Genomic DNA, 57,671 nt, shown 5'->3' with positions numbered 1-57,671 from the left:
GCGGGATCTCCTCCAGGAACCGGGAGGGCGGGTTGTACGAGGGCTGGCCCCAGGCACTGCGCAGGGTGGACCGCGTCAGGTACAGCCGCTCCCGCGCACGGGTGATGCCGACGTAGGCCAGGCGCCGCTCCTCCTCCAGCTCCTTGGTCTGCCCGAGGGCGCGCATGTGCGGGAAGACGCCGTCCTCCATGCCGGTCAGGAAGACGACCGGGAATTCCAGGCCCTTGGCCGTGTGCAGGGTCATCAGGGTGATGACGCCGTCGCCGTCCTCCTCGTCGGGGATCTGGTCGGAGTCGGCGACCAGCGCGACCTGCTCCAGGAAGTCCGACAGCGTGGTCTGTTCGTCCTCGCCGCGCTCCTGCTCGAACTCCATGGCGACGGCGGCCAGTTCCTGGAGGTTCTCGATCCGGGTCTCGTCCTGCGGGTCGGTGGAGGCCTGGAGCTCGGCGAGGTATCCGGTGCGCTCCAGCACGGCCTCCAGAACCGTGGCCGGTCCGGCGCCGGACTCGACGATGGTGCGCAGATCCTCCATCAGCGTGTTGAACCGCTTGACGGCGTTGGTGGAGCGCGCGGCCATGCCGTACGCCTCGTCGACGCGCTTGAGCGCCTGCGGGAAGCTGATCTTCTCCCGCTGGGACAGGGCGTCGATCATCGCCTCGGCGCGGTCGCCGATGCCCCGCTTGGGGACGTTGAGGATCCGGCGCAGCGGCACCGAGTCCTCGGGGTTGGCGAGCACGCGCAGGTAGGCCAGGACGTCCCGGACCTCCTTGCGCTCGTAGAAGCGGACGCCGCCGACGACCTTGTAGGGCAGGCCGACGCGGATGAAGACCTCTTCGAACACGCGGGACTGGGCGTTGGTGCGGTAGAAGACGGCGACGTCGCCGGCCTTGGCCTCGCCGGCGTCCGTGAGGCGGTCTATCTCGTCGGCGACGAACTGCGCCTCGTCGTGCTCGGTGTCGGCGACGTAGCCGGTGATCCGGGCGCCGGAGCCGGCGTTGGTCCACAGGTTCTTGGGACGGCGGGACTCGTTGCGCTCGATGACCGCGTTGGCGGCGCTGAGGATCGTCTGCGTGGAGCGGTAGTTCTGCTCCAGCAGGATCGTCGTGGCGTCCGGGTAGTCCTCCTCGAACTGGAGGATGTTGCGGATCGTCGCGCCGCGGAAGGCGTAGATCGACTGGTCGGCGTCGCCCACGACGCACAGCTCGGCGGGCGGGACCTCGGCCTCGGGCGGTACGTCGACGGGGTGCTCGGAGGTGCCGACCAGCTCCCGGACGAGGGCGTACTGGGCGTGGTTGGTGTCCTGGTACTCGTCGACCAGCACGTGCCGGAAGCGGCGGCGGTAGTGCTCGGCGACGTCCGGGAAGGCACGCAGCAGGTTGACCGTCGTCATGATCAGGTCGTCGAAGTCGAGGGCGTTCGCCTCGCGCAGCCGCGACTGGTACATGGCGTAGGCCTGGGCGAGGGTCTTCTCGAAACCGTCGGTGGCCTGGGCGGCGAAGTCCTCCTCGTCGATCAGCTCGTTCTTCAGGTTGCTGATCTTGGCGCTGAAGGACTTCGGCGGGAAGCGCTTGGGGTCCAGGTCCAGGTCTCGGCAGACCAGGGCCATCAGGCGCTTGGAGTCGGCGGCGTCGTAGATCGAGAAGCTCGATGTGAAGCCGAGCTTCTTGCTCTCGCGGCGGAGGATCCGCACGCACGCGCTGTGGAACGTCATCACCCACATGGCGTTGGCGCGCGGGCCGACGAGCTGCTCGACGCGCTCCTTCATCTCGCCCGCGGCCTTGTTGGTGAAGGTGATCGCGAGGATCTGGCCCGGGTGCACGCCGCGCTCGGCGAGCAGGTGGGCGATGCGGTGCGTGAGCACGCGGGTCTTGCCGGAGCCGGCGCCGGCCACGATGAGCAGCGGGGAGCCGGAGTGGACGACGGCGGCGCGCTGGTTGTCGTTGAGCCCCTCCAGCAGCGCGGCGGTGTCCACGACCGGGCGGGGCGCGCCGTCCCGGTAGTAGGCGTCCCGGTCCGGGGGCGCGTCGAACTTCCCGCCGAACAGATCGTCCGGGATCGGCTCCGGAACGTGATCGTCCTCGGGCGGCGGCGGGGGCTCGTCCGCGGGGCCCCGCTGGGCCTGGAGGTTCGCCAGGAAGCTGTCGTCAAAGAGGCTGCTCATCGCTCTCCGAGTCTAGGGCGCCCCACTGACAGCCCGCCGCCGCCCTGAGAACATCGCCGGGCGCCCGGGCCCCCGCCAGCCGGCCGGCGGCGCATTGTCGCCCTCCATGACCGCATGATCACGACCTGCTACACCCCCCGCAATCATGGATGAAACAGGACCAGTCCCCCTCGGCCGTTCACACTCGGCAACGTTCATGACCGAGGTCACGAAAATGTATCGGGCATATCACCCATCAACCTTCACAGGGGCCACACGAGTTGGCTACCGTGCGACCAGGCCGCATGACCCCCACCGGCGAACGTCGCCGGGCCGCGCGGCCTCCGCCGAGTCCGGTGTGCCGCAGCGGCAGCCGGAGCCGGGGACCCAACCGTGAACCTGGGGTGAATCGGCCCGACTCCCTGTGCGGAGAAGGCCGTAGGGCAAACCTTCCGAACCACCCGCCCGAACCCGACAGCTAACCCGGTAGGCGGAACGTGGAAGGAGTCGCCTCCCTTGGCGTCGCACCGCAAGTCGCGTCCTACGGGTACGCGCGTGGCAGGCATACGGACCCCCGCCCTCGCAACGGCGGCCCTCACCTCCGTCGCCCTGCTGTCCCAGTCGGCCAATGCCGCCCCCGAGGCCGACGACAAGCCCAGCCTGGAAGAAGTCGAGAAGAAGGTCGACGACCTCTACCGCCAGGCGGGGTCGGCGACCGAGAAGTACAACGCGGCCAAGGAGAAGACGGCGAAGCAGCGCAAACGCGCCGACGCCCTCGTCGACGACGTCGCGAAGCGCACCCAGAAGCTCAACGAGGCGCGCGAGGAGCTGGGGTCCTTCGCCTCCGCCCAGTACCGAACCGGTGCCGCCGCCCCGGACACGGCGACGTTCCTGCTGGCGGACACCCCGCAGGACTACTTCGACCAGACCCAGCTGATGGACCGGATGACGGGCCGCCAGAAGGTCGCGGTCGACGACTACATCGCACAGCAGTCCGAGACGATGGAGAAGCGCCAGGAGGCCACCGAGAGCCTGGAGGCGCTCACCGAGTCGCAGGGCGACCTGAAGACCGCCAAGGCGACCGTCCAGCGCAAGCTCGCCGACGCGCGCCGGCTGATGTCGAAGCTGACCGCCGAGGAGAAGGCCCGGCTCGCGGCGATCGAGAAGGAGAAGCAGGAGGAGGCGGCCCGCAAGGCCGACGAGCTGGCCCGGCAGCAGGCCGCCCAGCAGCAGGCACGGGAGGAGGCCGCCCAGCAGCAGGACAGCGGCTCCTCGTCGTCGGCTTCGGCGGACTCCGGCTCGTCCTCCTCGACGGCCCCGGCCGACTCCTCGTACGCCACCAAGGCCGACAAGGCGCTCGCCTTCGCCCGCGCGCAGATCGGCAAGCCGTACGTGTGGGGCGCCGTCGGCCCCGGCTCCTACGACTGCTCCGGCCTCACCCAGGCCGCCTGGAAGGCCGCGGGCGTCACCCTGCCGCGCACCACCTACGACCAGGTGAACGCCGGCACCACGGTCCCGCTCTCCCAGGCCCAGCCCGGTGACCTGGTCTTCTTCTACGACGACGTCACCCACGTCGGGATCTACATCGGCAACGGCATGATGATCCACGCCCCGAAGCCCGGCACGTACGTGCGCGAGGAGTCGGTCTACTACGACGGCGAGTCGGCCATCCACAGCGTGGTGCGGCCGGCCTGAGAGGTCTCGTCACGCCTTTCGAGGGGCACGCGCGCGTGCCCCTCCCGTAACGCGTGCGGCGCTCTCTAGCATCGGCGCTATGTCGGGTCCCTCCCCGTTTGCCACCTGGTGGTCGACGTACGCGCTGGCGACCGGCGTCGTGTCGGTCGGTCTCGACTCGGCGGGGTACGCGGTCCTCTCCCGCATCGCCCTCGCCCTGGCCTGCGCGGCCTGGCTGGTGGCGGCCGCGGGCCTCGCCCAGCGGGCACGGGGCGGGTTGCGGGCGCAGACGCCGGCCGCGCTCACGGCCGTGGCGGCCACCGCCGTCCTCGGCACCGGGTTCTCCGCGGCCGGCCTTCAGCTCCTCGCCGAGGCGCTGCTGGCGCTCGCGATGCTGCTCTGGGCGGTGCTGCTCACCGCGGAGGCCGGCGGGCGGCGCGGCACGGTGTTCCTGCGCTGCGTGGCCACCCAGGGGCTCGCGGTGCTCGGCGCCACGCTCGCCGCGGCCGATACGTCGGCCTGGCTCGCCCACGCGGCCCTGGTGCTGTTCTGGCTGGGCCTCGCGCTCTACGGCTTCGCCCTGTTCCGCTTCCAGCCCCGGCAGGTGGAGGAGGGGCGCGGGGACCACTGGCTCGCGGCCGGCGCCCTCGCCGTCTCCGCGCTGGCCGGGGCGCAACTCCTCAGCGCCGACAGCGCGCGCCTGTACCTGTGGAACGAGGACAACACCGACGTCCTGCGCACGACGTGCGTCACGCTGCTCGTGCTCGCGCTGGTCGCCTGCGTCGCCCTGCTCCTCGCGGAGCTCTTCTGGCCCCGCCACCACTACGACGTGCGGCGCTGGGCGACCGTGTTCGCCGCGGTGGTGACGGCCGCGGCCACCCTGGCGGTCGCCGCCGCCCTGGACGTCCCCTGGCTCGACGCCGCCGGAGAGGTGCTGCTGTGGGTCGCGGTGGCCGCCTGGCTCGGGTGCACCGCCTGGGCGCTCACCTCGGCCCGGGCCGGCGCCCGGCGCTCCCGGGTCAGGTCCAGAGCACGGCGATGAAGATGTTCGCCGTCGTCAGCAGACCGACCAGGCCGAACAGGCCCTTGTCCACCTTCTCGTCGTCCCGCTTCACATAGACCAGGCCGAGGATCACGACCAGCAGGGCCAGCTTCACGCCGATCTTGATGTTGTTCACGGACTGGTCGTCGGCCTGGTTGAGACCGACCAGGACCACACCGGTGACCAGCATCGTGAGCGCGCCGTGCAGCATCGCGGGGGTGTAGCGGGCGGTACCCTCGCCCATCGCCTTCATCTGGGTGAGGAAGCCGCCCAGGAGCGAGGCGATGCCGATGATGTGGAGGCCGACGAAGAGGTGGATGAGTACGTCCATGAGGCCGGAGCCTAATCAGGGCCCCCGGACCGCCCGACACCGGCCCAGTGATGCATATATGCGCCCCATAGCACCCGATCACGGTCACTCGCTCACGATTCGGCGCATCGGTCATCACGCTGAGTGAAGCAGTCGGCGTCGAGACGGGACCACGGTCGCATACGGTCACCGCCGGTCCTCTCGGGACACTTCCGCACACCTGCCACCGGCCCATCACGGCGGCGTTTAGCGTCCTCCACCAGGTGACCGGCTCCCCACCGCCGCCCGGGCCAGGGGCGGCAGTCGGACACCACCGCCGAAAAGGTCCGGCGGCGATCCGCTCCCCCTGTGCGGGCCGTCGCCGGACGCGCAGGCCGCCCGTCCGCTCCCCCCGGCGGCCGCACGCACCCGTCGGCGGTCGAGGAAAGGACGTGGCCCCCAGGTGGCAGCGCACCGCAAGCCCCGACAGCGCTCGATGGGTGGCGGCAAGGCCCGTACGGCCGCCACGATCGCCCTCGCGGGCGCGGCGACGGCGACGGGTTTCGACGGAACCGGACACGCCGAACCACAGCTCACCCCCGGCCAGGTCAAAGCCAAGGTGGACAAGCTGTACCAGGAGGCGGAGGTAGCCACCGAGAAGTACAACGGCGCGAAGGAGAAGGCCGAAGCAGCCGGGCAGCGGCTGAGAAACCTCCAGGACCAGGCGGCGCGCAAAGAGGAGCGGCTCAACTCCGCCCGGGAGGCCCTGGGTTCGGTCGCCGCCGCGCAGTACCGGGCGGGCGGCCTCGATCCCGCGGTGCAGCTCGCCCTCTCCGACGATCCCGACCGGTACCTGGAGAACGCCGAGTTCGTCGAGCGGGCCGGCAGCCGGCAGAACGCCGCCGTCGCGGGTGTGCGCAAGCAGCTCCGGGAGATCGAGCAGCTGCGCGGGGCCGCCCACATCGAGCTGACGTCCCTGAAGTCGCGCCGGGCGGAGCTGAAGCAGCACAAGAAGACGATCACCGGCAAGCTCGGCACAGCACGCCAGCTGCTGTCCCGGCTCGGCCCGCAGGAACGTTCCCTGTCCGGCACGTACCAGGACCGCGCCTCGCGCTCGACGGGCGCACGGGAGACCCTCGCGGCCCCCGGCTCCGCCTCGTCCCGGGCGACCGACTCCCGCGCCGCCGCCGCCGTCTCCTACGCCTACCAGAAGCTCGGCAGCCCCTACGTCTGGGGCGCCACCGGCCCGAACGCCTTCGACTGCTCGGGTCTCGTCCAGGCCGCGTACCGCGCCGCGGGCGTCTCCCTGCCCCGCACGACGTACTCCCAGATCGCCGCGGGCCGCCGCGTCGCCCGCTCCGAACTCCTCCCCGGCGACCTGGTCTTCTTCTACGCCGGCATCAGTCATGTCGGCATCTACGTGGGCAACGGCCGCATGATCCACGCCCCGAACCCCTCGGCGCCGGTACGCGTCGCCCCACTCGACGAGATGCCGTACGCGGGGGCGACGCGGGTGGTGTGAGCGCCGCCGGCGAGCGCCGCTGTCAGACCAGCCGGCGAGCCGTCGCCCAGCGCGTCAGCTCGTGCCGGTTGGAGAGCTGGAGCTTCCGCAGCACCGCCGAGACGTGCGACTCGACGGTCTTCACGGAGATGTACAGCTGCTTGGCGATCTCCTTGTACGCGTAGCCCCGGGCGATGAGCCGCAGCACCTCGCGCTCGCGCTGGGTCAGGCGGTCCAGATCCTCGTCGACCGGCGGTGCGTCCGTGGAGGCGAAGGCGTCGAGGACGAAGCCGGCCAGCCGGGGCGAGAAGACCGCGTCGCCCTCCTGGACACGGAAGACGGAGTTCACGAGGTCCGTGCCGGTGATCGTCTTGGTGACGTACCCGCGGGCGCCGCCGCGGATCACGCCGATCACGTCCTCCGCGGCGTCCGACACGGACAGCGCCAGGAAGCGGACCGGCTGTTCGGTGTCGCCCATCAACGGGGCACAGCGGCGCAGCACTTCGACGCCGCCGCCGCCCGGCAGGTGCACGTCGAGGAGGACCACCTCGGGCCGGGTCGCGGTGATCACCGTGACCGCCTGGTCGACGTCCGCGGCCTCGCCGACGACCTCGACACCGGTCTGCTCGGTCTGCCCGATCTCGGCCTGGACCCCCGTACGGAACATGCGGTGGTCGTCCACGAGGACCACGCGCACGCGACGCCCCGGCCCGCCGCCCGACTCCGCGGGTCCGGCCGCCTCCGCCGGTCCCGCCGTACCGTTCGCCTCGGTCGGGTCGCTCATGACGTCTTCTCCGCCCTCTCCATCTCCAGCTCGACCTCCGTGCCGCCGTCCGGCACCGCGCGCAGCCGCGCCGTACCGCCGTTGCGCTCCATGCGGCCGATGATCGATTCTCTGACACCCATCCGGTCGGCGGGTATCGAGTCGAGGTCGAAACCGGGGCCGCGGTCCCGGACGGACACGAAGACCGTCTTCCCCTCGACCTCGGCGAAGACCTGCACGGCGCCGCCCTCGCCACCGTACTTGGCTGCGTTCACCATTGCTTCCCGCGCGGCCTGCATCTGTGCGGCGATCCTCTCGTCGAGCGGGCAGTCGCCGACGACCACGACCTCGATGGGCACGCCGTGCTTGTCCTCCACCTCGGCCGCGTTGCGCCGCACGGCGTCGGCGAGGGTGGTGGGTTCGTCGGCCTCGTCCTTGCCGGTGCCCTCGGGTTTGTAGAGCCAGGTGCGCAGGTCGCGCTCCTGGGCACGGGCCAGGCGGCGGACCTCGTTCGCGTTCTCCGCGTTGCGCTGGATCAGCGTGAGGGTGTGCAGCACCGAGTCGTGCACATGGGCGGCGACCTCCGCGCGCTCCTGGGCGCGGATGCGCATCAGGCGCTCCTCGGAGAGGTCCTGCGTCATACGCACCAGATACGGCCCGGCGAGCAGCGTTATGCCGACGAGGACCGCGAGGGCCGCCTGGAGGACGGAGCCGAGGTGGGCCGCGGACCCCTGGAGGACGAAGATGCCGGAGACGCCGGCCGTCACCAGCAGCACGCCGCCCACCGAGCGCAGAAGCGTGACCGTGCGCCTGCGGCGGCCGACCTCGGCCCAGCGGGCCCGGCGGGCGTTGTCCGCCTGCCGCCATACCAGGGCGACGCCCGCGCCGACGAGCACGGTCGGCCAGAGGTACGCCCGCGCTCCCCCGCTGAGGTTCACGTTGCCCACGAAGACCATGGCCACCACGACCATGAGGAGCAGGGCCACCATCTGGCCCTTGTCGGGCCTGCGCGCGACGCGTCTGCGGCGGCCGTCGGGCGAGGTCTCCGCGGCCGGCGGCGCCGGCGGCTTCTGCGCCTCGACACCGCCGACCCCGAGCGGGACGAAGAACCAGAACGCGGCGTACAGCAGCGCACCGAGGCCGTCGGCCATGAACAGGCCGACGAAGACGAGCCGTACCCAGATCACGGGCAGCCCGAGGTGCCCGGCGAGGCCCCGCGCCGCGCCCCCGAGCCAGCGTCCGTCACTGCTGCGGTAGAGCTTGCGCGGCGGCCGCGGTTCGGCGAGTGGCGCTGCTGCGGCTTCCGACATGCCATTGATGGTCACATGTGCGGGAGGCCGGAGCATCAGGGTCGGCCCCTGATGCTCCCCTGATCTCCGCGGGCCGCTCCTCGAACGCTTCCCGAGCCGCCCCTCAGGGCCGATATCAGGGTCCGGCCAGGGTCGTTCCGACTCCCGCCGGGGCGTCGCGCCCGTCACCATGGACCCATGACCGATCACGAGCACGCCGCGACGGGTCCGGGACCCGGCTCCGGCCCGCGCCCCGCCCCGGGCGCCGGGCCGCAGGGTGCCGCGCCCGCCGCGGGTCCCGCGCCCGGCCGCGCGGACACGGGAGAGCAGGGAGGAGCGCCCGGCCCGGCCGCCCCCGCCGAAGACGGTGTCCCACCGGGGCCGCCCCACGCGTTCCGCCGCGACCGCCGGCACAAGACCCTGGCCGGCGTCTGCGCGGGGCTCGGACGGCAGTGCGACATGGACCCGGTGATCTTCCGCATCACCCTCGCCGTGCTCTCCGCCACCGGCGGCATAGGCCTGCTCTTCTACGGTTTCACCTGGCTCTTCGTCCCGTACGACGACGAGGAGAAGAACGAGGTCCGCAAGCTGCTCACCGGCCGGGTCGACGGCCAGGCCCTGGCGGCCGTGCTGTTCGCGCTGGTCGGCTGCGGGGTGTTCCTGACGATGCTGAACAACGGCGGGGTGCTGACCTTCGCCGTCGTCCTCTCCCTCCTCCTCGCGGGCGCCGGCTACTGGTCGCGCCACCGCGGCGCTCCCAGCCCCGACCCGCTGGCCGCGCAGGCCGTCGCCGACGCCCCGCCGGAACCCCAGGCACCCCCGGTGTTCCTCACCACCCCCTCCTGGTGGCGCGACCCGATCGTCAAGGACGGCACCCACATTGGCGGCACGGGCTACCTGTGGGGCCCCCGCGACCCCCATGACCTGGACATCGCCGCAGCCCTCAACATCGGCCTCGGCAATCGGCCGCGTGCCCGCGAGGACATACCCGCCCCGCGCCCCCGGCCGCCCCAGCGCGGGCCACGCTCGATCGGCGGCTGGGTCTTCCTGCTGGCCCTCCTCGCGGGAGCCCTGGGCACGAGCCGCACGTGGGACGGCCACCCGCTCGGCACCAGTCTTCAGACGGGCCTGGCCTGTGCGCTCGCCGTCCTGGGCCTGGGAATCGCCGTCAGCGCCTTCCTGGGCCGGACCGGCGCCGGCTCGGTCTTCCTGGCGATCATCACGGCCGGCCTGCTCGCCGGCGCGGCGGCCCTGCCCAAGGACATCGACACCCACTGGGCGCGCACCACCTGGCAGCCCGCCGCGGCGGCGGACGTACGGCCTCGGTACGACCTGGGTACCGGCGTCGGCACCCTGGATCTGAGCAAGCTGGACGTGTCCGGGAAGCAGACGGTCACGACACGGGCGGAGGTCGGCATGGGCCGGATCAAGGTGCTCGTGCCCGAGGACGTGACCGTGCGACTGAACGTCGAGGTGGGCATCGGCGACCTCCAACTGCCCGGCGACGACCCGAAGGACGTGGACGTGCAGCCGGACCAGCACAAGGAGATCACCCTCTCCCCCGCCGAAGGCGTCGAGAAGTCCGGCACCATCGACCTGGACCTCCAGGTCGGCATGGGCCAGGCGGAGGTGACCCGTGCTGCGTCATGAACTCCAGCCCGGAAAGCTGATCGCGGGCCTCGTCCTCGTCCTGGCGGGCGTCCTCTACGCCGGTGACGCGGGCGGCGCCTGGGAGATCCCGTGGTTCGTGGTGATCCCCCTCGTCACCGGCGGGCTGTGCGTCGTCGGTGCGGTGGCGGTCATGACGGGCAGCGCACGGCGCCGCCGCACGCGGGGCCGTACGGGCGCGGACCTGACGTGATGGTGACCGGCCTGCTAGGGGTATCCGATGCTCCGCTGCCGTCGCCGTGACCGCAGCGCGGCGTCGAGGGACAGCAGGGGCGCGCCCGCGAGGATCAGAGGGGTCCAGGCCATGAGGTAGGCGAGGTCGTTGCCGTAGTAGTACGGGTCGGACGCCCAGCTCACGGTCAGCCACAGGCTGAGGGAGATCAGCGCGCCGCCGAGTGCGGCCAGACGGGCGAGGAGGCCGAGCAGCGTGCCGATGCCGACGGCCAGTTCACCGAAGGCGATGGCGTAGCCGAACCCGACAGGGCTTTTGAGGGAGAGGTCGACCAGGGCGGGAATGGCGGAGGAGTCGCGCACGGCACGCATCATGTCGCCGATCGACCCGGCCCCGGAGTCCTTCATGAAGGCGCTGTCGGTGAGTTTGTCCAAGCCGGCGTAGATGAAGGTGACGCCGAGGAAGATGCGCAGGGGCAGCAGGGCGTAGCGGGTGGCGTTGTCCCGCCAGCCTCCCCCGTTGCCGGAATGGGGGGAGTGCGTGTCCGTTCGCATACCGTGAGTCATCGCTGCTAGCCGCCTCTCGCCGCCGGTGCCGAGACCCCCTCACTGACCATACGTACGACAAACGAACCGCGCTCAATCCTGTGGCACCGGGCTGATGTGTGGTGCCGGTGGTGCCCGCTGCCCCGGGAGGCTCCGTCGGTCACTCCGTCACGTCGACTTCGTACCGGTTCGTCTCCACCCCGGCCGCAGTCACGACCTGCACCTCCACCCTCCCCGGTTCCACATCCGCCGGCACCGGCACCGTCAGCAGCGTGTCCGTGGGGTTGCGGAACCCTCCGGGAACCGGGATCAGCGGCACGTGGACGTGCACCGCGCCCACGCGCACGACCATCCGGGCCAGCCGGTCGGCCCCCTGCGCACCCGGTGGCACGAATCCCGCACCGCGGATCTCGATGTCGTCCCCCGTGCGGATCGGCCCGTCCAGGTCGCCCGCCTCCCGGGCCCGGACCACGGAGAGGATGACCGGCCGACCGCCCTCCGCGTACTTCCCGGCGAGATACGTCGCCGCCGACACCAGCACCACCACCGCCAGCCCCCACGGCAGATCCGGCAGTTGCTCCGGCCGCCTGGCCAGCCGTACCGCCGCGAACACCAGGGCGACCCCGCTGATCACCACGTACTGGATGTCGGCGAAGGTGCCCCGGCCCGCGTCGTCGGTCAGCAGGTCGGCGGCCCGGGGCCGGTCGGCACGCACCTTCTGGAGCCGTTGCCCCAGCACCCGCAGCCCGACCACCCGCCGCACGAGCACGGCGATCCCGCACAGCACGGCGAGCACGGTCACGACCCCGGCGCCCCGGGCGAGGTCCAGCCCGGAGAGCAGCGCGTCCCGCTCCCGGTGCCGGGAGGCGGCGGCCAGCCGCCCCGCGAGGACGAGCACCGAGTAGGCCACGAAGAGCACCCATGCCGCGGCGACCGTGCGGGAGGTGGACAGGCGGTTGTCCTCACCGATCACGGGCGCCAGCACACCGCCCTTCGCCCGGTGGAACCACGACGCGGCGGTCAGCGACGAGGCCAGCACCAGGGCCGCGGCCAGCCCGGCCGTACGCGCCGCCGTCCAGCCCGCACCGACCGCCGTGAGGGCCTGCCCGAGCAGCAACAGCACCACGGCGGCCCACACGACACCCGCCGTGCGCCGCCACAGGCCCGTCAACCAGGCCTGGCCCTCGGCCCGCCCCCGCTCGGCGACGTGCTCGGCGGACTGAGCCAGTTCCTCGGAGACCCACTGCCGGGAGGCGGAAGCGGAGTGTGCCACCGCGGCCGGCAGCCCCTGCCCGGCGGCGAACTCGTCACGTCTGCGCAGGAACGCCGCGACGGCCCGCCGGTGCCCCTCGCGCGCCCCGTGCGGGCAGTCCCCGCAGGCGCATCCGCCCCCGTGAGCGCCTCCGGGCCCGCCCGGCCGACCACCGGGGTAACCGCCGGCGTATCCCTCGGCACAGACACCCGCACGCGCGTACCCGCCCGGGTCCGCGCCGCCCTGTCCCGCCTCCCGCATCGCCACGCCCGACGCCCGCCTTCCCGCGACCCAACCACCGCCGGCCTTCCGGACCCCGGAAACACCGCTGTGCAACTCCCGTGCGACGACAGCGAATTGTGCCCTACACCACCCGGCTCACGTTCGCCCGGACTGGCCAACACGGGTGAAGTTCGGCGTGCCGTGTTGACCCGGCTGGGAGAATTCCCCTATGGCCGAGACCATCCAGCGTGACGGGACCTGGGCCTTCGACGGCGACACGCTCCGGATCACGCCCGGCCTGCACCGCTCCGTGCCGTTGCTCCGGCGGACGTACGGGGAGATCTCCGTGCCGCTCGTGGCGGTGTCCGGCGTCGTCCTGGAAGCCGCCCGCGGGCACGGGCGGCTGCGGTTACGGCTGCGCGAGGGCGCCGACCCCCTGCTCCAGGCGACCGGCGGGCGGCTGCCGGACGCTGCCGACCCGTACCGGCTGACCGTGGACGCCGACCGGACGGGGGCAGCCGAGTACGTCGCCCAGGAGATCCGCCGCGCGCTGCTCCTCGACCGGGTCCCGCAGTCGCGGACGGAGGCCTATCTGCTGCCCGGCCCGCCGGTTCCGGTGTCGGTGCGCACCTCGGACGGGACGGTCTCCTTCGACGGCACGCGGATACGGATCGACTGGGCCGACACCTCCGAACGGGTCAAACGCGCCACCGGCCCGCGGATCATCACCATGGGCGACCTCGTGCGGGTCGAGTGGTTGCCGAACACCCGCCACGAGGACGGTTCGCTGCGCTTCGTGACCCGCGAGACGGTGTTCTCGAAACTCCCGCCGGACAAGGACCCGTACGCCCTGGACCTGTGGGGCAGCGCCCGCCGCGACCTGCTCAGCGCGCTCGTCGCGACGGCCGTCACCGCCCGGCTGCCGCACCCGTTCACGCGCACCGCAGCCGCCACCGCCACCGGCCAACTCCCCGCCAGCGCCACCCCCGCGGCGCCGCCCGCCTCCGATCACCACGACGTACTCCTGCGGCGGCTGCGCGAGCTGGGCCTGCTGCACCGCGACGGCGTCCTCACCGACGAGGAGTTCGCGAGGACGAAGGCGGCGGTGCTGCGCGGCTTCTGACCCGGCCCAGCAGACCCGGCGCGAGCCCAGCAGACCCGGCGTCAGCCCAGCAGGCCCGGCTCGCTCCGGCTGACGTCCTCCCACATGGGCTGGTAGTTGATCCACGCCACCAGGTCGCCGCCCAGCTGCTCGCGCGTCGCCACCGCCATCCGGTGATCGATGCGGACCGGTCGCCCGGCCGCCTGGGCCGTCAGCTGCACCTGGCAGGAGCGCTCCATCGACACGAACCACCAGGCCGCCGCGTCCACCGAGTCGCCGACGGTCAGCAGCCCGTGGTTGCGCAGCACGAGCGCCTTGCGGGAGCCGAGCACCTCGGCGATGCGCCGTCCCTCCTCGGCGTCGACGGAGACGCCGGTGTACGTGTCGTAGAGGGCGTGATCCTCGTAGAAGGCGCAGCTCTCCTGGGTGATCGGCTCCAGCAGCTCGCCGAGGGCCGCGAGCGCCCGGCCGTGCACCGAGTGGCAGTGGGCGACGGCGACCACGTCCGGCCGGGCCGCGTGGACCTGGGCGTGCACGGTGAAGGCCGCCTGGTTGACGTGGTAGCCGCCCTCGACGACCTGTCCGTCCTGGTTGGCGAGCACGAGGTCGCTCACAGTGACGTGCCGGAAGGGCATCCCGAACGGGTTGACCCAGAAGCAGTCGGTGAATTCCGGATCGCGGGCGGTGATGTGCCCGGAGACGCCGTCCTCGTAGCCGAGCCGGCCGAAGATCCTCAGGGCACCCGCGAGCCGTTCCTTGCGGTGCCGGCGCTCGTCCTCGACCGAGTCGTGCATCGGCGGCATGGCGAACCGCAGTCGGTCGGTTGGCAAGGGCAGGGGCGGCGTGGGCCCGTGCATAGGTCCTCCAGCACTGGTTCTGCGTACGGGCGGAAGTTACCGTCCGTGAGGCCGGGAAGAACAGGAACGATTCGTGAAGATGCCACGAGCGCCCCTGTGAGCACCGTGTGCCCATCCGTGTGCCCCCGGGCTCCCCCACCCCACGAATAGCCGACAGAAGATGTCGGATTTCGGCGCGACACTCGTCGTATGACAGCGAACTGGGCGGCTTTCGCCACCGCCGAACCGGATCTGGCCGACACCGTCGAGAAGCGCTTCGGCGCCTACACCCACCACATCCTCGCCACCCTCCGCAAGGACGGTTCGCCCCGCACCAGCGGCCTGGAGGTGCGGTTCCTCAACGGCGAACTGTGGCTCGGCATGATGCCGGACTCGCTCAAGGCCCTCGACCTGCGCCGCGACCCGCGCTTCGCACTCCAGGCGAACCCCGGTGACGGCACGGGCATGGGCGGCGGCGACGTCCGGATCAGCGGCCGGGCGATCGAGGTCGACGACGTGGAGACGAAGGCCGGATACGTCGAAGAGGTGGAGCCGCCCGAGCAGTTCCACCTCTTCCGCACCGAGCTGACGGAGGTCGTACGGACCTACATCGAGGACGACACGTATCTCGTCGTCCAGGTCTGGACGCCCGGCGCGCCCCTGCGCACGGTCAAGCGCACCTAGGCAGGGGGGTCACTCCCACTCGATCGTCCCCGGCGGCTTCGAGGTCACGTCGAGGACGACGCGGTTGACGTCCTTGACCTCGTTGGTGATCCGGGTCGAGATCTTCGCCAGGACCTCGTAGGGCAGGCGCGACCAGTCGGCCGTCATGGCGTCCTCGGACGAGACGGGGCGCAGCACGATGGGGTGGCCGTAGGTGCGCCCGTCACCCTGGACGCCGACGCTGCGGACGTCCGCGAGGAGGACCACCGGGCACTGCCAGATGTCCCGGTCGAGACCGGCCGCCGTCAGCTCCTCGCGGGCGATGGCGTCGGCCTCGCGCAGCAGGTCCAGGCGCTCCTTGGTGACCTCGCCGACGATGCGGATGCCGAGGCCGGGGCCGGGGAAGGGCTGGCGCTGGACGATCTCCTCCGGCAGGCCCAGCTCCTGGCCGACCATGCGGACCTCGTCCTTGAAGAGCTTGCGCAGCGGCTCGACGAGCTCGAACTCGATGTCGTCAGGGAGGCCGCCCACGTTGTGGTGGGACTTGATGTTGGCCGTGCCGGTGCCGCCGCCGGACTCGACGACGTCCGGGTAGAGGGTGCCCTGCACGAGGAAGGCGACCTCGGGACCCTCCTCCTGGAGGATCTCCAGCTGCGCCTGCTCGAAGACCCGGATGAACTCGCGGCCGATGATCTTCCGCTTCTCCTCGGGGTCGGAGACCCCGGCCAGCGCCTTGAGGAACCGCTCCTCCGCGTCCACGACCTTCAGCTGGACGCCGGTCGCGGCCACGAAGTCCTTCTCGACCTGCTCGGTCTCGCCCTTGCGCATCAGGCCGTGGTCGACGTACACGCAGGTCAGCTGGGAGCCGATGGCCTTCTGGACGAGGGCCGCGGCGACCGCGGAGTCCACGCCGCCGGACAGGCCGCAGATGGCGCGCTTGTCGCCGACCTGCTCACGGATGGCGGCGACCTGCTCCTCGATGACGTTGCCGGTCGTCCAGTTCGGGGTGAGCCCCGCGCCGCGGTACAGGAAGTGCTCCAGCACCTGCTGTCCGTGCGTGGAGTGCATCACCTCGGGGTGGTACTGGACGCCGTAGAGCTTCTTCTCGTCGTTCTCGAAGGCGGCGACGGGTACGACGTCCGTGGAGGCCGTGACGGAGAAGCCCTCGGGGGCGGCCGAGCAGGCGTCGCCGTGCGACATCCAGACGGGCTGCTCGGCGGGGGTGCCCTCGAAGAGGGTGGAGGACACCTTGGAGACGTGCAGGTCGGTGCGGCCGTACTCGCGGGCGCCGGTGTTGTCGACGGTGCCGCCGAGGGTGCTCGCCATCAGCTGGAAGCCGTAGCACATACCGAAGACGGGGACGCCGGCCTCGAAGATCTCGCGGTCCAGGCTGGGCGCGCCCTCCGCGTAGACCGACGAGGGGCCGCCGGAGAGGATGATCGCCGCGGGGTTCTTGGCGAGCATCTCCCGGACCGGCATGGTGCTCGGCACGATCTCGCTGTAGACCCGCGCCTCGCGGACACGACGGGCGATGAGCTGGGCGTACTGCGCGCCGAAGTCGACGACCAGGACGGTGTCGGCGGCGTTGGCAGCGGGAGTCGCTGATGACACGGGGTGCCTTCCGGCGGTGGGGCGGGGGTCTTGTGCCACCCGATTCTACCGGGGGGCCGCCGGGCTCCTTCCGTGCACCGGACGACCACCCCCGTCTCAGGATGCGAACCGGCTTGGACGGCCCCCGGGGGCGGTGCATACTTGCCCCCATGTTCAAGCACCAGACGTTCGTCTTTACCTATGGCATCCGGCCCGCCGGACGCCATGGTCGTGCTGCTTGAGCAACTGACAAGCGACTTCCCAGGCGCCCCGGGCCGACAAGGCCCGGGGCGCCTGCGTTCGTCCGGGCCGTGCCGCCCCGGGGCAGCCCCTGACGACGAGGAGCCCCCTATGACCGCCATCGACGTGACCGGCGCCCGCACCACCGAAGCCGCCGGCGTGATCACCGGAGCCCGCGAGCGCATCGACGCCCTCGACGACCGGATCATCGGCCTGATCCAGGAACGGGTGGCCGTCTCGGCCGTCATCCAGGAAGCCCGGATCGCCTCCGGCGGCCGGCGCGTGAACCTGTCCCGCGAGATGGACGTGCTCGGCCACTACAGGGAGGCGCTGGGCAAGCCCGGCACCGCGCTCGCGATGACCCTGCTGGAGCTGTGCCGGGGCAAGATCTGAAACCACATTCGCGGGACAGACGTACGACCCCTCCTCACCCGGACGGCGCGTGACCGCCCCCGCGGCATCTCGTTGGTCCCGGTGTCCGTGCCAGCCAGGGGCGGGCCCGAAAGAACCACGCGTGGCTCACTGGAGCGATGAGACGCACGGATCGTGCCGTGCGTCGTGGGACCTCGCTCCAGGAAAGTGACCGGACGGCAGGGGACAGCAGCCCGGTCACCCAAGAGACGGTCGGCTCCGGGGACGCCCGGGGCCGACCGGCGGACCTTGCATAAATGCACAAGTCTGGGTCAAACGGTTGCGGGCGCCGCATTCATCCAGCACGATGCCTACACGGTCCAAGTCCCCCCGCGGACCCCCGCATTGCCCCATTGCCAGAGGTACAGACCAGCGGCGCACCCCCCGGCGCCGCTTCCAGGCACCGGCGCTGCCCTGACGTCGGTGCTGACGAGAAGAAGGGCCCCGCGGCTCCACCCCGCGGGGCCCTTCGCTCTGCTCAGGTGCGCGTGACCGTCCCGCAGTCGCCGCCGTCGCCGCGTTCGAGCTCCCTGCTCCGGTCGTACGGGTCCGTCGCCGGGCCGCTCGGCTCGGGGCCCGCGGACCTGCTCGACGAGAACTCCGGGTGCAGGTAGCCGTCGTTGACGAAGCAGGAGGAGTTGCCTATCTCCTGGTCGTAGTGCATGAGGAGCAGGCGGCCGGGGGTGACCTGGTAGCGGCCGGGGTCGGCGAGTTCGACGTCGAGGACCCGGCGCACGATGGTGCGGGTGACCTCGGTGGGGCCGTCCGCCCGGACGACGGGGTAGACGAAGGTGTAGTCGGCGCGCACGGCCACACCTCCCTGCGTGCCCTTCTTGAACGTCATGCGCCCACGGGTCTTGATCACGTCGCCGGCCGGCCGTACCTCGTCGGGGTCGAAGCGGCTGAACAGCGTCACCGGGTCGTGCTCCTCGCTCGGGGAGCGCAGGCCGGTGTCGAGATCGTCGAGGAGCGCGGGCTGCTTGGGGTCGAGCACGGAGAGCGCGGCCGTGGGGCGGGCCCCGCGTACGGTCTTCGGGTCGAGATTGGCGCCCACCAGCAGCTTCTTCGTCAGTTTCAGCGCCTCTTCCACCCGGCCCCGGGAGACCGCTCCGACGGCCTTCGCCTCGGGCAGGACGATGCCGGCCTCGCCGTCGGCCCAGCGCTCGGCAGGTGAGCCGGCGAAGGGCCGGTCCAGGGTGGGGGTTTCAGGGTCCGAAGCACCGGGCGCGGCGGTGGGCGCCGTCGACTCGGCGGGCAGCGGTGAGGCCTCGGCGGCCCGGGGTTCCCCGGTGCCGAAGGGGTCGCCGGGCAGCAGCGAGGGCTTCAGCGCCACCAGCGCCACGGCCACGGCGACGGGCACACCGAGCACGGCCCACAGCTTGCGGCGCCGGGCGGCGCGGCCGTTCATCTCCTTCCCCCAAGCTCTCGACTTCGCTCGACCAGGGGGGACCCCCATGGCCGGACCGGTGCGCCACCCGGGCGGCACCTCGCCCCGGGCGTCCTGTTCGCGCAGCCGCTCGGTCACCATGCGGGCCCGCGCGGACGGCTCCTTGGGAGCGGAGGAACGGATGTCCCGTTCGGTGTCACGGGTGAACTGTTCCCAGACGTCGTCGGGGATCTCCGAGGCCGACGGCTGATCGTCGGACGGCTTTTCTGACACGAAGTCAAGATCTAAGCGGGCGAAAAGCGCCTTCACAAGACTTCACCGGAAGGTCTTCTGTGTGACTCAGCCCACATAAGAATTCTGTGAATGCCGGCACAACCATTCACAGGTTTCACGGATCAAACCTGCCGAACCAAGGGCCACTCCCGCGCCCCACACGCGGAGGCCTCCCCCAACGTTCGTGCCGCATCCCGCGGTACGCCGGACTTTCCGAGGTCTTCATGAAGCTTCGCCGCGCCATGGCAGCAGCGGCCGCTACGGCGGTCATAGCCCCGGTGGCACTGCTCGCGGCACCGGCCGCGTACGCGACCGACGAGACGACGCCCACGCCGAGCGCGTCGGTGAGCGAGTCCGCTCCCGAGACGTCGCCCTCGCCGTCGGCGACCGAGTCCACCCCCGCCGAGACGACGCCGACTCCGAGCGCCTCCGTGAGCGAGTCCGCTCCCGAGACGTCCAGCTCGCCGAGCGCGTCCGCGAGCGAGTCCTCCCCGGCGCCCTCCGCCTCCGAGCCCGAGGAGTCGGAGTCCCCGGACCCCGAGCCCTCGATCTGTGAGGACACCAAGGTCGACGTCAGCATCTCCGGCCTGCCCGGCAAGATCGCGGCGGGCAGCGGCTGGCACAAGTTCTCGCTGAACGTGCTGAACAACTCCGACTCGACGCTGAACGACCTCGACTTCTTCGCCGGGGCCTCCCCCGACAAGAACGGCGAGGAGCTGTTCTCCAGCAAGCAGGTCCGGCTCCAGGCCTGGGACCCCCAGGACAAGATCTGGGTCGACCTCAACGAGGGCGGCTACGCGGTCGGTTACGTCGGTTACACCGACGAGCTGAAGCCCGAGTACCAGGTCAACATCCCGCTGCGCCTCAACGTCAGCAAGTCCGCCCCGGTCGGCGCCGGCTTCTCGCTCGGCGCGACGATCTACGGCGACAACGACGCCGAGTGCACCGGCTTCGGTGACGTGTCGTACAAGTTCCAGATCGTCTCCTCCGGTACGGACACCGGCGGCACCAAGCCGCAGGAAGGCGGCAAGGCCCCCGTCACCGACGAGAAGCCGAGCGGCAACACGCCGGAGGTCACCGGCAGCCTCGCCGAGACCGGCTCCAGCTCCGCGCTGCCGATGATCAGCCTCGTCGGCGGTGCCGCGGTCGTCGCCGGTGCCGGCGCGATCTTCGTCGTCCGTCGCCGCAAGGCCGGCGCGCAGGCGTAAGCCACAGCGGCCGGCACAGGCCGCGGCACCAAGCAGAAGACGGACCTGCGCTCGGAGGGGGGCGCAGGTCCGTCTTCTGCTTGCCGACTTCGGCTACTGCTTCGGCGGCACCGCCGGCATGCCGAGGAACGGCAGCCGCAGCGCGCCGAACGCCTCCGCCGGGACCGCCGGGGACTTCGGCTCGACGGGCTGGAGACGCTCGTAGGTGCCCTGCTGCGGGCGCGGGTCTTCCTCGCCCTTGTTGGGCCAGTACGACATGGCCCGCTCGGCCTGGGCGGTGATGGTGAGGGACGGGTTGACGCCCAGGTTGGCGGAGACCGCGGCGCCGTCGACGACGGAGATGCCGGGGTGGCCGTAGAGGCGGTGGTACGGGTCGATCACCCCGGACTCGCGGGAATCGCCGATGGGGCAGCCGCCGAGGAAGTGGGCCGTGAGCGGGGTGCCCATCAGTTCGCCGACATTGGAGCCCGCGAAGCCGTTGATCTCGGCGGCGAGTGCCGACGCGCCCTCCGTCGCGGCCTTGATCTGCTTGGGGTTGGGGGCGCCGTGGCCCTGCCGGGCGGTGAGCAGGCCGCGGCCGACGCCCGACGGTTTCACGTACGTCGTCAGGGAGTTGTCCAGCGACTGCATCACCAGGCCGATGATGGTCCGCTCCGACCAGCGGCGGTTCGACAGGGAGCGCAGCACCAGCAGCGGGTGCCTCGCGGCGTTGGCGAGGAAGCCCAGGACCCGCGAGCTGCCCGAGTTCGTCCCCGCGTACGGCACCTGGAGGATGGACAGGCCGCCCATCGAGTTGGAGCCCTTGCCGTAGCGGACCGGCTCGATGTGGGTGTTCGCGTCCGGGTGGATGGAGGACGTGATGGCCACGCCCCGGGTGAAGTCGGCCTTCGGCGCGCCGTGCGCCTTGCGGTAGCGCCGGTCGTCGGTCTGGGCGCCGACCAGGGCCTCGGAGTTGGTGCGGGTCAGCTCCCCCAGCCTGTCGGAGAGATGCGGCAGCTGACCGCCCGCCTTCATGCGGTGCAGCAGGGTCTGGGTGCCGTAGGTGCCGGCGGCGAGGACGACCCTGCGGGCCGTGAAGGTGCGGCCCTTCTTCTTGCCGCGGTCGTCGGTGGGCAGGGTGGCGACGGCGAAGCCGCCGCGCGAGTCGTCGGTGAGCGACACGACCGTCGTCATGGGGTGGACGACCGCCCCGGCCTTCTCGGCGAGGTGCAGGTAGTTCTCGTTGAGGGTGTTCTTCGCGCCGTGCCGGCAGCCGGTCATGCACTCGCCGCACTCCGCGCAGGCCTTGCGGGAGGGGCCCGCGCCGCCGAAGTACGGGTCGGGCACCTCCTGGCCGGGCTCGGCCTTCACCGTGCCGTCGGCGTCCTCGCCGTCACCGAAGAAGACGCCGACCGGAGCCATGTGGAAGGAGTCGCCGCAGCCCATCCGCTCCGCGGCGGCCTTCAGGTGGACGTCCGAGGGCGTCATGGTCGGGTTGAGCCGTACCCCCAGCATGCGGCGGGCCTGGTCGTAGTACGGCTTCAGCTCCTCCTGCCAGTCGGTGATGTCACGCCACTGGGGGTCCTCGAAGAACGGCTTCGGCGGGACGTAGAGGGTGTTGGCGTAGTTGAGGGAACCGCCGCCGACGCCCGCGCCCGCCAGGACCATGACGTTGCCGAGGAGGTGGATGCGCTGGATGCCGTACATGCCGAGCTTCGGCGCCCAGAGGTAGTTCTTGAGGTCCCAGGAGTTCTTGGGGAGGGTCTCGCGGGTGAAGCGCCGGCCGGCCTCCAGGACGCCTACGCGGTAGCCCTTCTCGGTGAGGCGCAGGGCGGTCACCGAGCCGCCGAATCCGGAACCCACGACGATGACGTCGTAGTCGTAAGCGTCCTGAGGCACGTGCCGTCTCCCCTTCGAGTGTGCAGTGCGGGTGGTGCGGGTGGTCTACCGGAACCCGAACGCCTTCATCAGGCGGAGGCTGCGGCTCATGAACCGGGCGTACTTCTCGTCGTCCATGCCCAGCGAGGGGGCCATGGGGAGCACGCGCTGGTGGGCGACCGTCTGGGCCTCGGTGTACTTGAGGATGCCCTCGGAGCCGTGGCGGCGGCCGAGGCCCGAGTCCTTCATGCCGCCCATCGGGGACTGGACGCTGCCGTAGGCGGGGGCGTAGCCCTCGTTGATGTTGACCGTGCCGGTGCGCAGCCGGGCGGCGACCTCCTGGCCGCGGCGGCCGTTCTTCGTCCACACCGAGGAGTTGAGGCCGTACGCGGTGGCGTTGGCGCACTCGATGACCTCGTCCTCGTCGGTGAAGCGGTAGACCGACACGACCGGGCCGAAGGTCTCCTCACCGCAGACGGACATGTCCGTGGCGACACCGTCGAGGATCGTGGGCTCGAAGAAGTACGGGCCGATGTCCGGGCGCGCCACACCGCCCGCGACGACCTTCGCGCCCTTGGCGACGGCCTCCTCGACGTGCCGGGTGACCGTTTCGAGCTGGCGTTCCCCGACCAGGGAGCCCATGTCGGCGCCGTACGCCAGGGACGTGCCGAGGCGCATGGCCTTCGTCCGGGCGGCGAAGCGCTCCAGGAAGGCGTCCGCGATCGACTCGTGGACGAAGAGCCGCTCGATGGAGATGCAGAGCTGGCCCGCGGAGGAGAAGCAGGCGCGGACCGCTCCGGCCGCGGCCTTCTCGATGTCGGCGTCCTCCAGCACCAGCATGGCGTTCTTGCCGCCGAGTTCGAGGGAGACGCCGACCAGCCGCGCGGCGGCGCCCTGGGCGACCTCGCGGCCGGTGCGGGTGGAGCCGGTGAAGGAGACGTAGTCGGCGTGCCGGACGACCTCCGGGCCGACGACCGGGCCGTCGCCGATGACGACCTGGAAGACGTCGGCGGGCAGCCCGGCCTCGATGAGCAGGTCACGGGCCCACAGGGCGGTCAGGCAGGTCTCGGTGTCCGGCTTCATGACGACGGCGTTGCCGGCGACGAAGGCCGGGAGCGCGTCGCCGACCGACAGCTCCAGGGGGTAGTTCCAGGGGGCGATCTGGCCCACGACACCGCGCGGGTGGCGCAGTTCGGTGACCTTCGTGAGGGTCGGCACGGCGCCGGCGTGCCGCTTGGGACGCAGGTAGGCGGGCGCCTTGCGGCCGTAGTGCCGGGCGGCGACCGCGACGGCCTGGACCTCCTCGTGGGCGTGCAGCCGGGCCTTGCCGGTCTCCAGCTGGATGAGGTCGAGCACCTCGGCCTGGCGCTCCAGCACCAGGTCGTGGAAGCGGAGCAGGACGGCGGCGCGCTGCCGCACCGGGGTCTGCGCCCACACGGCCTGGGCGGCGCGGGCCAGTTCGAAGGCCTCCGCCACGTCCTCGGGCGTCGACTCGGGGAGGTCCGCCAGCTTCTCGCCGGTGAACGGCGTGTGGTTGGCGGTCCGGCCGGAGCCGGTCACACCCTTGGTCAGCTGGGCGACCAGCTCCGGCGTCACCACGTCCGCGGCGGTGCGGGCGCCCTCCGGGGCGGGGGCGAGGGGGTTCGTGCCGGTCTGTGCCGTGCCGGTCTCTGCCGTCTTCTCGGCGGCCTGCGCGTCCGTCATGAGGCGCAGGGTATGCCGGGACGGAGGCTTTGGGTACCCGTCGGTAATACGGCTTCACCGAGTGCACACACGACGCCAGTGACTGCTGGCAACAAACGCGCTGATCAGGACGTTGTGCGTGACCAGCGGGTGTGATTCAGCCTTTTACGATCCCGAGCCGGTCCCGGGCCCCCTCGAACACAGAGGTGCCCTCTTCCTCTTCCGGGGTGCCCCGGGGCATGTCGACACGCAGTTCGTACATGCGGTCGTCATCGGTGCGGACGACCAGCCGCAGGAGGCGCCTGGGGGTCTCGCCCCGGCGGTACGTGGTGTCGGCGAGGGCGGCTTCGTGGCCCTGGACGCTGGTGCGGGTGTACCGGGTCTCTTCCCCGGGCTGCCGCGTCTTGACGGCCTGGTCAGCCGGGGAGGCCGGTGCCCTGTCCCAGAAGAGGAGCCGGACCTGGATGGTGCCGGTCCGCTCGTCGCCGTAGAGCACGGTGCGGGGCTGGTCGGCGGCACTGCCGGTCCGGTCGAGGGGGCGGTAGTGGCGCGGCAGATGGAGAACGGCCGCCATGTCCGGCTCGGGGTGCGGGCTCCAGACGTCGGTCGCGTCGGCGGCCTGCCCGGCGCTCTCCGCGCTGCTGGTCTCGGCGAGCTGCGTGACGGCCCCTATGCCGCCGGCGAGCAGTGCGGAGAGGAGGGCGAGGGGGCCGGGGCGCAGGAGGCTCTGGCGTTTGGCGGGTATGGGGTCGTGCTGCGTGTCGTGGACGGGCGGGGCTGCGGGGGCGGGGACGGACTGAACGGCAGGCACGTCGGGCACGGTTGCGGCCACGGCGGCGGGCACCGGGTCGGGCCGGGACGCGGCCCGGTCGTCCGGCTTCCGTAGGTGCTCGGCCGTCCGCCCTGCAACCTCGGCCGGTGCGGGTCCCGCCACCGCCTCCAGTTCCTTCGCGACCTCCTCGGCATCCGGCCGCCGATCGGGGTCCGGCACCAGCAGCCGTGCGATCAGCGGCCCGAGGGGTCCGGCGCGAGTCGGTTCGGGCGGCTCGGCGGCGAGGATCGCTTCGAGCGTTGCCTCCGGCGTGGCCCGCAGGAACGGGGACGCGCCCTCGACGGCCGCGTACAGCAGGGCGCCCAGGGACCACAGGTCGGAGGCGGGCCCCGCGATGCGGCCGGACATCCGCTCGGGGGCGACGAACTCCGGCGGGACGGCGGTGGCCTCCCCGCTCGCGGTGAGCAGGTCCTCGCCCTGCACATGGGCGATGCCGAAGTCGGTGACGACGACGCGCCGGTGCGGGCCGAGCAGCACATGGGCGGGCTTCACGTCCCGGTGCACGATACCGACCGCGTGCGCGGCCCGCAGGGCACCGAGGACGGCGAGGCCGATCCGGGCGGCTTCGGGCACGTCCACCGGGCCGCGCCGGAGTCTGTCGTCGAGGGACTCGCCGGGCACCAGCTCCATGACGATCCACGGCAGTCCGTCGAGCGTCTCGGTCGCGTCGAGTTCGTCGGGGCCCACGGGGCCCGGGTGTTCGTCCCGCTGCTCCGCCTCGACGACCACGTCGTGGATGGTGACGGCGGCGGGATGGTCGACGCGGGCGGCGGCCCGGGCCTCTCGGTGCAGCCGGTGGGCCGCCCGCCGGTGGCTCTCGTCCTGCGGGCCGCCCGGCAACCGCGGCTGTCTGACGGCGACTTCACGCTGTTCGAGTTCGTCGAGGGCCCGCCAGACGGTGCCGGTGCCGCCGGAGCCGATGCGCTCGACCAGCCGGTAGCGCCCACCGACCAGCCGGCCCCGGGCGTCGTCCGTCCCGCCCCCGTCGTTGCTCATGCCCCATCAGTACCCCGCCGGGCGCTTCCTTGTCGACGCGGGCCGTGTCCGGCGCAGTTGAAGGGGCGGAATCAGGTCTTGTCAATGTCCAGATTCGCGATCGCGGTGCTCGCCACCTCGCGCCCACGGGCGGTGAAGTCGCTCTTGTCCGGGTAGCTGACGGTGAGTTTGTACATGTCGCCGCCGGGGGTCCGGTAGTAGAAGATCTGGCACTCCCGGGGGCGTGGGTTCTCGCTGTCGTCGGTCGTGAAGGGGACGGTGTTACGGGCGGCCTTCTTCTCCCGGTATGTGGTCTCCCGGGTGTCCGTCTTCTTCGGCCCCTCGTCCATGTCCAGCTCGTAGCTGCCGCTCTCCTTGAACCGGGTGTCGTCGTCGTACATCTCGGCGGCCGCCGAGCCCGCGATGTTGCCGCCGGTGTCCTCGGCCTTCTTCTCCAGGCTCAGGTTGATCCAGACGCTGCCGCTCCGGTCGCTGTACGTGACCCAGTGACCCCGGTCGGACTTCCGGTCGGGCACGGTCCGCTCGTACCCGGCGGGGACGGCGAGCGACGCGGCCAGATCCTTCTCCTGCTTCATCTCCCAGCCCTCGGGCAGCGGTCCGGCGAACGGGTCGGCGATCACCAGGTACGCCGTCACCGCCGCCGCGACGGCCGCGGCGCCCAGTCCGAGCCAGGCCTTGCGGCCGAGCCGGACGCCCCGGCCGCCACCGCCCGGGCCCGTGGTGACCCGCACGGCCTGCGTGGCCTGGGCGGCGGGCGGGTTCGCGGCCGCCTCCAGCAGGGCACGTACCCGGGCGGCGTTCGGGCGGCGGGCCGGGTCCTTGTCCAGCAGGCCGTTGATGGCCTCGGCGAGCGGGCCCGGAGCGGAGGCCGGCGGTGCGGGCGTGGCGTTGAGGACGGACTGGAGCGTGGCCGGGGTGTTGCTGCGGCGGAACGGCGAGACGCCCTCCGTCGCCGCGTACAGCACCACGCCGAGCGACCACAGGTCGCTGGCCGGCCCCGGGCGCTGCCCCAGGACGCGCTCGGGCGCGATGTACTCGGGCGAGCCGACGAACCCGCCCGTGTCGGTCAGATTGGTCTCGCCCTCGATCCGGGCGATCCCGAAGTCCGTGAGGACGACCCGGTCGTACCGGCCGAGCAGCACGTTGTCCGGTTTCACATCACGGTGCAGGATCCCCGCCGCGTGCGCGGCCTCCAGTGCGCCGAGCACCTCCAGGCCGATCCGGGCGGCCTCGCGCGTGGAGAGGGTGCCCTCTTGGAGCGCGTCTCCCAGGGAGCGGCCCCGCACCAGCTCCATCACGATCCAGGGCTGGTCCTCCACGACCGCGACATCGTGCACGTCGACCACCGCCGGGTGGTCCAGCCGGGCTGCCGCCCGGGCTTCGCGACGCATTCGCTCGAAGGCGTTGGCACGTTCGCGTTCGGGAAGATGCTCCGGGACGCGGGGTTCCTTGACGGCGACCTCCCGGTCCACCGTCTCGTCCTTGGCCCGCCACACCGTGCCCATGCCGCCGTGCCCGAGCTTGGCCAGCAGCCGGTAACGCCCCGCGATGAGCCGCCCCGCACCAGGGCCCCCGGGCCCCTGAGCCGACTGCGCGGGCACGACGTGAGTGGGCGACACGGCCGGTGTGGCGTAGGGATCGCCCGGTACCGGCGCCTGCTGGTTCGGCGGTTGCAGTGCAAAAACTCGTTGGCTCGTCGGCCCCGGATCGGGCTCCCCCGTCGCTGCTCATGGGTTCATCCATATCGCGGCAACCGCCCGCGGATCCACAAAGGACGCGAGCCGGTCACAGACCCGTGACTTCACCAGGGGACCGCTCTCCCCTTTGTACCGGTTCGACTGGTCGGGTGGTGGTCACGGGCTGGGCGCGGCCGTGCTCGGGGAGGCCGGCCGGGGTTCCGGCGTCTTCGGCGAAGCGGTCCCGGGTTCCGGCGTCTTCGGCGAAGTGGCCCCGGGTTCCGGCGTCTTCGGCGAAGTGGCCCCGGGTGCCGGCGTCTTCGGCGAAGCGGTCCCGGGTGCCGGCGTCTTCGGCTTGTTCGTCGCGGAACGCGTCGGCGTGGGGCCGCCGTCCCCCGTGCCCTCCTCCCGCAGCAGCGCCGCCGCGGACACCCCCGCCCCCGCCATCGCGGCGACCAGCAGCGCCGCGATGAGCACGCGCCGCGTGGGCTGGCGCAGGAAGGGCTCCTCCGGACGACCCGGCGCGGGCAGGACCGCGGGCGTCCCGGGCGCTGGCCCTCCGGCGGAATCCGGCGGCGGCCGGCGCGGTACGTCCCCCGCCGCCGGCGACGAACCGTACCCGGCCGGCGGCACCGGCGGTGTACGGCCGGTGTCGCGGAAGGCCTGGAGCATCCGCTCGGCCCGGTCCGCGTCCAGCCGCCGGTCCGGATCGCGCTCCAGCAGGCCGCGTACGACGGGCAGGAGCGGCCCGGCCTGCACGGGCGGCTGGATGTCGCCCACGACGACGGCGTGCAGGATGCCGCCCAGGGAGTCGCGGTGGAACGGCGACTCACCGCTGAGGGCGGCGCACAGCAGCGCGCCCAGCGACCACAGGTCGGACTCGGGCCCGGTCCGCACTCCGGACATCCGCTCGGGCGCGGTGTACTCGGGCGAGCCGACGAAGGCCCCATTCTCGGTGAGCGTGGGGGCGCCCGCGACCTGGGCGATCCCGAAGTCGGTGAGGACGACCCGGTCGGTGCCGGTCTCCAGCAGCACGTTGTCCGGCTTGAGGTCACGGTGCAGTACGCCGGCCGCGTGCGCGGCGCCCAGCGCGCCGAGCAGGGCGATGCCGATGCGGGCCGCCTCGGCGGCGTCGACCGGGCCCCGCTGCGCGAGCCGGTCGGCGAGCGAACCGCCCTCGATCAACTCCATGACGATGTACGGGCGTTCACCGTCCTCCACGACATCGTGGACGACGATGATGTGCGGGTGGCTCAGCTGGGCGACGGCCCGGGCCTCACGCAGCGTGCGGTCCCGCTGCCGGCGCGCCTGCGCTGCGGAGAGCGTCTCGTCGTAGGGGAGTTCCTTGACGGCCACGCTCCGGCCCAGCAGCTGGTCGGTCGCCCGCCAGACCACACCCATGCCTCCGCGACCGAGTTTCTCCTGGAGCCGGTAACGGCCCGCGATGACACGCCTGTTGTGCCCCTCGGTCCCCATGCGGCCATCATGCCCCAACGGACGGAACCACTCCGGGGCGGCGAGGGACGGCTGGCCGAAACAGACAGCCCGTCGTCCAAGTGCCCCTGCTTCAGGAGGTCTTCTCCTGCCAGCCCTGGAGCAGCGAGGTGAACTGCTTGCGCGCGGTCGCCCAGTCCGCGGCCGGGACCGACATGTAGAGCGCGTACTCGGTGCCGTCGCGGGCGACGTAGGTCTCCTCGACGGCCCGGCGCGGGCCGGGGAACTTGATGTCCTTGGGCTGGGCGGTCCAGGTGTACTCCCACCGGGCGCTCTCCCGGTCACGGTAGACGTTGCGCTCCAGCGTGACGCGCTTGTAGTCGACCAGTCCCTGAAGCTGCTGCTCCAGGTCGAGCTGGTGCGCGTAGGGGTCGGCGAAGTCCGGGGACGTGTCGACGGCGATGCGGACGAAGTGCCGGCCGCCGTCCGGCGAGTAGTCGATCTGCTTGAGCTCGCCCTGCTTGCCGAAGGGCTTGCGCTTCCAGCCCTTGGGCAGGTAGAGGCTGAATCCTGCGGGGTCGTCGTAGCGGGTCCAGCTGGCCGGAACCGAACTGCCGGGCCGATCCGTGGGGTTCTGGCCGTCGGAGCCTGCGCTCTGCGACGGCCGGCTCCCGTTCCACTGCTGGAGCACCACGGCCGTGCCTCCGCCGATGATGGCCGCGAGCGCGACGACCAGGGCGAGGGTGCGCAGCCGGCGGCGCCTGCCCGAACCGGCCGGCTGCGGGCCGGTCGCCGTCGGGCCGACGACGGTGGGGCCGGCGGGGCCCCCGGAACCGGCCGGGTCGGCCGGGCCGGCCGGGCCGTAGGGCGCGGTACCGGCCGCGGACGCCCCGGTGGCCGGGGTGCCGGCCAGGGGCGGGAGGGGTGTCCCGGTGTGCGAACCGGAGCCGGTGCTGAAGCCGGTGCCCGGGTGTCCGGAGCCGGCCCGGCCCGTGCCCGCGTGTCCGGAGCCGGTCTGGCCGGTGCCCGGGTGTCCGGAGCCGGCCTGGCCCGTGCCCGGGTGTCCGGAGCCGGAGGTGCCCGTGGTGGCCGTCCCCGCCCCCGTGCCGCTGTGGGTGTCCCGGTACGGCGTCGCCCCTGCGTACGGCGACGGCCCTCCGTACTGCGTCGGCACATACGCCTGCGCCCCGTTCGGCCGTCGCCCCTCCGCGGCCTCGGCGAGCATCTGCTCGGCCTCGGACGCGTCGGGCCGGGTGGCCGGGTCCTTGCGCAGCAGGGCGGTGACGACCGGCGCGAGCGGGCCGGCGTGCCGGAGTTCGGCGGCCTCCTCCTCGACCACGGCCTGCATGGTGGTCAGGGGCGTGGTGCGGCGGAACGGCGACCGGCCCTCCACCGCCGTGTACAGCGTCGCGCCGAGCGCCCACAGGTCGGAGGAGGGGCCCGGGTCGTGGCCGCGCACCCGCTCGGGCGCCAGGTAGTCGACCGAGCCGACGACCTCTCCGGTGCGCGTGATGGTCGTGTCGCCCTCGATCTGCGCGATGCCGAAGTCCGTGAGCAGCACACGTCCGTCGCGGGCCAGAAGGACGTTGCCCGGCTTGATGTCGCGGTGCAGGACCCCGGCGGTGTGCGCGGCGCGCAGGGCCCGCAGCACCCAGAGGCCGATGCGGGCGGCCTCGCGCGGCTCGACGCGCCCCTCCTCCTTGACCGCGTCGGCCAGGGAGCGGCCCTCGACCAGCTCCATCACGATCCACGGGCGGCCGTCGTGCTCCAGTACGTCGTGCACCGTGACGACCGCGGAGTGGTTGATCCGGGCGGCGGCCCTGGCCTCCGCCCGGGTGCGGGCCAGCAGGATCGCCTGCTCGCTCTCGGAGACGTAGAGCGCGGCCGTCAACTCCTTGATGGCGACCGACCGGTGCAGCACCTCGTCATGTGCACGCCAGACCCGGCCCATGCCGCCACTGCCGATGCTTTCGGCCAGCCGGTAGCGGCCCGCGACGAGCAGGCCCTGCATCTGATTCACGTTGCCCCGCAATGGTCTTGACAGGGTCAGCGTAAGGACCCGCCCTCACCCTGGGAACAAGCGGGGTACCACGGTGACCGCACTGTGACGGTTGTCGACTGCCGTGACGGGAGGCAACCAGAGGGTGAACGGCGGCGTACAGACGGCGCGCCGGTCGCTCACCCCGTCACCTTGTACGTGGCGGCCGCCTGCTCGTACAGCCGCGTCACCTCGTCGCGTTCCGACTCCGGGCCGCGCACCTGGACCACGTGGTAGCGCCCGTCGACCAGCATCGCGAGGTTGCGGACGTACAGTTCACCCCCGTCGCCGCCGGTCCAGGTGAACTGGCCCTCGGCCATGGTCCGTCCGCCCACCTCGATCGTCTTCAGCCCGGTGGAGGTGGCCCAGCTGGAGTCGCGGTACGGCTGTAGTTCGCGCTCCTTCTCCCGCTGGTAGGCCATCGGGTCGTCGCCGTACTCCGACGCGCTGTCCCGGCCCGCCACGACGATGAGCTCGAAGTCGCCCTTGGAGTAGACGACCTGTCCGCTGCCGCTCCGCGGGGTGCGGTCCCAGCCCTTGGCGACGGCGACCTGGAAGCCCGCCGAGTCCTTGCGCAGGGTGAAGCCGTCGGCGACGTCCGGGCCGGTGGTCTGCGTCTCGGTGGTGCCGGCCGACGACTTGGGGCTCTTCTCCGGCTCGGGAGACGTCTGATCGGGCCGGGGCTCACTGCTGGCGTCCGGCTCGGGCGCCTGGCTGACCTCACCGGCGGCACCGGTACGGTCGGCGCCGTCCGCGCCCTCGGTCCCCGACTTGGGCATGAAGAGCATGGCGTAGGCGATCGCGGCGGCCATCGCGAGCAGGACCAGCAGGAGCAAGGTGCGACCGAGGCGCTGCGGCGAACCGGACTCCTTCCGGGCCCGTTTGTGCCGCCCGTGATGGGCGGGCAGCCCGGCCTTCCTCCTGCGCACGAGCTCGCCCCGGCGCCGTACGACGGGCAGCCGCCGGGCGTCCACGGGCGGCGTCGGCACGACGTGCACCCCGGCCTCCGGCTCGGGAGCCGATCGCACCAGCGAGCGCAGCCAGCCGCGCACTTCCTCGAAGTCGAGGCGCTCGGTGGGATCCTGCCGCAGCAGCGACTCCACGACCGGCCGGAGCGGCCCGCACTCCTCGGCGTACGCGGGCGGTTCCGCGCACACCATCTGCACCAGCTCGGCCGTCGACTCCTCCGGGTAGGGCGCGTGCCCCTGCACGGCCCTGAAGAGCAGGGCGCCCAGCGCCCAGAGGTCGGTCGCGGGACCGATCGGCGCGGCCAGCTGCCAGTTCTCGTGCACGGGGCCGGCCTGCTCCGGCGCCCAGCGTTCCGTGACGGGCCCGACCACGGCCATCCGTGCCTGCCGCGCCCGCTCGGCGGCCAGCGCCGTGGCCGGACCGCGCCGGGGGGCGGGGGTGCCGGCCACCAGGTCGTCCCAGCGGGCCGACTCGCCGTGGTCCGCCGTGTCCGGGGCCGGGGGGAGCGCCGCCTGCTCCCGGCCCTGCGGCACCGGCGCCCCGCCGGTGGTGACGCGGGGGGTGGCGCCGTGCCATCCCGTGGTCCGTGGATGTCCGCCCACGCCGTACGGGTCTGCGATCCGCCCGGGTGGTACGGCCCCGGGGGCGGTGCCCTGCCCGGGGATGTACGGGGACTGCGCCGATCCGTTGCCGTAGGGCGCGGTCCCGCCGTCCGGTGCGGGACGGGCTCCGGGCAGGGCCGCCCGTCCGCCCTGCTGCGCCTCCTGCACCCGTGCGGCAGCCCGGGCGCCGGCCCGGTAGGCCGCGATCGCCCCGGCACGCGCCGCCCGGGGATCCCCGCTCTCCTCCACCGCTCCGCGCGCCGGTACCACCGGGCCGCCACCCGTGGTCCCGCCCCCTGCCGAGGGCAGTCCCCTGGCCTCCCGGGCCTCTATGGCGGCGCGGCGCGCGGCCTCGGGATCACCCGCGCCGCCGATGCCACCGACGGGTCCGGGGCCCGGACCGCCCGCGCCGTTGACCGGCCCTGCGCCGCTCTCGTGGCCGGATTCCTCGAAGGGCGGTTCGGGAACCGGGTCATATCCGCACAAGGCCTCCTCCGCCGCGCCCACCGCCAGCCCGGTCAGCATCACCCGGCCGTCGTCGCAGACGAGTACCGTGCGCGCCGTGATGTTCCGGTGCACCCAGCCGTGCGCGTGCAGCACCCGGAGGGCCATCAGGACGTCCGAGGCCACCTCGGCCGCCCGGTAGGGCGTCAGCGGCTTCTCGGCGAGCAGCGCCGCCAGCGGGCGCGCGGCCACCAGCTCGCTGACGATCCACAGGGAACCGCCCTCGGCGAACACGTCGAAGACCTGGTCGAGCCGGGGGTGGTCGGGAATGGCCGCCGCGGCCTGCGCGGCCTCGACCGCGCGCCGCACCACCGGGTCCGTGGGCCGCCGGGTGCCCGCGCGGGCACCGGAACGCCGCGCACCACCGTCACGCGCCGTGAAACCGTCGGGCAGCCCCTCCGCGTCGAGGACCTCGGCCTCGACCACCTCGGGCAACGGCACCTGGCGGACCAGGACTTCCTGTCCGCTGTAGGTGTCGAAGGCCCGGGTCTCGGTGAGTTCGTACTCGTCGGACGGCGGCAGCGGCAGGCGGTAGCGGTCGGCGAGCACCCGGCCCGCGTAGTCGTCCACGTTGCCTCCCCCGGCAGCCCGTTCGGTCACATCCGTTCGCCCCGCGGTCCGTTCCGGCTGCGCACGGTCCGCAAACATTTACGATACGTGCCGCAGGCAACCCGCAATGCGGTGATGCCAGATCTCACTCCCCAAACCCGGGACGCCTCATGCTCAGGACTTGGGTTCGAAGGTCGCCGTCAGCGTCCGCCAGGTCTCCTTGCGGGTCGCGTCGTCCCAGCCGGCCGCCTTCGCCGTGTACATCAGCGCGTACCCCTGCCGTTCGTCGACCACGAAACCCCGGTCGATCGTCCGGTACTTCGTGCCGCCGTCCGTGTAGGTGAACTCCCAGTCGGCCGTGTTCCAACTGCGGTAGTCCACCTTCTCTATGCGGATCTTCTTGTACTGCGCGCGCACCATGAAGCGTTCCTGGTTCTTCCAGTCCGCCACCGGGTCGCCCTTGGGCGTGGACGTCCAGGCGATGAGCAGCTTCTGCCCGTCGGGTCCGGTGAAGCGGTCGCCCGCCGCACCCGTGGACCGGTACTTCCACCCCTTGGGCAGACCGATCGAGTACCCCTGGTCGCCCTGGTGAGTCGACTCCGCCGCGGTGCCCTTCCCGCCGCCGGTGCCGCCCTCGTCCGGGGAACCGTTCGCCCCGCCGCCGGGCTTGCCGTCCGAGGCGGACCCGGACGGGGCGGGCTGGGTCGCCCCGCTGTCCGTGCGCGTGCCGCCTTCGTCGTCGCCCTTGGTGTCGCCGCTGCTCGACGCCGACGCGACGGTCTTCCCGCCGCCCGCGCCGGAGGCACCCTCCGAGTCCTTGCCGTCACCGTTGAGCACGATCGCGAGCACGGTGCCGATCACGGCGAGCACCACGACCACCGCGATGATCACCAGAGTCCGCCGCGGCACCACGTCGGTCAGCGGCGCCCGGGGCACGGGCCGCGGCGGCAGGTCCGGCGGCGGCACGACGGGCCAACCCGAACTCCGCCCCCCGGACGCCGTCTTCGACTCCGGCCCACTCCGCTCACCGGCACCGGCAGCGCCGGCCGCCGAGCCCGACGGCGTCCCGGACGCACCCGCGGCCCCGCCCCGGCCCGCACCGCCGTCCGGCTCCGCGGAGGCCGTGCCCGCCGCCGGGGAAGCACCCTTGGCGGCCCCGGACTTGCCCCCGGACGTGGCACCGGCGGCCGATCCCGCGGCAGCCGTCCCCGCGGCGGCCTTGCGCACGGAACGCAGCGCCCCGCGCAACCGCTCCCCGGCCTCCTCGCCCCGCTTCCCCCCGGACCCCGAGGAACCGCCCTTGCCGGAGGACCGGTCCGGCTGTGCCGGCAGCGGCACGACCTTCGTCGCGTCCAGCGGCTCCGACTCGGACGTCTCGGGCGCGCGCAGGACCGAGTTCAGCATCGCCCGGGCGCCCGCGTCGTCCAGCCGCTGCGCGGGGTCCTTCGTGAGCAGCCCGTGGATGACGTCCTTCAGCGGGCCCGCGTTCTTCGGCTCCTCCAGCGGCTCGGTCATCACGGCCGTGAGGGTCGCTATGGCCGACCCCTTGTCGTACGGCGGCGCGCCCTCCACCGCCGCGTACAGCAGCCCGCCGAGGGACCACAGGTCGGCTGCCGGGCCCGGCTTGTGCCCGCGCGCCCGCTCCGGGGAGATGTAGGAGGGCGCGCCGACGAGCATGCCGGTCGAGGTGATGGACGGGTCGCCCTCGACCTGGGCGATGCCGAAGTCGGTGAGCACGACCCGGCCGTCCTCGGCGATCAGCACGTTCGACGGCTTCACGTCACGGTGCAGGATGCCCTCGCGGTGGGCGGACCGCAGCACGTCGAGGACGGCGAGCCCGACCTCGGCGGCGCGCTTGGGTTCGAGGAGACCGTCCTCCCGGATGACCTCGGCGAGCGACTTGCCCTCGACGAGCTCCATCACGATCCAGGGCCGGTCGTCCTCCTGGACGACGTCGAAGACCGTCACGGCGCTGTTGTTGCGGATCCGCGCGATCGCCTTGGCCTCGCGCAGCGTCCGCGTGATCAGACGCCGCTTCTCCTCCTCGTCGATGTTCGACGGGAACCGCAGCTCCTTGACGGCGACCGTCCGCCCGAGGGTCTCGTCCTGGGCCCGCCACACCGTGCCCATGCCTCCCCGGCCGAGCACCTTGCCCAGCCGGTAACGCCCCGCGAGGAGACGCTCCCTGTTGTCCTGACGAGTGTCCTGACGAGATGTGCCCGCCCGCTCCGCCTCCGACATGCGTCCCCTCATACAACCCGCCCTGACAGAGCCTCCATTGTCTCTCACCCGACAAGTGCCCGGCGCCCAGGGGCCCCCTGGCGGGAACCCGCGGGTCCGCTCCCACGGAACCCGGGTGCGGCCCGCGCAGCGCGGCCTTGCATGATGGGCCCTGATCAGGGAGGAGCCCGCATGCCGCCGTTTCGGACATTGCTGGCGCTGCCGGTGGCCGCCGCCCTGTTCGGTCTGCCGCCGGCCGACTCCTCCGCCCTCTCGATGCCGCCCACCGACGCGGTGCTGCCGCTGCTGGTGACCCAGGGCAGGGCCCCGGCCGCGGCCCTGCTGGCCCGGGAGGGCACCACGACCCGCTATGCCGGCACGGGGCCCGGCATCTCCCGGCAGGACCATTTCCGCGCCGGCAGCATCACGAAGACGTTCATCGCGACGGTCGTGCTGCAACTGGCCGCCGAACACCGGCTGGCGCTGTCCGACACGGTGGAGCAGCACCTGCCGGGTCTGGTGCGAGGAGCGGGCAACGACGGCCGCGCGCTGACCCTGCGCTCCCTGCTCACCCACACCAGCGGACTGCACGACTTCACCACGGACACCGACGGAACCGCACCCGTCACACCCCGTCAGGCCCTGAACCTCGCTCTCACCCACCCCCCGGCCGAACGCGGCCGCTTCCACTACTCGAACACCAACTACGTCCTGCTCGGCATGGTCATCCACCGGACCACGGGCCACTCGTACGCCACCGAGGCGGAGCGCCGCATCATCACCCCCCTGCGTCTGGCGGGCACCTCCTTCCCCGGGTCCCGTACCTCGCTGCCCTCTCCGCACGGCCGCGCCTACGCCGCCGACGGAACCGACGTCACCGAACTCGACCCGCGGGTGGCCGGAGCCGCGGGCGAGTTGGTGACCACACTCGCCGACCTGGACCGCTTCTACGCGGCCCTGCTGGGCGGCCGTCTGCTGCCCCCGCACTGGCTGCGCGAGATGCTCGACACCCGTGCCGCACACGGCGCGTACGGCATGGGGCTCTTCCCTGAGAAGCTTCCGTGCGGCACGACGGTGTGGGGGCACAACGGGCACATATCCGGCAGCTACGTGCGCACCGCAGCCACCGTCGACGGCCGGCGTGTCCTCACCTTCCGCGTGAACACGGACGCGATCGCAGATCCCGGTCTCGAACCCGCCTTACTCACCGCCGAGTTCTGCCCCCGCACCTCGTAGAACGACCCGGCTCCGAACGGAGATCCCGTCTCCCGACACTCGTTCGGGTGATACCGGGAGCGCCGCGCGCTCCCGGAACAGGGACCTACAGCGGCACGATGTCCGGCGCCCCCAGCCGCGCCGCGTCCGCCGTCAGGTCGTCGGGCTGCCGCTGCGACTCCCGCTCGGCCTCCACCCGCTTCTGGTAGTGCTCGACCTCGCGCTCGATCTGGTCCTTGTCCCAGCCGAGCACGGGCGCCATCAGCTCGGCGGCGTCGCGGGCGCTGCGGGCGCCCCGGTCGAAGGTCTCGATCGAGATGCGCGTGCGCCGCGTCAGCACGTCGTCCAGATGCCGCGCCCCCTCGTGGGAGGCCGCGTACACGATCTCGGCACGCAGATAGTCGTCGGCCGCCGCCAGGGGCTCGCCCAGCGACGGGTCCTCCGCGATGAGCGCGAGAAGCTCCTCGGTCATCGTCCCGTAGCGGTTCAGGAGGTGCTCGACCCGCACCACGTGGAGCCCCGTCCGGGCGGCGATCCGCGCCCGCGCGTTCCACAGGGCCCGGTAGCCCTCGGCGCCCAGCAGCGGCACGTCCTCGGTGACGCACTCGGCGACGCGCATGTCGAGCCCGTGCACCGCCGCGTCCACCGCGTCCTTGGCCATGACCCGGTAGGTCGTGTACTTGCCGCCCGCCACGACGACAAGACCGGGCACCGGATGCGCGACGGTGTGCTCACGCGACAGCTTGCTGGTGGCGTCCGACTCACCGGCGAGCAGCGGCCGCAGGCCCGCGTACACGCCCTGGACGTCGTCCCTCGTGAGCGGCACCGAGAGCACCGAGTTCACGTGTTCCAGCAGGTAGTCGATGTCCGCGCTGGACGCGGCCGGGTGGGCCTTGTCGAGGTCCCAGTCGGTGTCCGTGGTGCCGACGATCCAGTGCCGGCCCCAGGGGATGACGAACAGCACCGACTTCTCCGTGCGCAGGATCAGCCCGGTCGTGGAGTGGATCCGGTCGCGCGGCACGACCAGGTGGATGCCCTTGGACGCCCGGACGTGGAACTGGCCGCGCTCCCCGACCATGGCCTGGGTGTCGTCCGTCCACACGCCGGTGGCGTTGACGACCTGCTTGGCGCGGATCTCGTACTCCCCGCCCCCTTCGACGTCCTGCACCTTCGCTCCGACGACCCGCTCGCCCTCGCGCAGGAAGCCCGTCACGCGTGCGCGGTTGGCGGCCTTGGCACCGTAGGCCACCGCCGTACGCACCAGGTTCGTCACGTACCGGGCGTCGTCCATCTGCGCGTCGTAGTACTGCAACGCCCCGACCAGGGCGTCCTTCTTCAAGCAGGGGGCCACGCGCAGGGCGTGAGAGCGCGTCAGGTGACGGTGCATCGGCAGGCCCCGGCCGTGCCCGCGCGCCATGGACATGGCGTCGTACATGGCGACGCCCGACCCGGCGTACAGCCGCTCCCACCCTTTGTGCTGCAACGGATAGAGGAACGGCACGGGCTTCACCAGGTGCGGAGCGAGCCGCTCCAGCAGCAGGCCGCGTTCCTTGAGGGCTTCGCGGACGAGGGCGAAGTCGAGCATCTCCAGGTAGCGCAGGCCGCCGTGGATGAGCTTGCTGGACCGGCTGGAGGTGCCGGACGCCCAGTCGCGCGCCTCGACCAGACCGGTGGACAAACCCCGCGTCACGGCGTCGAGCGCGGTGCCCGCACCGACCACGCCTGCACCCACCACCAGCACGTCCAGCTCTCGCTCGGCCATGGATGCGAGTGACTCGGCGCGCTGCGCCGGTCCGAGTGTCGCTGTCCTCACCGCTGCCTCCCGCTCATCGGTCGTGCCGGCCACACCCGTCGGGCGAGGCCCCGTCCGTATCCCCCTGCCCAGATTCTGACCGTGTTGCCCGGCTACAGCCACCACGGGCCCGCTGCCTGTGGACAACGCTCACGGAACACTCACCGAAACTCGGCCGGGCAATCCCGCATATCGGTCATATTTACTCCTAGTCTGACATTGCGCTCGCCCGTCCTGTCCACAGGGCTTGCGCACCTGTCCCACTTCGGCTATCGGGAAGGACGGCCGCCATGCCCGCAGATCTCGCCGTCATCGGACTCGGCCCGTACGGCCTGCCCCTGGCCCAGGCCGCCGTCGCCGCCGGCATCCCCACCATCGGCTACCGGACCGGACCCGAGGCGGGCTCGCTCAGCCCCGCCGAACTGCGCCGGATGCTCTCGGGGGGCTTCCGGCCGACCACCGACCCGGCCGAGCTCGGCCGGGTGCGCACCGCGGTCGTCTGCGCGCCGACCCCGCGGGGCGCGGACGGCGGGCTCGACCTGAGCCAGCTGGAGGCGGCCGCCCGCACCCTGGCCGCCCGTCTGCGCCCGCACACCACGGTGATCCTGGAGTCCCCTGTGTACCCGGGGACGACGGAGGGATTCCTGCGTCCGCTCCTGGAAGAGGGCTCGGGTCTGCGCGCGGGCCGCGACTTCCACCTCGCGTACTCCCCCAGCCGCGCCGACCCCGGCAACCGCGACGTCACGCCCGCGAGCACCCCCAAGGTCATCGGCGGCCTCACCCCGGCCTGCACCGAGTCGGCTGCCGCCTTCTACGGACGGCTGACGGACAAGGTGGTACGCGCGCGTGGACTGCGCGAGGCGGAGACCGTGCAGCTGCTGGAGACCAACTACCGGCACGTGAACATCGCCCTCGTCAACGAGATGGCCGTGCTCTGCAACGACCTGGGCGTCGACCTCTGGGACGTCGTCCGCTGCGCCGAGACCAAGCCGTTCGGCTTCCAGGCCTTCCGCCCGGGCCCCGGCGTCGGCGGCCACTCCGTCCCCCAGGACATGACCGCCGGCGGCGGCCGCGGCCTGCGCATGGTCGAACTGGCCCAGGAGGTCAACAACCGCATGCCGGGCTACGTCGTCCAGCGCGCCGCCGCCCTCCTCAACGAACACGGCAAGTCGGCCCGGGGCGCCCGCGTGCTCCTCCTCGGCGTCACGTACAAGCCCGACCTCGCCGACCTCCAGGGCACCCCGGCCCGCGAGATCGCCCTGCGCCTGCGCGAACTGGGCGCGACGGTCAGCTACCACGACCCCTACGTCCCGTCCTGGAGCGTCCTCGACCACCCGGTCCCCCGCGCGGACTCCCTCTACGAGGCAGCCGCCGACGCGGACCTGACCATCCTCCTCCAGCAGCACCGCACGTACGACCTCCAGGGCCTGTCGGTGAAGGCCCAGCTGCTGCTGGACACGAGAGGGGCGGCGCCCATGGGGGCGGCGCATCGGTTGTGAAGGGGGGCGCGCGGGGTGCGTGAGCCCAGGCGACTGGTGGCATGCGGCACGCTGCGCGGGTACCTTACGGACACAGGTGGAGCCCACCGCAGTGGCCACTGCGGCAGGCTCCTGGATGGATCACAGAGTGTCCGCCCCTAGGTTTCGTGGGGGCGGCCGCTCACCATCCGAAACAAGGTGGAGCCCACCGCAGGGGGTACTGCGGCAGGCTCCTGGATGGATCACGGAGTGTCCGCCCCTACTTCTTCTGGGGGCGGCCGCTCACCATCCGAAAATGCGCAAGATCCACCTCCTCCGGCACTGCACCGTCCGAAGACGGAGTCGGTCCCAGCGGGTGGGCTTGCGGTGGCGTCCCATGGGCGCCCCCTTCCACGACGCCGCCCAGTGACCCGGTGGACGGCACGTCGGAATCGGGCCGGGCCCCGAGGGCGGGGTCCGGACCGTGTCCTTGGAAGGGGGCTCCCAGAAGAACCGGGGCGCCGATCACGGACACTAGCCCCTCGAAACCGCCCTCCCCGGGTCAGAACGGCCCGAAGGCACCCGTGCGCCCCCCAACGGCAACACGCGCCCCGTCACAGCCACTTGGGCATGCAGAAGGGCCCAGCCACTCCCCCGAGTGACCAGGCCCTTCTCAGCCGGAACGGACTACCGCCGGTGCTGTGAGTCCGCCACCGTGACCTCGACCCGCTGGAACTCCTTGAGCTCGCTGTAGCCGGTCGTGGACATGGCGCGGCGCAGGGCGCCGAAGAGGTTCATCGAACCGTCGGGGGTGTGGGACGGGCCCGTGAGGATCTCCTCCAGGGTGCCCACCGTGCCGAGGGCGACCTTCTTGCCGCGCGGCAGCTCCTCGTTCACGGCCTCCATGCCCCAGTGGTGGCCCTTGCCCGGGCCGTCGGTCGCACGGGCCAGCGGGGAGCCCATCATCACCGAGTCCGCGCCGCAGGCGATCGCCTTGGGCAGGTCGCCGGACCAGCCGACGCCGCCGTCCGCGATCACGTGCACGTACCGGCCGCCCGACTCGTCCATGTAGTCACGGCGTGCCGCGGCCACGTCGGCGACCGCCGTCGCCATGGGGACCTGGATGCCGAGCACGTTGCGCGTGGTGTGCGCCGCGCCGCCGCCGAAGCCGACCAGCACACCGGCCGCGCCGGTGCGCATCAGGTGCAGGGCCGCCGTGTACGTGGCGCAGCCGCCGACGATCACCGGGACGTCCAGCTCGTAGATGAACTGCTTCAGGTTGAGCGGCTCGTGCGCGCCGGAGACGTGCTCCGCCGAGACCGTCGTACCGCGGATGACGAAGATGTCCACGCCCGCGTCGACGACGGCCTTGGAGAACTGGGCGGTGCGCTGCGGGGAGAGCGCGGCGGCGGTGACGACGCCGGAGTCGCGCACCTCCTTGATGCGCTGCCCGATCAGCTCCTCCTTGATGGGGGCCGCGTAGATCTCCTGAAGACGGCGGGTCGCGGTCTCCGCGTCCAGACCGGTGATCTCGTCGAGCAGCGGCTGCGGGTCCTCGTAGCGCGTCCACAGGCCTTCGAGGTTCAGCACGCCGAGGCCGCCGAGCTCGCCGATACGGATCGCGGTGGCCGGGGAGACGACCGAGTCCATGGGGGCGGCCAGGAAGGGCAGCTCGAAGCGGTAGGCGTCGATCTGCCAGGCGATCGAGACCTCCTTCGGGTCCCGCGTACGGCGGCTGGGGACGACGGCGATGTCGTCGAAGGCGTACGCCCGGCGGCCGCGCTTGCCGCGCCCGATCTCGATCTCAGTCACGTCTGTGGCCTTTCCCTGATGCGTTGCAGCGTCTTCCAGTATCGCCGACGGGCACAGCGAGGGCGGCCCCGGATGCCCCGGAGCCGCCCTCGGAAGGCCGGGCCGCTACTTGCTGCGGCTGTAGTTCGGCGCCTCGACCGTCATCTGGATGTCGTGCGGGTGGCTCTCCTTGAGGCCGGCCGACGTGATGCGGACGAAGCGGCCCTTGGTCTCCATCTCGTCGATGGAGGCGGCGCCCACGTAGCCCATCGTCTGGCGCAGACCGCCGACGAGCTGGTGCAGGACGTTGGCCAGCGGGCCGCGGTAGGGCACCTGGCCCTCGATGCCCTCGGGCACGAGCTTGTCGTCGGAGCCGACCTCGGCCTGGAAGTAGCGGTCCTTGGAGTACGACTTCGCCTGGCCGCGGGACTGCATCGCGCCGAGCGAGCCCATGCCGCGGTACGACTTGAACTGCTTGCCGTTGATGAACTGGAGCTCGCCCGGGGACTCCTCACAGCCGGCGAGGAGGCTGCCCAGCATCACGGTGTCGGCGCCGGCGGCGAGGGCCTTGCCGATGTCGCCGGAGTACTGCAGGCCGCCGTCGCCGATCAGCGGGATGCCCGCCGGCCGGGCCGCGAGGGACGCCTCGTAGATGGCGGTGACCTGCGGGACGCCGATACCGGCGACCACCCGGGTGGTGCAGATCGAGCCGGGGCCCACACCCACCTTGATGCCGTCGACACCGGCGTCGATCAGCGCCTGGGCGCCGTCACGCGTGGCGACGTTGCCGCCGATCACGTCGACACCGACGCTCGACTTGATCTTCGCCATCCAGCTGAGGGCGTTGCTGTTGTGGCCGTGCGAGGTGTCGACGACCAAAAAGTCCACACCGGCACCGGCGAGCGCCTGGGCACGCTCCAGGGCCTCGGGGCTGGCTCCGACGGCCGCGCCGACGAGCAGCCGGCCCTCGGAGTCCTTGGCCGCGTTGGGGTACTGCTCGGCCTTGACGAAGTCCTTGACCGTGATCAGGCCCTTGAGGATGCCCGCGTCGTCGACCAGCGGAAGCTTCTCGATCTTGTGGCGGCGCAGCAGCTCCATGGCGTCGGCGCCGGAGATGCCGACCTTGCCGGTGACCAGCGGCATCGGCGTCATGACCTCGCGCACCTGACGCGTGCGGTCGGTCTCGAAGGCCATGTCGCGGTTGGTGACGATGCCGAGCAGCTTCTTGTTGCCGTCGGTGACCGGGACGCCGCTGATGCGGAACTTGGCGCACAGGGCGTCAGCCTCGGCCAGCGTGGCGTCGGGGTGCACCGTGATCGGGTCGGTGACCATGCCGGACTCGGAGCGCTTCACCAGGTCGACCTGGTTGACCTGGTCCTCGACGGAGAGGTTGCGGTGCAGCACGCCGACGCCGCCCTGGCGGGCCATCGCGATCGCCATGCGGGACTCGGTCACCTTGTCCATCGCCGCGGAGAGCAGCGGGATGTTGACCCGGACGTTGCGGGAGATGCGGGACGAGGTGTCGACCGCGTTGGGGAGCACTTCGGATGCGCCCGGCAGCAGCAGCACGTCGTCGTAGGTCAGCCCGAGTGTCGCGAATTTACCGGGCACTCCGTCGACGTTGGCAGTCATGACACCTTCCCCAAATGGCCTTGATCGGTGCGGATGTCCATGCTAACGGGAAGCGGGGCTGTCTCATTCCACGGTTCCGCCTGGCTGCGCGCTTCGTATGTTCGTACGGAAGCGGCGCACCGCCTGTTCAACTGAGCGGTTCTTCAAGCAGGGCTACTGCTCGGCCAGTGCCCGCAGCCGGCTCAGCGCCCTGTGCTGCGCCACTCGGACCGCCCCGGGTGACATTCCCAACATCTGGCCGGTCTCCTCGGCCGTCAGCCCCACCGCGATCCGCAGCAGCAGCAGCTCCCGCTGGTTCTCGGGGAGGTTGGCCAGGAGCTTCTTGGCCCATTCCGCGTCGCTGCTGAGCAGCGCGCGCTCCTCGGGGCCGAGGGAGTCGTCCGGGCGCTCGGGCATCTCGTCGGAGGGGACGGCCGTCGAGCCGGGGTGGCGCATCGCCGCACGCTGGAGGTCGGCGACCTTGTGCGCGGCGATGGCGAAGACGAACGCCTCGAAGGGGCGGCCGGTGTCCCGGTAGCGGGGCAATGCGAGGAGCACCGCGACGCAGACCTCCTGCGCGAGGTCCTCCACGAAGTGCCGCGCGTCGCCCGGGAGACGGGACAGACGGGTGCGGCAGTAGCGCAGGGCCAGGGGGTGGACATGGGCGAGCAGGTCGTGCGTCGCCTGCTCGTCCCCGTCGACGGCGCGGTGGACGAGCGCACCGATCGCGCCCTGGGCATGGGCCGCCTCGTCGTCGCGCATCGGTCCATGGTGCCTTGCGGCCGCCGGCTCCGCGGCACCGCTCCCGTTGTTGTGCACCGAAGCGTTATGAGCAGGTGCGCCGGCACTCATCCGCTGCGCCCTCCCCTTCCGCTCGACCGACTCGTCCCCGAGGAACTCCACACCCTCAAGGATGCGGCATCCGCGGCGAAACGAGCAGCGGGCATCCGGCGAACCCCCGGCCCACCCGCGCCCACCTGGCATTCCGTGCCCTCAGCAGGACCGCTGGAACCTGCCGTTCGAATCATCCCGGGGAGGGGGGTCCTCGCCTGCGCCCTCGCGGGCTCCCGACCCCGCCCGGGCCGGGGCAGATCCCTGACGGCGCCGCCACCGGGCGCCGGCTTCGGTCCCCGCGGGTCCGGCTCGCGCGGGGGCATCCGGGTGCCGCCGCCCTCCGGTCCCGACCGGAGGCCGCGCGTCGGAACCGGCCCGGACCGCAGGGCGGGCGTGATCCGAACGACAGGCCCTAGCGCACCAGACCCCACCGGAAACCGAGCGCCACGGCGTGGGCCCGGTCCGAGGCGCCGAGCTTCTTGAACAGGCGCCGGGCGTGTGTCTTGACGGTGTCCTCGGAGAGGAACAGCTCGCGGCCGATCTCCGCGTTGGAGCGGCCGTGGCTCATGCCTTCGAGGACCTGGATCTCACGCGCCGTGAGCGTGGGCGCCGCGCCCATCTCGGCCGAGCGCAGCCGGCGCGGGGCGAGCCGCCAGGTCGGGTCGGCCAGGGCCTGGGTCACCGTCGCGCGCAGTTCCGCGCGGGAGGCGTCCTTGTGCAGATAGCCGCGGGCACCGGCGGCGACCGCGAGGGCCACGCCGTCCAGGTCCTCGGCGACGGTGAGCATGATGATGCGCGCACCGGGGTCGGCGGACAGCAGCCGCCGGACCGTCTCGACGCCGCCCAGTCCGGGCATGCGTACGTCCATCAGAATCAGGTCCGAGCGGTCGGCCCCCCAGCGGCGGAGGACTTCCTCGCCGTTGGCCGCCGTCGTCACGCGCTCTACGCCGGGCACGGTCGCGACCGCACGACGGAGCGCCTCTCGGGCAAGCGGGGAGTCGTCGCAGACGAGGACGGATGTCATGACCGCCCTCCGCAGCTGATGCGCGTCACCTTGAGCCTCCAGGCTGGTACGAAATCGTCACCTGTGCGGTCGACCGCCTCGGACGCCTGCCCGAGCGCTTGTTCCTTCAACCGCCTCGCACTCTCAACGACGGTCACTCGAAAGAGTTACGGGGGCAGCTGCCGTCTTCGGCACTCTACGTGAGGGGGCGGACACGGTGCAGATATGCACAGCAGACCCTCGAACTTTCATCACAACCTATGCCCCATTCAGACCCATTTCTTCCTCTTTGCCAGTGTCTGGAGCTAGATTCGCAATGAGTCATATTTTCATCTCCTTAGATCGTAGTTGTACGGTCGTAGACACCGGATCCGCCCAGAACGGCTACAAGGGGTCACGTAATGGCAGATTTCTCCCGCCTTCCCGGACCGAACGCGGACCTGTGGGACTGGCAGCTGCTGGCTGCCTGTCGCGGCGTGGACAGCTCGCTCTTCTTCCATCCGGAGGGTGAGCGCGGTGCGGCGAGGAGCGCTCGTGAGAACTCGGCCAAAGAGGTCTGCATGAGGTGCCCGGTACGCGCCGAGTGCGCCGCCCACGCCCTGGCGGTGCGTGAGCCGTACGGCGTGTGGGGCGGGCTGACCGAGGACGAGCGCGAAGAGCTGATGGGGCGGGCGCGCAACCGGCTGGTGTCGGCGTCGGCACCGGGCGGGCACACCGCCTCGAACAACTGAAGGAACGTTTCTGCGAACGGGCACGCGCACGCGTGCCGTTGGTTTTTGGGACGCGAGGCCTGCGCTAGCGGCGAGCGGCCCGGGCCAGTTGGTCGAGCGTCGCCGCCACGGCCGGGACCTGTGCGAGGTCGGGCAGGGTGAGCGCGACGATCTCCCGGCGCACCGCCGGTTCGAGGCGAACGGTGCGCACACCCCGGGGCCGTACGGACTCGACGGCCAGCTGGGGCAGGACGGCCACGCCCAGGCCGGCGCCGACGAGGCCGACGACGGCCGGGTAGTCGTCGGTCGCGAAGTCGATGCGCGGGGTGAAGCCGGCCGCCGCGCACACCTCGACCAGCTGTCCGCGGCAGCGCGGGCAGCCCGCGATCCAGGGCTCCTCGGTGAGCTCGCCGATGGCGACGGACTCCGCGCCCGCGAGCCGGTGCCGCTCCGGCACGAGTGCGACGAGCCGGTCCGACAGCAGCGGCCGTACGACGAGGTCGTCCCACTCCTCCGCGCCCGCCGCCCCCTCGTAGCGGAACGCGAGCGCCACGTCGCAGTCGCCCTCGCGCAGGAGCCCGACGGAGGCGGGCGGCTCGGCCTCCTCCAGGGAGACGCGGGTGCCCGGGTGCGCCTCGCGCAGCGCGGCGAGGGCCGTGGGGACGAGGGTGGAGCTGCCGCTGGGGAAGGAGACGAGCCGGACCCGGCCCGCGCGCAGTCCGGCGATGGCGGCGACCTCCTCCTCGGCGGCCGTGAGCCCGGCGAGGATGCCGGCGGCGTGCCGCACCAGGGCCTCGCCGGCCTGGGTCAGGCGCATCTCCCGTCCGGTGCGGATCAGCAGCGGCGTGCCGACCGAGGTTTCCAGGGCCTTCATCTGCTGGCTGACGGCGGGCTGCGTGCAACCCAGCTCGCGGCCGGCGGCAGAGAAGGAGCCGGTGGTCGCGACGGCGCGCAGGACGCGGAGATGACGAGCTTCGATCACCCTTCGAGGATAAGTCACCCTTTGATTCCGCTGCCGAAGAGGCGTCGACGCTTTGGGGGCCGGTCGCCTACCGTGCGGGCATGAGGCTTCTGTCAGTGAATCTGGGCCGCGCCGAGGCCGTGCCGTACACCGACAACGCGGAGGGCGTGACCGGGATCGACAAGCGGCCGGTCGACGGGCCGGTGCGGGTCTCCGCGCCCGGGCCCAAGGGCGTCGGCGGAAGCGGGCTGGCCGGGGACGCGGTGTGCAAGCTGGAGCACCACGGCGGCGACGACCAGGCGGTGTACGCCATGGCCCGTGAGGACCTGGACGAGTGGGAGCGCGAGCTGGGCCGGACGCTGGCCGACGGCGCGTTCGGCGAGAACCTCACGACCCGTGGCCTGGATGTGTCCGGTGCCCTGATCGGCGAGCGCTGGCGGGTGGGGCCCGAGGTCGTGCTGGAGGTCACCTCAGGGCGGATCCCGTGCCGTACGTTCCAGGGCCACCTGGGCGAGAAGGGCTGGGTCAAGCGGTTCACGCGGCGGGGTGCGCCGGGGGCGTACCTGCGGGTGATCGTGCCCGGGGAGGTCCGCGCGGGCGATGCCGTCGAGATCGTGCACCGGCCCGGCCACGACGTGACGGTGGCCCTTCAGTTCCGGGCGGTGACGACGGAGCGGACGCTGCTGCCGCGACTGCGGGCGGCGGGCGAGGCGCTGCACCCGGAGGTACTGAGGATGGCGCGGGAGTACGAGGAGAAGTACGGGGCCTGATGGCCGCTCACCACGCCTGTCTCCACGGACCCTTCACCACGGACGGCCCCACGGGGAAGCGGATGCACTCAGTCCGGGTCACTAACCTTCTGCCATGACAACGGCTCTGATTACGGGATCGACGGCAGGCATCGGGGCCGCGTTCGCGCGGCGACTGGCGGCGGACGGGCACAACCTGGTGCTGGTGGCCCGGGACACCAAGCGGCTTCGGGAGCAGGCGACCGAGCTGCACGACCGGCACGGCATCGAGGCGGAGGTGCTGACGGCCGACCTGGCCGAGGACAAGGGGATCGAGGCGGTGGCCGGGCGCCTCGGCGACCGCAAGAACCCCGTCGATCTGCTGATCAACAACGCCGGGTTCGGCAACAAGGGCCGCTATCTCGACGTCTCCATGGCCGACGAGCTGCGGATGCTGAAGGTGCACTGCGAGGCGGTGCTGCGGCTGACGTCGGCGGCGACCGAGGCCATGCGCGAGCGCGGCCGGGGCGGCGTGGTCAACGTCGCCTCGGTGGCGGCCTTCGTGCCCCGCGGCACCTACGGCGCCTCCAAGGCCTGGGTCGTGCAGTTCACGCAGGGCGCGGCGCGCGATCTGGCCGGCAGCGGCGTACGGCTGATGGCGCTCTGCCCGGGCTTCGTGCGCACCGAGTTCCACGACCGGGCGGGGATGGGCACCGACAACATCCCCGGCTGGATGTGGCTCGACGCGGACAAGCTGGTGGCGGCGGCGCTGCACGATCTGGCGCGCGGCAAGACGCTGTCCATCCCGGACCCGCGGTACAAAGCGCTGATGGGCGCGGCGAAGCTGGTGCCGCGGGGGATGCTCGGGGCCGTCTCCTCCAGGACGGGCCGCAAGTACGGGCCGCAGTAGGCGCACGCGGCCGGCCCGGCAGGCTCCTCCTCCCGGACCGGGAGGCACCCGGGCCGGCCTCTTGGGACAATGAAGCTGTTCAGCCGGACCCAGGGGGGCCGGAGGCGAGGCCATGACCTTCGTACAGCTCATCGAATGCAGGACCAGCCGGCTCGACGAGATGAACCGGCTGATGGACCGGTGGGTCGAGCAGACCAAGGGCAAGCGGACCGCGTCGCACAGTGTGGTGGCGAAGGATCGTGCCGACGCGTCGCACATCGTGGAGATCGTGGAGTTCCCGTCGTACGAAGAGGCGATGCGGAACTCGGGGCTGCCGGAGACCGACCGGATCTTCCAGGACATGGTGGCGCTCTGTGATGAGACGCCGACCTTCACGGACCTGGACGTGGTGCGGGACGAGCAGCTGTACGCGGCCACCGCGCGCAGGTTCTTCGAGCTCGCGCCGGGCCAGGGGGACGCGCCGCCGTTCAACGACGTGTTCATCGAGGATTACCACGACCACGATCCCGCCAATGTGCAGGACGTCATCGGGCTGGACGCACTCCGGCGCGAGGTGGAGGTGTGGCGGGGCGGGTTCGAGTTCTCGTTCACCGTCGAGGACCAGATGGCGCAGGGCGACCGGGTGTGCACCCGGTGGACCTTCCACGGGCGTCACACGGGCGACTTCCTCGGGATCCCGCCGACCGGGCAGGAGGTCACCATGACGGGGACGACCGTGCACCGCTGCACGTCGGACGGGAAGATCGCCGAGGGCTGGTGGCAGTACGACCGGCTGGGGCTGATGCAGCAGCTCGGGGCGCTGGAACCCACGGAGCTCTGACGCCGCGACGCCCCTTGGGGCAACCGACCCGCCGCCCCTCTAGTGCCGCGTCAGCCAAGGTTTGCCCGTTGAGGAGCGGCGTCCGGTGCGTGCTCTCGGTGTGCCGGCCGGAAGCCCTCGTACTGGACGTACTCGGGCTTTCGGCCGGTGCGGCGAGAGTGCGTGCCGGGCGTCGCGACGGGGCGAACCTTGGCTGATGCGGCACTAGTCGCCTCCGCCTCCGCCTCCCCCGTCCCCACCGCCGCCGTCACTGCCGCCTCCGCCCCCGTCGCCGCCGTCCCCGCCGTCGCTGCCCCAGCCGTCGCCGCCGCCGGGTTCGTTGTCGTCACGGTCCCTGCCGAGGTTGCTGAACCAGGGGCGCTCCCAGATGTCGTCGCCCGTGTTCCGGCGGGGGTTCACGGCGCGGAACCTGGCCAGGCCCGTGGTGTCGCCGAGGCCGAAGGAGACCGCGACCGCGTGAGCCATCACGGCGTCCAGGGGGTCGGGGCTCTCGTAGCGCACGTCGGCCAGCGGCAGCAGCACCGAGCCGGACGGAGGGCCGGGCCGGCGTGAGGGGCGGGTCAGCAGCGCGACGTGCCGGTCGTCGCGCAGCAGCCATGAGCTCTCGGCGTTCTCGCGGCGCAGTGTCCACTGCCGGTCGGGCAGGCGGATCTCGACGCTGCTCTTGGACTTGCGCATCCTCTTGCGGAGTTCGAGCCGTGCGGTGACGTCCCCGACGGCCATGACCAGGCCACCTGCCCGGTCGGCGGCGTCGGGGCGGTAGCCGTACGGTGCCCACAGGCGTACGGCGGGGGCGTGCGGGCCCCAGACGTCCACGCGGACCAGGCGCCGGTCCACGGCGACCGCGACCGGCCCGGCGGGACCCGGTGCGTACCGTCGTGCGATCCACAGGGGCACGCCCTCCGCCTGGGCCCGCGTGGCCAGTGCGGCCACCTGGTCTGCCCCGCCGCACCTGCGCACGGCCAGTTCGCCGAGCGCGTGGGCGAAGTCGGCGGTCCGGCGCACCTTCAGGGGCGTGGTGGTGCCGGTCACGCGGGTGACCGGGACGACGCCCGGGCCCTGCGCCAGCGACTCCAGGGGGCGTTCGGTGCCGCCGCCGCCGAGCCAGCGTCCCCGCAGATACGCCTCGGCCATGGCTGCGAGGTTCAGCTCCTCCAGCGGTGTGGTCCGGCCGCCCCTGCGCAGCCGGTCCTCGGTGAGTTCCGCGGTGCGCGCCAGGGGATTCCTGGACCGTTCCTCGTAGAGCGCCTGGCTCATCGCCACCCCCTTCTGCTCCGGTCTGTAGGAGGTCGCCGACCGGTGCGCCGGTTCCCTGACCGGCGCAGGACGGCACACGGCGAAGGCCCGGCAGCCCCGTTTCCGGGGTGCCGGGCCTTCGCTCGGGCTCGGGCGGGCCGATGTCGTCAGCCCTCAGCCGTCATGCCTCAGTGGGCGTGGCCGTGGCCGTGGCCCGCGGCGGCCGGCTCCTCTTCTTCCTTCTTCTCGACGACCAGGGTCTCGGTCGTGAGGAGGAGGGAGGCGATGGAGGCGGCGTTCTCCAGGGCGGAGCGGGTGACCTTCACCGGGTCGATGACGCCGGCCTTGACCAGGTCGCCGTACTCGCCGGTGGCGGCGTTGAAGCCCTGGCCCTTGTCGAGCTCGGCGACCTTGGAGGTGATGACGTAGCCCTCCAGGCCGGCGTTCTCGGCGATCCAGCGCAGCGGCTCGACGGCGGCCTTGCGGACGACCGCGACACCCGTGGCCTCGTCGCCGGTCTTGCCGAGGTTGCCCTCCAGGACCTTGACGGCGTGGACGAGCGCGGAGCCACCACCGGAGACGATGCCCTCCTCGACCGCGGCGCGGGTCGCGGAGATGGCGTCCTCCAGACGGTGCTTGCGCTCCTTGAGCTCGACCTCGGTGGCGGCACCCACGCGGATGACGCACACGCCGCCGGCCAGCTTCGCGAGGCGCTCCTGGAGCTTCTCGCGGTCCCAGTCGGAGTCGGTGGACTCGATCTCGGCCTTGATCTGGGCGACGCGGCCCTGCACGTCGTCCTTGTTGCCGGCGCCGTCGACGACCGTGGTGTCGTCCTTGGTGACGGTGATGCGGCGGGCGGAGCCGAGGACGTCGAGACCGACCTGGTCGAGCTTGAGGCCGACCTCCTCGGAGACGACCGTGGCGCCGGTGAGGACCGCGAGGTCCTGCAGCATCGCCTTGCGGCGGTCGCCGAAGCCGGGGGCCTTGACGGCGACGGCGTTGAAGGTGCCGCGGATCTTGTTCACGACGAGGGTGGAGAGGGCTTCGCCCTCGACGTCCTCGGCGATGATCAGCAGCGGCTTGGAGGCGTTGGACTGGATGACCTTCTCCAGCAGCGGCAGGAGGTCCGCGATGGCGGAGATCTTGCCCTGCGTGATGAGGATGTACGGGTCGTCCAGGACGGCTTCCATGCGCTCCTGGTCCGTCACGAAGTACGGCGACAGGTAGCCCTTGTCGAAGGCCATGCCCTCGGTGAAGTCCAGCTCAAGACCGAAGGTGTTGGACTCCTCGACGGTGATGACACCGTCCTTGCCGACCTTGTCCATCGCCTCGGCGATGAGCTCGCCGACCTGCTGGTCCTGGGCGGACAGGGCGGCGACGGCGGCGATGTCGGACTTCTCGTCGATCGGGCGGGCCGTGGCGAGCAGGTCCTCGGAAACGGCGGCGACGGCGGCGTCGATGCCCTTCTTCAGGGCGGCCGGGGAGGCACCGGCGGCGACGTTCTTCAGGCCCTCGCGCACGAGCGCCTGGGCGAGCACGGTCGCGGTGGTCGTACCGTCACCCGCGATGTCGTTGGTCTTGGTCGCCACCTCCTTGACCAGCTGGGCACCGAGGTTCTCGTACGGGTCCTCGACCTCGACCTCACGGGCGATGGTCACACCGTCGTTGGTGATGGTGGGAGCGCCGAACTTCTTGTCGATGACGACGTTGCGGCCCTTGGGGCCGATCGTCACCTTGACCGTGTCGGCAAGCTTGTTGACGCCGCGCTCGAGGGCGCGACGGGCGTCCTCGTCGAACTTCAGGATCTTCGCCATGGGAGCGTGAGCCCTCTTCCGGAATCTGGGATATACGGCACTGCGCCCCGGGCGCCCGGCTTCTCAGTGATCGCGGGGGCCAGGGGCGCAGTTCAAAGCAATGTGCTTGGGGTGAATTACTTCTCGACGATCGCGAGCACGTCGCGGGCCGAGAGGACGAGGTACTCCTCGCCGTTGTACTTCACCTCGGTGCCGCCGTACTTGCTGTAGAGCACGACGTCGCCGACGGAGACGTCGAGCGGAAGACGGTTGCCGTCCTCGAAGCGGCCCGGGCCCACGGCCAGGACGACGCCCTCCTGGGGCTTCTCCTTGGCGGTGTCCGGGATGACCAGGCCAGAGGCGGTGGTCTGCTCGGCGTCGAGCGGCTGGACCACGATGCGGTCCTCGAGCGGCTTGATGGCAACCTTGGAGCTGGTGGTCGTCACGATCCGACCTCCCCCTTCGGAGATCTCACGGGGTTAACTGTCTGAGGTGGCGACCAGGTGGATCCGTCGTCGCGGGTGCCGGACCTGCCCGTCGCTGTGTTGGCACTCTCCTAGGGGGAGTGCCAGAGCCGAGACTATGACTGCGATTAGCACTCGGTCAAGCGGACTGCTAATTGCCGACGGCGCGTCGGCCGGGTGCTTTCTGCGGGCGGCCCTCCGGACGGTCCTCCAGGTGGTCCTCCAGCCGACCCACCCGCAGCCCCCGGTCCCCGATCTCCCGCAGCAGCCGCTCGGTCCGTTCCGTGAGGGTCAGGGACCCGGTCCCGCCGGACGGCACCGAGACGATGTCTCCGGCGCGCAGGGCGGGCTCGCCCCGGGTGTAGGTCAGTTCGCCGTGGCCGTCCAGGGACGCCCGCCACAGGACGACGGCCGTGATGCCGCAGTCGGCGGCCGCGCGCAGGGTCGTCGTGTCGTAGGTGCCGTAAGGCGGACGGAAGAGGCGGGGGCTGATGCCGAAGCGGGAGCGGAGCTTGTGCTGCTGGCCGCAGATCTCGGCGCGCTGCCCGGCGTAGGGCAGGCCGCGCAGGGCGGGGTGGTCGAGGGTGTGGTTCTGGATGGAGGCGCCGACCGCGCGCAGCCGGGCGAAGTGGCCGTAGCCGGGTCCCACGACGCTGTCCGTGAGGAACAGGCTGACCGGGAGCCGCCGTTCGCGGACGAGGCCGACGAAGCGGGGGTCGCGTTCGGCGCCGTCGTCGTAGGTGAGGAAGACGACCGGGGCGCGGGTGGGGACGTGATCCACGACGGGGGGCAGGCGGCGGCTGTCGGCCGCCGCGCGTGCCGGGTCCTGCGCGCGGCCGTCGGCGGGGCCCGGCCGTTCCCCCGCCACCCCGGCGCAGCCGGCCAGCAGGGCCGCGCACAGCACGGCGGCGGCCGGCCGCCTCACAGGTAGTCCTCCAGCCGTCCCACCGCGTATCCCTGAGCCGTGACCTTGTCCAGGAAGCGGCGGACCATGTCGGCCATCGTGCCCTTCCACTGTCCGGGGCCCCGGAAGTGTGTGAGGACGATGTCCCCCGGGCGCAGCTTGCGGTCGCCTTCGCGGTACTCCCAGTGGTCGGCGAAGACCTCCTGGTTCCACAGGGGCACGTACGCGATGCCGCAGGCCTTGGCGGCGCGCAGGGTCGCCCGGTCGTAGCTGCCGAAGGGCGGGCGGAAGAGGTCGGGACGTTTGCCGAACCGCTTCTCCAGGTAGCGCTGCATGCCGCAGATCTCGCGCTTCTGCGCCCGGTAGGACAGCCCCCGCAGGTTGGGGTGGTGGAGGGTGTGGTTGTTCAGGACCACGCCCCTGGACTGCATCTTCCGGAAGTACCGGGTGTCGTCCTTGACCAGGTAGCCGCTGAGGAATGCGGTGTACGGGACGTCCAGGTCGCTCATCATCCGCAGGAACGCCCGGTCCTTCTCTGCGCCGTCGTCGATGGTGAGGAAGACGACCTTGTCCCGGGTGGGGACCGTGGTGAAGACGGGCGGGAGGTTCGACCTCCGGTGGCCGTTCACCTCGAAGCCCTTGCGGGTCCTGATCCTCGGCTTCTTCGCCGGGGGCTGCGGGGCGGCGAGTGGGGTCCTGCGCAGGTCCCAGCGGTGCGCGGCAGCGGCCCGGGCGGCGTGCGCGGCGCGCAGTTTGCCGGCGTAGGAGTCGAGCGCACGGGCCGGGGGCGCGTCGAGGGGCTGCTGGCCGCCGGCCGGGGTGACCTGGTCGCCGCCGCCTCCCTGCGCGCAGCCGGAGGCGATGGCGGCGAGCACGAGCACGGCGAGGCCGATCCGTACGCGTGCGGGCACACGCCCCCCTGCCCGGCTTTTGTCATTTTGTACGACTGCTCGCATGGTGCCGGATCCTCGCAGCCCCTCCCGCCGGTCCCGGCCCGACACCGCGGCCGGTGCCCGACCATCCACCGACTGGCCCACACGGCTGCGGCCCGCCGCCGTGGCCGACAATGATCCGGTGAACGACCTCGCCCCCCTCCTCACCCCCGAAGGCCGCGCCCTCCTCGACGAGGTGCGGGACACCGACCCCGCGCAGGAGCTGGCCGTCGCGACCCGGCTGCGCCGCGAGCACCCCGCCGAGCTGGTGTCGGCGGCGCTCGGGCAGGCGCGGCTGCGGCAGCGGGCGGCGGTGAAGTTCGGGGCCGAGGACGCGAGCCGGATGTTCTTCACGCCGAACGGGGTCGAGCAGTCGACCCGGGCGAGCGTGGCGGCCTACCGGGCCCGGCGCATGGCCGACCTGGGCATCACCTCGGTCGCCGACCTGTGCTGCGGCATCGGCGGCGACGCGATCGCGCTGGCCCGCGCCGGGATCCGGGTGCTGGCCGTGGACCGCGACCCGCAGACGGCCGCGGCGGCCCGGGCGAACGCCGACGCGCTGGGACTGACCGGCCTCGTCGAGGTCCGCGAGGCGGACGTCACGGAGGTGGACACGGCCGGTTTCGACGCCGTGTTCGTCGACCCCGCCCGGCGCGGCGGCCGCGGCCGGATCTTCGACCCCGAGGCCTACTCACCGCCCCTGTCCTGGGCCGTGTCCGCCGCCCGCCGGGCCCCTCGTGCCGCCGCGCTGAAGATCGCCCCCGGCATCCCGCACGAGGCGGTCCCCGAGGACGCCGAGGCCGAGTGGATCTCCGACGGCGGGGACGTCAAGGAGGCGGTGCTGTGGTTCGGCACCGAGCCGGGAGCGGTCCGCGCGACCCTGCTGCCGGGGCCCCGCACCCTGCTCTCCCGCGGTCTGCCCGACCCCGCGGTCCGCCGGCCGGGGCGCTACCTCTACGAGCCCGACGGCGCCGTCATCCGAGCCCACCTGGTCGCCGAGGTGGCCGACCGGGTCGGCGGCGGGCTGCTCGACGCGACCATCGCGTACGTCACGGCGGACACCCTGCACCCGACCCCGTACGCCACGGCCTACGAGATCACCGACCACCTGCCCTTCAACGTCAAGAAGCTGAAGGCGCTGCTGCGGGAGCGGCGGGTCGGCACGCTGACCGTGAAGAAGCGGGGCTCGGCGGTCGAGCCGGAGGAGCTGCGCCGGAAGGTCAAGCCGCAGGGCCCGCACGCGGCGACGGTGTTCCTGACCCGGGTGGCGGGGGCGCCCGCGATGCTCATCGGGCACCCGGCCCGGGCCTAATGCCCCGGCAGGCAACGTCTGCCCCTCAAGGAGCGGCGTCCGGTGCGTGCTCTCGGCGTGCCGGCCGGAAGCCCTCGTACTGGACGTACTTGAGCTTTCGGCCGGTGCGGCGAGGGCGCGTGCCGGGCGTCGCGACGGGGCGAACGTTGCCTGTTGGGGCACTGGCTAGGACTGCTCCGCCGCCCGCCCGAGCAGCAGCTCCCGTTCCCGTTCGTTGCGGGTCAGGGACGCCGCCCGTTCGAACTCGGCGCGGGCCTCGGCCGGACGGTCCAGGCGGGCGAGCAGGTCGCCGCGGACGCTGGGCAGCAGGTGGTAGTCGCGCAGGGCGGGGTCGCCGGCCAGGGCGTCGACGAGGGCGAGGGCCTCGGCCGGGCCCCGCGACATCGAGACGGCCACCGCGCGGTTCAGCTCCACGACCGGCGACGGGGAGCGGGCGGCCAGGAGGCCGTAGAGGGTGGCGATGCGGGACCAGTCGGTCTCCTCGTAGGTGTACGCGTGCGCGTGGCAGGCGGCGATGGCCGCCTGGAGCAGGTACGGGCCCGGGGCACCGCCGGAGGTGGCCTCGGCCCGGCCCAGTGCGGCGAAACCGCGGGCGATGAGCATGCGGTTCCAGCGCGAGCGGTTCTGGTCCCGCAGCAGGACCGGCTCGCCGGAGGGGCCCGTGCGGGCCGCCGTACGGGACGCCTGGAGCTCCAGGAGCGCGGTGAGGCCGTGCACTTCGGGTTCCTTCGGCATGAGGGCCGTGAGCACCCGGGCCAGGCGCAGGGCGTCCTCGCACAGGGACGGGCGGAGCCAGTCGTCGCCGGCGGTGGCGGCGTACCCCTCGTTGAAGATCAGGTAGATGACGTCGAGGACCGAGCCGAGGCGGGCCTCGCGGTCGGGGCCGTGGGGCACCTCGAAGGCGACGTTCCTAGTCGCCAGGGTGCGTTTGGCGCGGACGATGCGCTGCGCGACCGTCGGCTCCGGGACGAGGAACGCGCGGGCGATCTCGGCCGTGGTGAGACCGCCGAGCAGGCGCAGGGTCAGGGCGGTGCGGGCCTCGGTGGACAGGACCGGGTGGCAGGCCGTGAAGACCAGGCGGAGCAGGTCGTCGTCGATGTCGTCGGGATCGGCGGGCTCCTTGGGCGGGGCCGCCGCGTCGGGCAGGGCCCGGCCGATCTCCGCCAGCTTGCGGGCGTAGTTCTCCCGGCGCCGGACCAGGTCGACGGCGCGGTGACGGGCGGTGGTCATGAGCCATGCGCCCGGATTGTCCGGCACCCCGTCCCGCGGCCACTGCTCCAGCGCCGCGACCAGCGCGTCCTGCGCGAGTTCCTCCGCGATGCCGACGTCCCGGACGATGCGGGTGACCCCGGCGATGATCCGGGGCGACTCCATACGGAAGACGGTCTCGATGGCCCCGACGGCACGCTCGGCCCGGGGTGGGGCGGGTCGCGAGTCCGGGGTGGGCTGCGAGTCCGGGGTGGGCTGCGAGTCCCGGGTGGGCTGCGAGTCCCGGGTGGGCTGCGAGTCCCGGGTGGGCTGCGAGTCCCGGGTGGGCTGCGAGTCCCGGGTGGGCTGCGAGTCCCGGGTGG

Annotated in this window: 44 protein-coding genes, 1 pseudogene and 1 riboswitch (1 of these 46 cut by a window edge); of the genes and pseudogenes, 16 read left to right on the top strand and 29 right to left on the bottom strand. The window is 72.2% G+C overall.

What is annotated here, in order from left to right:
* Nucleotides 1-2,161, bottom strand: partial view of a DNA helicase PcrA gene (gene pcrA, locus AB0E85_RS06910; protein WP_361923356.1) — the 5' portion only. Its footprint begins 317 nt before the window's first position; 2,161 of the gene's 2,478 nt are visible here — the first part of the coding sequence; the start codon lies at nt 2,159-2,161; the stop codon falls past the left edge of the window.
* Between the two features lie 314 nt (nt 2,162-2,475).
* Nucleotides 2,476-2,649: riboswitch (cyclic di-AMP (ydaO/yuaA leader) on the top strand.
* Nucleotides 2,650-2,656: 7 nt separating this feature from the next.
* Here pcrA and AB0E85_RS06905 point away from each other — a divergent pair.
* Nucleotides 2,657-3,835, top strand: coding sequence for an NlpC/P60 family protein (locus AB0E85_RS06905; protein ID WP_361923353.1), 1,179 nt, complete (start codon nt 2,657-2,659; stop codon nt 3,833-3,835).
* A gap of 79 nt (nt 3,836-3,914) precedes the next feature.
* Nucleotides 3,915-4,856, top strand: coding sequence for a hypothetical protein (locus AB0E85_RS06900; protein WP_361923350.1), 942 nt, complete (start codon nt 3,915-3,917; stop codon nt 4,854-4,856).
* Here the strand turns inward: AB0E85_RS06900 and AB0E85_RS06895 are convergent.
* Nucleotides 4,834-5,187 carry a hypothetical protein gene (locus AB0E85_RS06895; protein ID WP_361923347.1) on the bottom strand — a complete coding sequence of 118 codons (354 nt, stop codon included), beginning with the start codon at nt 5,185-5,187 and terminating at the stop codon, nt 4,834-4,836. The two genes, AB0E85_RS06900 and AB0E85_RS06895, sit on opposite strands and share 23 nt — an antisense overlap.
* A gap of 421 nt (nt 5,188-5,608) precedes the next feature.
* Between AB0E85_RS06895 and AB0E85_RS06890 the strand changes: the two genes are divergently transcribed.
* Complete coding sequence (locus tag AB0E85_RS06890) at nt 5,609-6,667, top strand: NlpC/P60 family protein (RefSeq protein WP_361923344.1); 1,059 nt, start codon at nt 5,609-5,611, stop codon at nt 6,665-6,667.
* A gap of 22 nt (nt 6,668-6,689) precedes the next feature.
* Here the strand turns inward: AB0E85_RS06890 and AB0E85_RS06885 are convergent, their stop codons facing one another.
* The gene (locus AB0E85_RS06885; protein ID WP_361923341.1) at nt 6,690-7,430 is read right to left on the bottom strand and encodes a response regulator transcription factor; all 741 of its coding nucleotides are present in this window, start codon (nt 7,428-7,430) and stop codon (nt 6,690-6,692) included.
* Nucleotides 7,427-8,719 carry a PspC domain-containing protein gene (locus tag AB0E85_RS06880; RefSeq protein ID WP_361923338.1) on the bottom strand — a complete coding sequence of 431 codons (1,293 nt, stop codon included), beginning with the start codon at nt 8,717-8,719 and terminating at the stop codon, nt 7,427-7,429. Before AB0E85_RS06880 ends, AB0E85_RS06885 begins: the two co-directional genes overlap by 4 nt.
* A gap of 177 nt (nt 8,720-8,896) precedes the next feature.
* Between AB0E85_RS06880 and AB0E85_RS06875 the strand changes: the two genes are divergently transcribed.
* Together AB0E85_RS06875 and AB0E85_RS06870 are read left to right on the top strand one after the other, a co-directional pair.
* Nucleotides 8,897-10,348, top strand: a complete 1,452-nt coding sequence (locus tag AB0E85_RS06875) for a PspC domain-containing protein (RefSeq protein WP_361923335.1) — start codon at nt 8,897-8,899, stop codon at nt 10,346-10,348.
* Nucleotides 10,335-10,559, top strand: a complete 225-nt coding sequence (locus AB0E85_RS06870; protein ID WP_361923332.1) for a hypothetical protein — start codon at nt 10,335-10,337, stop codon at nt 10,557-10,559. The genes AB0E85_RS06875 and AB0E85_RS06870 overlap by 14 nt, the downstream gene beginning before the upstream one ends.
* Before the next feature lie 14 nt (nt 10,560-10,573).
* On the opposite strand, the gene AB0E85_RS06865 is transcribed toward AB0E85_RS06870, so the two are convergent.
* Together AB0E85_RS06865 and AB0E85_RS06860 are read right to left on the bottom strand one after the other, a co-directional pair.
* Nucleotides 10,574-11,104: a DoxX family membrane protein gene (locus AB0E85_RS06865; RefSeq protein WP_361923329.1), complete on the bottom strand. Its 531-nt coding sequence runs from the start codon at nt 11,102-11,104 to the stop codon at nt 10,574-10,576.
* Nucleotides 11,105-11,243: 139 nt separating this feature from the next.
* A complete protein-coding gene (locus AB0E85_RS06860) occupies nt 11,244-12,602 on the bottom strand; it encodes a hypothetical protein (RefSeq protein WP_361923326.1) in 1,359 nt (452 codons plus the stop codon).
* Nucleotides 12,603-12,786: 184 nt separating this feature from the next.
* On the opposite strand from AB0E85_RS06860, the gene AB0E85_RS06855 reads away from it, so the two are divergent.
* A complete protein-coding gene (locus tag AB0E85_RS06855) occupies nt 12,787-13,680 on the top strand; it encodes a DUF4429 domain-containing protein (RefSeq protein WP_361923323.1) in 894 nt (297 codons plus the stop codon).
* 41 nt (nt 13,681-13,721) lie between these two features.
* Here AB0E85_RS06855 and AB0E85_RS06850 read toward each other — a convergent pair whose 3' ends face one another.
* Entirely contained in the window at nt 13,722-14,516 is a 795-nt protein-coding gene (locus AB0E85_RS06850) for a class II aldolase/adducin family protein (protein WP_361923320.1), read from the bottom strand.
* A 189-nt stretch (nt 14,517-14,705) separates the two neighbouring features.
* On the opposite strand from AB0E85_RS06850, the gene AB0E85_RS06845 reads away from it, so the two are divergent.
* Nucleotides 14,706-15,179: a pyridoxamine 5'-phosphate oxidase family protein gene (locus AB0E85_RS06845; RefSeq protein ID WP_361923317.1), complete on the top strand. Its 474-nt coding sequence runs from the start codon at nt 14,706-14,708 to the stop codon at nt 15,177-15,179.
* Nucleotides 15,180-15,188: 9 nt separating this feature from the next.
* Here AB0E85_RS06845 and guaA read toward each other — a convergent pair whose 3' ends face one another.
* Nucleotides 15,189-16,769: a glutamine-hydrolyzing GMP synthase gene (gene guaA, locus AB0E85_RS06840; protein WP_361923314.1), complete on the bottom strand. Its 1,581-nt coding sequence runs from the start codon at nt 16,767-16,769 to the stop codon at nt 15,189-15,191.
* 180 nt (nt 16,770-16,949) lie between these two features.
* On the opposite strand from guaA, the gene AB0E85_RS06835 reads away from it, so the two are divergent.
* Nucleotides 16,950-17,381: a chorismate mutase gene (locus tag AB0E85_RS06835; protein ID WP_361923310.1), complete on the top strand. Its 432-nt coding sequence runs from the start codon at nt 16,950-16,952 to the stop codon at nt 17,379-17,381.
* Nucleotides 17,382-17,877: 496 nt separating this feature from the next.
* On the opposite strand, the gene AB0E85_RS06830 is transcribed toward AB0E85_RS06835, so the two are convergent.
* Nucleotides 17,878-19,059 carry a hypothetical protein gene (locus AB0E85_RS06830; protein WP_361923307.1) on the bottom strand — a complete coding sequence of 394 codons (1,182 nt, stop codon included), beginning with the start codon at nt 19,057-19,059 and terminating at the stop codon, nt 17,878-17,880.
* A 224-nt stretch (nt 19,060-19,283) separates the two neighbouring features.
* On the opposite strand from AB0E85_RS06830, the gene AB0E85_RS06825 reads away from it, so the two are divergent.
* Nucleotides 19,284-20,267 (top strand): LAETG motif-containing sortase-dependent surface protein, encoded by a 984-nt coding sequence (locus AB0E85_RS06825; RefSeq protein WP_361923304.1) that lies wholly within the window; start codon nt 19,284-19,286, stop codon nt 20,265-20,267.
* A 93-nt stretch (nt 20,268-20,360) separates the two neighbouring features.
* Here the strand turns inward: AB0E85_RS06825 and AB0E85_RS06820 are convergent, their stop codons facing one another.
* From AB0E85_RS06820 to AB0E85_RS06785, 8 genes and pseudogenes are all read right to left on the bottom strand, one after another.
* Nucleotides 20,361-22,145 (bottom strand): GMC family oxidoreductase, encoded by a 1,785-nt coding sequence (locus AB0E85_RS06820; protein ID WP_361923301.1) that lies wholly within the window; start codon nt 22,143-22,145, stop codon nt 20,361-20,363.
* A gap of 45 nt (nt 22,146-22,190) precedes the next feature.
* Nucleotides 22,191-23,828 carry a succinic semialdehyde dehydrogenase gene (locus AB0E85_RS06815; RefSeq protein ID WP_361923298.1) on the bottom strand — a complete coding sequence of 546 codons (1,638 nt, stop codon included), beginning with the start codon at nt 23,826-23,828 and terminating at the stop codon, nt 22,191-22,193.
* 136 nt (nt 23,829-23,964) lie between these two features.
* Complete coding sequence (locus AB0E85_RS06810) at nt 23,965-25,635, bottom strand: protein kinase (protein ID WP_361923295.1); 1,671 nt, start codon at nt 25,633-25,635, stop codon at nt 23,965-23,967.
* Between the two features lie 71 nt (nt 25,636-25,706).
* Entirely contained in the window at nt 25,707-27,236 is a 1,530-nt protein-coding gene (locus tag AB0E85_RS06805; RefSeq protein WP_361923292.1) for a serine/threonine-protein kinase, read from the bottom strand.
* A 402-nt stretch (nt 27,237-27,638) separates the two neighbouring features.
* Nucleotides 27,639-28,787 (bottom strand): annotated as a pseudogene (locus tag AB0E85_RS06800) (protein kinase); the annotation flags it as partial.
* A 91-nt stretch (nt 28,788-28,878) separates the two neighbouring features.
* Nucleotides 28,879-30,756: a protein kinase gene (locus AB0E85_RS06795; RefSeq protein ID WP_361923696.1), complete on the bottom strand. Its 1,878-nt coding sequence runs from the start codon at nt 30,754-30,756 to the stop codon at nt 28,879-28,881.
* A gap of 167 nt (nt 30,757-30,923) precedes the next feature.
* Complete coding sequence (locus tag AB0E85_RS06790) at nt 30,924-33,428, bottom strand: protein kinase (RefSeq protein WP_361923289.1); 2,505 nt, start codon at nt 33,426-33,428, stop codon at nt 30,924-30,926.
* A 153-nt stretch (nt 33,429-33,581) separates the two neighbouring features.
* Nucleotides 33,582-35,648, bottom strand: a complete 2,067-nt coding sequence (locus AB0E85_RS06785; protein WP_361923286.1) for a serine/threonine-protein kinase — start codon at nt 35,646-35,648, stop codon at nt 33,582-33,584.
* Nucleotides 35,649-35,819: 171 nt separating this feature from the next.
* On the opposite strand from AB0E85_RS06785, the gene AB0E85_RS06780 reads away from it, so the two are divergent.
* On the top strand, nt 35,820-36,863 hold the full coding sequence (locus tag AB0E85_RS06780; RefSeq protein WP_361923283.1) for a serine hydrolase domain-containing protein: 1,044 nt from the start codon (nt 35,820-35,822) through the stop codon (nt 36,861-36,863).
* Between the two features lie 85 nt (nt 36,864-36,948).
* On the opposite strand, the gene AB0E85_RS06775 is transcribed toward AB0E85_RS06780, so the two are convergent.
* On the bottom strand, nt 36,949-38,655 hold the full coding sequence (locus AB0E85_RS06775; RefSeq protein WP_361923280.1) for a glycerol-3-phosphate dehydrogenase/oxidase: 1,707 nt from the start codon (nt 38,653-38,655) through the stop codon (nt 36,949-36,951).
* 269 nt (nt 38,656-38,924) lie between these two features.
* Between AB0E85_RS06775 and AB0E85_RS06770 the strand changes: the two genes are divergently transcribed.
* The gene (locus AB0E85_RS06770; protein WP_361923277.1) at nt 38,925-40,133 is read left to right on the top strand and encodes a nucleotide sugar dehydrogenase; all 1,209 of its coding nucleotides are present in this window, start codon (nt 38,925-38,927) and stop codon (nt 40,131-40,133) included.
* Nucleotides 40,134-40,778: 645 nt separating this feature from the next.
* Here AB0E85_RS06770 and AB0E85_RS06765 read toward each other — a convergent pair.
* The 4 genes from AB0E85_RS06765 to AB0E85_RS06750 form a co-directional block, all read right to left on the bottom strand.
* On the bottom strand, nt 40,779-41,903 hold the full coding sequence (locus AB0E85_RS06765; protein ID WP_033311552.1) for a GuaB3 family IMP dehydrogenase-related protein: 1,125 nt from the start codon (nt 41,901-41,903) through the stop codon (nt 40,779-40,781).
* A 105-nt stretch (nt 41,904-42,008) separates the two neighbouring features.
* Nucleotides 42,009-43,514: an IMP dehydrogenase gene (guaB, locus tag AB0E85_RS06760; protein WP_361923273.1), complete on the bottom strand. Its 1,506-nt coding sequence runs from the start codon at nt 43,512-43,514 to the stop codon at nt 42,009-42,011.
* 153 nt (nt 43,515-43,667) lie between these two features.
* Complete coding sequence (locus AB0E85_RS06755) at nt 43,668-44,255, bottom strand: sigma-70 family RNA polymerase sigma factor (RefSeq protein WP_033311556.1); 588 nt, start codon at nt 44,253-44,255, stop codon at nt 43,668-43,670.
* A 484-nt stretch (nt 44,256-44,739) separates the two neighbouring features.
* A complete protein-coding gene (locus AB0E85_RS06750) occupies nt 44,740-45,351 on the bottom strand; it encodes a response regulator transcription factor (protein WP_003948568.1) in 612 nt (203 codons plus the stop codon).
* A gap of 380 nt (nt 45,352-45,731) precedes the next feature.
* Between AB0E85_RS06750 and AB0E85_RS06745 the strand changes: the two genes are divergently transcribed.
* Entirely contained in the window at nt 45,732-46,061 is a 330-nt protein-coding gene (locus tag AB0E85_RS06745) for a WhiB family transcriptional regulator (RefSeq protein ID WP_351626887.1), read from the top strand.
* A gap of 64 nt (nt 46,062-46,125) precedes the next feature.
* Here the strand turns inward: AB0E85_RS06745 and AB0E85_RS06740 are convergent, their stop codons facing one another.
* Nucleotides 46,126-47,022 (bottom strand): LysR family transcriptional regulator, encoded by an 897-nt coding sequence (locus tag AB0E85_RS06740; protein ID WP_033311558.1) that lies wholly within the window; start codon nt 47,020-47,022, stop codon nt 46,126-46,128.
* 80 nt (nt 47,023-47,102) lie between these two features.
* Here AB0E85_RS06740 and AB0E85_RS06735 point away from each other — a divergent pair, with 80 nt between their 5' ends.
* The 3 genes from AB0E85_RS06735 (at nt 47,103) to AB0E85_RS06725 (ending at nt 49,459) form a co-directional block, all read left to right on the top strand.
* The gene (locus tag AB0E85_RS06735) at nt 47,103-47,771 is read left to right on the top strand and encodes an MOSC domain-containing protein (protein ID WP_361923268.1); all 669 of its coding nucleotides are present in this window, start codon (nt 47,103-47,105) and stop codon (nt 47,769-47,771) included.
* A 94-nt stretch (nt 47,772-47,865) separates the two neighbouring features.
* On the top strand, nt 47,866-48,639 hold the full coding sequence (locus AB0E85_RS06730) for an SDR family oxidoreductase (RefSeq protein WP_031110298.1): 774 nt from the start codon (nt 47,866-47,868) through the stop codon (nt 48,637-48,639).
* Nucleotides 48,640-48,751: 112 nt separating this feature from the next.
* Complete coding sequence (locus tag AB0E85_RS06725) at nt 48,752-49,459, top strand: ester cyclase (RefSeq protein WP_361923264.1); 708 nt, start codon at nt 48,752-48,754, stop codon at nt 49,457-49,459.
* Between the two features lie 204 nt (nt 49,460-49,663).
* Here the strand turns inward: AB0E85_RS06725 and AB0E85_RS06720 are convergent, their stop codons facing one another.
* The 5 genes from AB0E85_RS06720 to AB0E85_RS06700 all read right to left on the bottom strand — a co-directional run bounded on the left by AB0E85_RS06720 (nt 49,664) and on the right by AB0E85_RS06700 (nt 54,812).
* Complete coding sequence (locus AB0E85_RS06720; RefSeq protein ID WP_361923261.1) at nt 49,664-50,716, bottom strand: hypothetical protein; 1,053 nt, start codon at nt 50,714-50,716, stop codon at nt 49,664-49,666.
* Between the two features lie 167 nt (nt 50,717-50,883).
* Nucleotides 50,884-52,509 carry a chaperonin GroEL gene (groL, locus tag AB0E85_RS06715; protein WP_352101315.1) on the bottom strand — a complete coding sequence of 542 codons (1,626 nt, stop codon included), beginning with the start codon at nt 52,507-52,509 and terminating at the stop codon, nt 50,884-50,886.
* Nucleotides 52,510-52,625: 116 nt separating this feature from the next.
* Complete coding sequence (gene groES / locus AB0E85_RS06710) at nt 52,626-52,934, bottom strand: co-chaperone GroES (protein ID WP_003974211.1); 309 nt, start codon at nt 52,932-52,934, stop codon at nt 52,626-52,628.
* Between the two features lie 169 nt (nt 52,935-53,103).
* Nucleotides 53,104-53,841: a polysaccharide deacetylase family protein gene (locus tag AB0E85_RS06705; RefSeq protein WP_361923694.1), complete on the bottom strand. Its 738-nt coding sequence runs from the start codon at nt 53,839-53,841 to the stop codon at nt 53,104-53,106.
* Between the two features lie 32 nt (nt 53,842-53,873).
* A complete protein-coding gene (locus tag AB0E85_RS06700; RefSeq protein ID WP_361923256.1) occupies nt 53,874-54,812 on the bottom strand; it encodes a polysaccharide deacetylase family protein in 939 nt (312 codons plus the stop codon).
* A 118-nt stretch (nt 54,813-54,930) separates the two neighbouring features.
* On the opposite strand from AB0E85_RS06700, the gene AB0E85_RS06695 reads away from it, so the two are divergent.
* Nucleotides 54,931-56,100 carry a methyltransferase domain-containing protein gene (locus AB0E85_RS06695; protein ID WP_361923253.1) on the top strand — a complete coding sequence of 390 codons (1,170 nt, stop codon included), beginning with the start codon at nt 54,931-54,933 and terminating at the stop codon, nt 56,098-56,100.
* 165 nt (nt 56,101-56,265) lie between these two features.
* Here the strand turns inward: AB0E85_RS06695 and AB0E85_RS06690 are convergent, their stop codons facing one another.
* A complete protein-coding gene (locus tag AB0E85_RS06690) occupies nt 56,266-57,474 on the bottom strand; it encodes a DUF6596 domain-containing protein (protein WP_361923692.1) in 1,209 nt (402 codons plus the stop codon).
* Nucleotides 57,475-57,671: the final 197 nt, after the last annotated feature.

It is taken from the genome of Streptomyces sp. NPDC029044 (genome assembly GCF_040637495.1).
Taxonomy (GTDB): domain Bacteria; phylum Actinomycetota; class Actinomycetes; order Streptomycetales; family Streptomycetaceae; genus Streptomyces.
This window is presented reverse-complemented; position numbering and strand designations above follow the sequence as displayed.

Bases quoted from the DNA above. Each gene is read 5' to 3' on its own strand.
- AB0E85_RS06900 (WP_361923350.1), top strand. From the start codon at position 3,915: ATGTCGGGTCCCTCCCCGTTTGCCACCTGGTGGTCGACGTACGCGCTG.
- AB0E85_RS06895 (WP_361923347.1), bottom strand. From the start codon at position 5,187: ATGGACGTACTCATCCACCTCTTCGTCGGCCTCCACATCATCGGCATC.
- AB0E85_RS06885 (WP_361923341.1), bottom strand. From the start codon at position 7,430: ATGAGCGACCCGACCGAGGCGAACGGTACGGCGGGACCGGCGGAGGCG.
- AB0E85_RS06880 (WP_361923338.1), bottom strand. From the start codon at position 8,719: ATGTCGGAAGCCGCAGCAGCGCCACTCGCCGAACCGCGGCCGCCGCGC.
- AB0E85_RS06875 (WP_361923335.1), top strand. From the start codon at position 8,897: ATGACCGATCACGAGCACGCCGCGACGGGTCCGGGACCCGGCTCCGGC.
- AB0E85_RS06865 (WP_361923329.1), bottom strand. From the start codon at position 11,104: ATGACTCACGGTATGCGAACGGACACGCACTCCCCCCATTCCGGCAAC.
- AB0E85_RS06855 (WP_361923323.1), top strand. From the start codon at position 12,787: ATGGCCGAGACCATCCAGCGTGACGGGACCTGGGCCTTCGACGGCGAC.
- AB0E85_RS06850 (WP_361923320.1), bottom strand. From the start codon at position 14,516: ATGCACGGGCCCACGCCGCCCCTGCCCTTGCCAACCGACCGACTGCGG.
- AB0E85_RS06845 (WP_361923317.1), top strand. From the start codon at position 14,706: ATGACAGCGAACTGGGCGGCTTTCGCCACCGCCGAACCGGATCTGGCC.
- AB0E85_RS06835 (WP_361923310.1), top strand. From the start codon at position 16,950: ATGGCATCCGGCCCGCCGGACGCCATGGTCGTGCTGCTTGAGCAACTG.
- AB0E85_RS06825 (WP_361923304.1), top strand. From the start codon at position 19,284: ATGAAGCTTCGCCGCGCCATGGCAGCAGCGGCCGCTACGGCGGTCATA.
- AB0E85_RS06815 (WP_361923298.1), bottom strand. From the start codon at position 23,828: ATGACGGACGCGCAGGCCGCCGAGAAGACGGCAGAGACCGGCACGGCA.
- AB0E85_RS06810 (WP_361923295.1), bottom strand. From the start codon at position 25,635: ATGAGCAACGACGGGGGCGGGACGGACGACGCCCGGGGCCGGCTGGTC.
- AB0E85_RS06795 (WP_361923696.1), bottom strand. From the start codon at position 30,756: ATGCAGGGCCTGCTCGTCGCGGGCCGCTACCGGCTGGCCGAAAGCATC.
- AB0E85_RS06785 (WP_361923286.1), bottom strand. From the start codon at position 35,648: ATGTCGGAGGCGGAGCGGGCGGGCACATCTCGTCAGGACACTCGTCAG.
- AB0E85_RS06780 (WP_361923283.1), top strand. From the start codon at position 35,820: ATGCCGCCGTTTCGGACATTGCTGGCGCTGCCGGTGGCCGCCGCCCTG.
- AB0E85_RS06770 (WP_361923277.1), top strand. From the start codon at position 38,925: ATGCCCGCAGATCTCGCCGTCATCGGACTCGGCCCGTACGGCCTGCCC.
- guaB (WP_361923273.1), bottom strand. From the start codon at position 43,514: ATGACTGCCAACGTCGACGGAGTGCCCGGTAAATTCGCGACACTCGGG.
- AB0E85_RS06755 (WP_033311556.1), bottom strand. From the start codon at position 44,255: ATGCGCGACGACGAGGCGGCCCATGCCCAGGGCGCGATCGGTGCGCTC.
- AB0E85_RS06750 (WP_003948568.1), bottom strand. From the start codon at position 45,351: ATGACATCCGTCCTCGTCTGCGACGACTCCCCGCTTGCCCGAGAGGCG.
- AB0E85_RS06745 (WP_351626887.1), top strand. From the start codon at position 45,732: ATGGCAGATTTCTCCCGCCTTCCCGGACCGAACGCGGACCTGTGGGAC.
- AB0E85_RS06735 (WP_361923268.1), top strand. From the start codon at position 47,103: ATGAGGCTTCTGTCAGTGAATCTGGGCCGCGCCGAGGCCGTGCCGTAC.
- AB0E85_RS06730 (WP_031110298.1), top strand. From the start codon at position 47,866: ATGACAACGGCTCTGATTACGGGATCGACGGCAGGCATCGGGGCCGCG.
- AB0E85_RS06725 (WP_361923264.1), top strand. From the start codon at position 48,752: ATGACCTTCGTACAGCTCATCGAATGCAGGACCAGCCGGCTCGACGAG.
- AB0E85_RS06720 (WP_361923261.1), bottom strand. From the start codon at position 50,716: ATGAGCCAGGCGCTCTACGAGGAACGGTCCAGGAATCCCCTGGCGCGC.
- groL (WP_352101315.1), bottom strand. From the start codon at position 52,509: ATGGCGAAGATCCTGAAGTTCGACGAGGACGCCCGTCGCGCCCTCGAG.
- AB0E85_RS06700 (WP_361923256.1), bottom strand. From the start codon at position 54,812: ATGCGAGCAGTCGTACAAAATGACAAAAGCCGGGCAGGGGGGCGTGTG.
- AB0E85_RS06690 (WP_361923692.1), bottom strand. From the start codon at position 57,474: ATGGAGTCGCCCCGGATCATCGCCGGGGTCACCCGCATCGTCCGGGAC.